The sequence below is a fragment of the Dactylosporangium sp. NPDC049525 genome (assembly GCF_040676755.1).
Taxonomy (GTDB): domain Bacteria; phylum Actinomycetota; class Actinomycetes; order Mycobacteriales; family Micromonosporaceae; genus Dactylosporangium.
This window is the reverse complement of the sequence record NZ_JBFAPO010000055.1, coordinates 1-57671: the sequence shown is the minus strand read 5'-3', so window position 1 is coordinate 57671 and position 57671 is coordinate 1. Positions and strand designations below refer to the sequence as shown.

At 73.9% G+C, this 57671-nt stretch carries 32 protein-coding genes (1 of these 32 running past the window's edge); 14 read left to right on the top strand and 18 right to left on the bottom strand.

The genetic code is table 11. From position 1 onward, the window contains the following. The 8 genes from AB0K00_RS45555 to AB0K00_RS45520 form a co-directional block, all read right to left on the bottom strand. Positions 1-19115, bottom strand: partial view of a non-ribosomal peptide synthase/polyketide synthase gene (locus tag AB0K00_RS45555; RefSeq protein ID WP_363535262.1) — the 5' portion only. It extends 3805 nt beyond the left edge of the window; the window shows 19115 of its 22920 coding nt (coding positions 1-19115); it begins with the start codon at positions 19113-19115; its stop codon lies off the left edge, out of view. A gap of 44 nt (positions 19116-19159) precedes the next feature. Next, positions 19160-20926, bottom strand: a complete 1767-nt coding sequence (locus tag AB0K00_RS45550) for an ABC transporter ATP-binding protein (RefSeq protein ID WP_363535259.1) — start codon at positions 20924-20926, stop codon at positions 19160-19162. Beyond that, a complete protein-coding gene (locus AB0K00_RS45545; protein ID WP_363535256.1) occupies positions 20923-22644 on the bottom strand; it encodes an ABC transporter ATP-binding protein in 1722 nt (573 codons plus the stop codon). The genes AB0K00_RS45550 and AB0K00_RS45545 overlap by 4 nt, the downstream gene beginning before the upstream one ends. Before the next feature lies 1 nt (position 22645). After that, a complete protein-coding gene (locus AB0K00_RS45540) occupies positions 22646-22885 on the bottom strand; it encodes an MbtH family protein (RefSeq protein ID WP_363535253.1) in 240 nt (79 codons plus the stop codon). A gap of 26 nt (positions 22886-22911) precedes the next feature. Further along, a complete protein-coding gene (locus AB0K00_RS45535; RefSeq protein ID WP_363535250.1) occupies positions 22912-23715 on the bottom strand; it encodes an ABC transporter ATP-binding protein in 804 nt (267 codons plus the stop codon). Between the two features lie 88 nt (positions 23716-23803). Then, the gene (locus AB0K00_RS45530) at positions 23804-24910 is read right to left on the bottom strand and encodes an iron chelate uptake ABC transporter family permease subunit (protein ID WP_363535247.1); all 1107 of its coding nucleotides are present in this window, start codon (positions 24908-24910) and stop codon (positions 23804-23806) included. Continuing rightward, positions 24907-26040 (bottom strand): iron chelate uptake ABC transporter family permease subunit, encoded by a 1134-nt coding sequence (locus AB0K00_RS45525; protein WP_363535244.1) that lies wholly within the window; start codon positions 26038-26040, stop codon positions 24907-24909. Before AB0K00_RS45525 ends, AB0K00_RS45530 begins: the two co-directional genes overlap by 4 nt. Further along, positions 26037-27416: a lysine N(6)-hydroxylase/L-ornithine N(5)-oxygenase family protein gene (locus AB0K00_RS45520; protein WP_363535241.1), complete on the bottom strand. Its 1380-nt coding sequence runs from the start codon at positions 27414-27416 to the stop codon at positions 26037-26039. Before AB0K00_RS45520 ends, AB0K00_RS45525 begins: the two co-directional genes overlap by 4 nt. 200 nt (positions 27417-27616) lie before the next feature. Here AB0K00_RS45520 and AB0K00_RS45515 point away from each other — a divergent pair, with 200 nt between their 5' ends. Next, positions 27617-28564, top strand: coding sequence for a methionyl-tRNA formyltransferase (locus AB0K00_RS45515; protein WP_363535238.1), 948 nt, complete (start codon positions 27617-27619; stop codon positions 28562-28564). A gap of 9 nt (positions 28565-28573) precedes the next feature. On the opposite strand, the gene AB0K00_RS45510 is transcribed toward AB0K00_RS45515, so the two are convergent. Together AB0K00_RS45510 and AB0K00_RS45505 are read right to left on the bottom strand one after the other, a co-directional pair. Then, entirely contained in the window at positions 28574-29467 is an 894-nt protein-coding gene (locus tag AB0K00_RS45510; protein WP_363535235.1) for an expansin EXLX1 family cellulose-binding protein, read from the bottom strand. A gap of 52 nt (positions 29468-29519) precedes the next feature. Beyond that, on the bottom strand, positions 29520-30374 hold the full coding sequence (locus AB0K00_RS45505; protein ID WP_363535232.1) for a PIG-L family deacetylase: 855 nt from the start codon (positions 30372-30374) through the stop codon (positions 29520-29522). Between the two features lie 180 nt (positions 30375-30554). Between AB0K00_RS45505 and AB0K00_RS45500 the strand changes: the two genes are divergently transcribed. Both AB0K00_RS45500 and AB0K00_RS45495 read left to right on the top strand, forming a co-directional pair. Next, the gene (locus tag AB0K00_RS45500) at positions 30555-33383 is read left to right on the top strand and encodes an ATP-binding protein (RefSeq protein ID WP_363535229.1); all 2829 of its coding nucleotides are present in this window, start codon (positions 30555-30557) and stop codon (positions 33381-33383) included. Between the two features lie 264 nt (positions 33384-33647). After that, positions 33648-33851, top strand: coding sequence for a hypothetical protein (locus AB0K00_RS45495; RefSeq protein ID WP_363535226.1), 204 nt, complete (start codon positions 33648-33650; stop codon positions 33849-33851). Positions 33852-33857: 6 nt separating this feature from the next. Here the strand turns inward: AB0K00_RS45495 and AB0K00_RS45490 are convergent, their stop codons facing one another. Then, entirely contained in the window at positions 33858-34838 is a 981-nt protein-coding gene (locus AB0K00_RS45490; protein ID WP_363535223.1) for an NAD(P)-dependent alcohol dehydrogenase, read from the bottom strand. A gap of 127 nt (positions 34839-34965) precedes the next feature. Between AB0K00_RS45490 and AB0K00_RS45485 the strand changes: the two genes are divergently transcribed. From AB0K00_RS45485 to AB0K00_RS45470, 4 genes are all read left to right on the top strand, one after another. Continuing rightward, positions 34966-35676: a TetR/AcrR family transcriptional regulator C-terminal domain-containing protein gene (locus AB0K00_RS45485; protein ID WP_363535307.1), complete on the top strand. Its 711-nt coding sequence runs from the start codon at positions 34966-34968 to the stop codon at positions 35674-35676. Positions 35677-35760: 84 nt separating this feature from the next. After that, positions 35761-35991, top strand: coding sequence for a hypothetical protein (locus AB0K00_RS45480; protein WP_363535220.1), 231 nt, complete (start codon positions 35761-35763; stop codon positions 35989-35991). 217 nt (positions 35992-36208) lie between these two features. After that, the gene (locus tag AB0K00_RS45475; RefSeq protein ID WP_363535218.1) at positions 36209-36847 is read left to right on the top strand and encodes a maleylpyruvate isomerase N-terminal domain-containing protein; all 639 of its coding nucleotides are present in this window, start codon (positions 36209-36211) and stop codon (positions 36845-36847) included. Positions 36848-36927: 80 nt separating this feature from the next. Beyond that, a complete protein-coding gene (locus AB0K00_RS45470) occupies positions 36928-38103 on the top strand; it encodes a Clp protease N-terminal domain-containing protein (protein WP_363535215.1) in 1176 nt (391 codons plus the stop codon). On the opposite strand, the gene AB0K00_RS45465 is transcribed toward AB0K00_RS45470, so the two are convergent. From AB0K00_RS45465 to AB0K00_RS45455, 3 genes are read right to left on the bottom strand one after another with little or no spacing between them, the layout of a single operon-like run. After that, on the bottom strand, positions 38093-38923 hold the full coding sequence (locus AB0K00_RS45465; RefSeq protein WP_363535212.1) for a carbohydrate ABC transporter permease: 831 nt from the start codon (positions 38921-38923) through the stop codon (positions 38093-38095). The two genes, AB0K00_RS45470 and AB0K00_RS45465, sit on opposite strands and share 11 nt — an antisense overlap. Before the next feature lie 5 nt (positions 38924-38928). Next, positions 38929-39897: a sugar ABC transporter permease gene (locus AB0K00_RS45460; RefSeq protein WP_363535209.1), complete on the bottom strand. Its 969-nt coding sequence runs from the start codon at positions 39895-39897 to the stop codon at positions 38929-38931. Between the two features lie 10 nt (positions 39898-39907). Then, complete coding sequence (locus AB0K00_RS45455) at positions 39908-41224, bottom strand: extracellular solute-binding protein (protein ID WP_363535206.1); 1317 nt, start codon at positions 41222-41224, stop codon at positions 39908-39910. Positions 41225-41343: 119 nt separating this feature from the next. On the opposite strand from AB0K00_RS45455, the gene AB0K00_RS45450 reads away from it, so the two are divergent. Continuing rightward, entirely contained in the window at positions 41344-42348 is a 1005-nt protein-coding gene (locus AB0K00_RS45450) for a LacI family DNA-binding transcriptional regulator (protein WP_363535204.1), read from the top strand. A gap of 113 nt (positions 42349-42461) precedes the next feature. Continuing rightward, a complete protein-coding gene (locus AB0K00_RS45445; protein ID WP_363535201.1) occupies positions 42462-44804 on the top strand; it encodes a glycoside hydrolase family 3 N-terminal domain-containing protein in 2343 nt (780 codons plus the stop codon). A gap of 53 nt (positions 44805-44857) precedes the next feature. Here AB0K00_RS45445 and AB0K00_RS45440 read toward each other — a convergent pair whose 3' ends face one another. Beyond that, positions 44858-46219 (bottom strand): PHB depolymerase family esterase, encoded by a 1362-nt coding sequence (locus tag AB0K00_RS45440; RefSeq protein ID WP_363535198.1) that lies wholly within the window; start codon positions 46217-46219, stop codon positions 44858-44860. A gap of 12 nt (positions 46220-46231) precedes the next feature. After that, positions 46232-47596 (bottom strand): endo-1,4-beta-xylanase, encoded by a 1365-nt coding sequence (locus AB0K00_RS45435; protein ID WP_363535195.1) that lies wholly within the window; start codon positions 47594-47596, stop codon positions 46232-46234. 237 nt (positions 47597-47833) lie between these two features. Here AB0K00_RS45435 and AB0K00_RS45430 point away from each other — a divergent pair, with 237 nt between their 5' ends. After that, on the top strand, positions 47834-49513 hold the full coding sequence (locus tag AB0K00_RS45430) for a condensation domain-containing protein (protein ID WP_363535192.1): 1680 nt from the start codon (positions 47834-47836) through the stop codon (positions 49511-49513). Between the two features lie 158 nt (positions 49514-49671). On the opposite strand, the gene AB0K00_RS45425 is transcribed toward AB0K00_RS45430, so the two are convergent. Then, positions 49672-50541, bottom strand: a complete 870-nt coding sequence (locus AB0K00_RS45425) for a metallophosphoesterase (RefSeq protein WP_363535189.1) — start codon at positions 50539-50541, stop codon at positions 49672-49674. Positions 50542-50694: 153 nt separating this feature from the next. Here AB0K00_RS45425 and AB0K00_RS45420 point away from each other — a divergent pair, with 153 nt between their 5' ends. Next, positions 50695-51711, top strand: coding sequence for an aldo/keto reductase (locus AB0K00_RS45420; RefSeq protein WP_363535186.1), 1017 nt, complete (start codon positions 50695-50697; stop codon positions 51709-51711). Here AB0K00_RS45420 and AB0K00_RS45415 read toward each other — a convergent pair. After that, positions 51641-52231 carry a helix-turn-helix domain-containing protein gene (locus tag AB0K00_RS45415; protein ID WP_363535183.1) on the bottom strand — a complete coding sequence of 197 codons (591 nt, stop codon included), beginning with the start codon at positions 52229-52231 and terminating at the stop codon, positions 51641-51643. The two genes, AB0K00_RS45420 and AB0K00_RS45415, sit on opposite strands and share 71 nt — an antisense overlap. Positions 52232-52394: 163 nt before the next feature. Between AB0K00_RS45415 and AB0K00_RS45410 the strand changes: the two genes are divergently transcribed. The 3 genes from AB0K00_RS45410 to AB0K00_RS45400 all read left to right on the top strand — a co-directional run bounded on the left by AB0K00_RS45410 (position 52395) and on the right by AB0K00_RS45400 (position 57541). After that, positions 52395-54005: a CocE/NonD family hydrolase gene (locus tag AB0K00_RS45410; protein WP_363535180.1), complete on the top strand. Its 1611-nt coding sequence runs from the start codon at positions 52395-52397 to the stop codon at positions 54003-54005. Positions 54006-54080: 75 nt separating this feature from the next. Further along, complete coding sequence (locus AB0K00_RS45405) at positions 54081-54500, top strand: hypothetical protein (RefSeq protein ID WP_363535177.1); 420 nt, start codon at positions 54081-54083, stop codon at positions 54498-54500. Between the two features lie 53 nt (positions 54501-54553). Then, the gene (locus AB0K00_RS45400; RefSeq protein ID WP_363535173.1) at positions 54554-57541 is read left to right on the top strand and encodes a GH92 family glycosyl hydrolase; all 2988 of its coding nucleotides are present in this window, start codon (positions 54554-54556) and stop codon (positions 57539-57541) included. Positions 57542-57671 lie beyond the last annotated feature (130 nt).

Genomic DNA, 57671 nt, shown 5'->3' with positions numbered 1-57671 from the left:
GGGGTCGGGGCGTCGAACAGCGCCCGCAGCGGCAGGTCGGCGCCGAGGTCGGCGCGCAGCCGGCCGAGGAGCCGCATCGCGATGAGGGAGTGGCCGCCGCGGTCGAAGAAGTCGTCCTCGACGCCGTAGCCGGGCACGCCGAGGACCTCGCCGAAGACCGCGCACAGCTGCCGTTCGGTGTCGGTGGCCGCGGCCCGCCCGGCGGTGGCGACGGACTGCGGTTCGGGCAGCGCCGCCACGTCGAGCTTGCCGTTGACGGTCAGCGGCAGCTCCGGCACGACCGCGTACGCGGTGGGGACCATGTAGGCGGGCAGCGTCGCCTTCAGCGCACCGCGCAGCGCGGCGACGTCCAGCGAAGCGGACGCGACGAGGTACGTGACGAGCCGCTTGCCGCCGGTACCGTCGGCGACGGCGAGGACCGCGCACTGGCGGACCCCGGGTTGCGCCGCGATCGCCGCCTGGACCTCGCCGAGCTCGATCCGGTAGCCGCGGATCTTCACCTGGTCGTCGGTGCGGCCGAGGAAGTCCAGCAGGCCGTCGGGGCGGAGGCGGACCAGGTCGCCGGTGCGGTACATGCGGCCACCGGGGACGGTCGGGTCGGCGACGAACCGGTCGGCGGTGAGCGCAGGGCGGTTGAGGTAGCCGCGGGCGAGGCCGGCGCCGGTGATGTACAGCTCGCCGGGAACGCCCGGCGGGACGGGCCGCAGCCAGTCGTCCAGGACGTAGCCGCGGGTGTTCCAGATCGGGGTGCCCACTGTGGACGTCGCGCTGTCGGTGGTGCCGCCGCCGAGGGTGTTGATGGTGTACTCGGTGGGCCCGTACAGGTTGTAGCCGAGCACCCCGTCGGTGTCCCGCAGCGTGGCCCACAGCCCCTCGGGGACGTGCTCGCCGCCGAGCAGCACCAGCGCCGGCGGGTGGGCACCGGTCAGCAGCCCCGCGTCGAGCAGGTGCTGGGCGTAGGTCGGGGTGACGTTGACGACGTCGATGCGGTGCGTCGCGCAGTAGGCGGCGAGCGCGACCGCGTCGCGGCGCAGGTGCTCGTCGCACACGTGCACGTGGTGGCCCTCGACCAGCCACAGCAGCTCCTCCCACGACATGTCGAAGGAGAACGACACCGTGTGGGCGATGGTGAGGGTGCGGCCGCCGTGCGCGGCGACGGTCGGCGCGAAGATCGCCTCGCGATGGTTCTGCTGCATGTTCGTCAGTCCCAGGTACGGGGTGACGACGCCCTTCGGCCGCCCGGTGGAGCCGGACGTGTAGATGACGTATGCCGGGTGGTTCATGCGGCCCGGGGTACCGGGCGCGAACCCGCCGAGCTCCTCGCCGGTGAGCGGGGCGCCTGACACCGCGGACAGGTCGAGGGTGTCGAGGCGGATCCCATCCAGGCGGCCGGCGGTCAGGACGAGGGCCGGCCGGGCGTCCTCCAGCATGGCGAGGAGCCGGTCGTCGGGGTGGTCGAGTTCGAGCGGCAGGTACGCCGATCCGGTGCGCAGCACGGCGAACAGCGCGACGACCATGTCGATCGACCGGGGCAGGGCGAGGGCGACGATGCGTTCCGGGCCGGCGCCGAGACCCAGCAGGTGCCGGGCGAGCCGGTTGACGCGCGCGTCGAGGTCGGCGTACGTCACCGTGGTCGCGCCGAAGGTGAGCGCGGGCGCGTCCGGGGTGCGGGCGGCCTGCGCCGCCATCAGCTCCGCGATGGTGTCCGGCAGGATCTCCCTTTGCACGCCTTGCAGCACCTCGCCGGCGGCGACGGGCAGCGCGGCGACCGGTGTCGAGACGTCCTCGGCCAGGGCCAGCAGCACCCGCTCCAGGCGGGCGAGCAGCGCCTCGGCGTCCGCCGCGGACACGACGTCGGCGCGGTACTCCAGCCGCAGCCGCAGCCGCCGGCCGGGCGTGGCGACCCACGTCAGCGGGTAGTGGGTGGCGTCGACGGCGGTCACCCCGACGATCCCGTGCTCGGTCTCCAGGTCCGTGAACGTGTCGTCGTCGAGGAAGTTCTGCAGCACATACAGGTTGTCGAACAGGGTGCCGTGGCCGGCGGCCCGTTGGATCTCGCCGAGGCCGAGGTACTCGTGCGGCATCAGGTCGATCCGGTCGGCCTGGATGCGACGCAGCACGGCGGCCGCCGGCTCGTCGGGCGCGAGGGTGACCCGCGCCGGGACGGTGTTGAGGAAGACGCCGACGACCTCGTCGATGCCGTCCAGCTCGGTGGGGCGGCCGGCGACGGTGGTGCCGAACACGGCCTCCTTGCGCCCCGCGGCGTGCGCGAGCACGACGCCGAGCGCGGCGCTGAGCACCGCGTTGAGGGTGACGCCCTGGGCGCGCGCCTGCGCGGTGAGCCGGGCCGTCTGCTCCTCGGTGAGCTGCCGGGCGATGCTGGTCGCGAGGACCGGCCGGGTGCCCGCGGCCGCCGGGTACAGCACGGTCGGCTGGTCGAGGCCCCGCAGCGCGTCCGCCCACGCCCGCGCGGACGCTTCGGCGTCCTGAGCGGCGAGCCAGCCGAGGTAGTCGGTGAACCTGCCTGCGGGCGGCGCCGGGGTCTGCCCGGCGTAGTGCGCGAACAGGTCCCGCAGGACCAGCTCGCGGGACCAGCCGTCCCACAGCAGCAGGTGGTAGGTGAACAGCAGCCGGTCGGTGCCGTCGGGGCGGCGCACGACGGTGAGCCGGGCCAGCGGCGGCGCCGCCAGGTCGAAGGGCCTGGTCCGGTCCCGGACCATGATGTCCTCGAGGTCGCCCTCGACGACGGCGACGTGCCCCTCGACGGCGGTCGCGAGCACCGCGACCGGCTCGGTCCGGCCGTCGACGGTGAAGCCGAGGCGGATCGCCGGGTGCCGCTGCAGGACCTTCGTCCAGGCGGCGGCGAGGCGGTCCGCGTCGAGGCGGCCGGCGAAGTCGAACGCGTTCTGGGCGATGTAGACGTCGGCGTCCCCGGCGAGGCGGGCCTGGACGAACAGGCCTTCCTGCAGCGGCGACAGCGGCCACACCTCCTCGGCGGGCGCGCACAGGTCGCGCATCGCGTCCGCCCAGTGCGCGGCGAGGCCGGGGATGTCGAGGCCCTCGTCGGCGTAGGTGAGCACGGCCCGCAGCTGCGGCCCGTCCGGGGTGGTGTGGCAGGCGGCGTTGATCTCCAGGAGGTACGGGGTGCCGAGGTCCGGGTCGGGTGCGGTGCGCAGCGCGTCCGCCTCCGGCGCGGTGTCCCAGTCCATTTCGGACACGGCGGGGAACCGGCCGAGGTAGTTGAACAGCACCTGCGGCGTGCCGAGCCGGGCGAGGGCGGGCGCGGTGCGGGCGTTGGCGTAGCGCAGCAGCCCGAAGCCGAGCCCGTTGTCCGGTGCGGCGGTGACGAGCCGGTGCACGTCGGCGAGGGCCTGCGGCCCGTCCGGCACGGCCGGCAGCCGCACCGGGGCGACGGCGGTGAACCAGCCGACGGTCCGGGACAGGTCGGTGCCGTCGAACTCCTCCCGGCCGTGCCGCTCCAGGTCGACGGTCAACGCCGCGGTCGGGTCGCCGCCACGGCCGGCCCGCCAGCGGCTGACCGCGATCCGCAGCGCGGCGACGAGTGTCGCGGTGACGTCGGTACCGGCGGCGGCCGGGACGGTGGTCAGCAGCGGCCCGGTCACCTCCGGCGGGAGCCGCAGCTCGTGCTCGCGGGTCTGGCCGACGGTCAGCCCGATCGTGTGCTTCGCGGCGTCGAGCTCACCGCCGGGGGCGAGGGCCGCGGCCCAGTGCTCGAACTCGCCGAGCCGCGCCGCCTGGCCGGCCTGCTCGTGCAGGAGCCTCGCGTAGGCGCGCAGCGACGTGCCACCTTGGACGTCGGTGGATCCGTCACGCAGGTCGTCGGTGAGGATGCGCCAGGACACGCCGTCCACGACGAGGTGGTGCGCGACCAGCAGCAGCCGGCCCCGCTCCCCCGGCCCACGGTCGAACCAGACCGCCTGCAGCATCGTGCCGGCGTCGGGGTCGAGCCGGTCGGTAGCGGCGTCGGACTCGACGCCGACCAGCTCGCGCAGCGCGCCGCCGTCGAGGCCGGCCGCGTCCACCCGCCGCACGTCCACGGTGGACTCACCGGCGGGCCGGGTTTCGAGGGACCAGAGCATCGGCGACGGGCGGTGCAGCCGGAGGCGGAGGGCGTCGTGGCGGCGCACCAGGCCGTCGACCAGTCCGGTGATCCCCTCGTGGGTGCTGCCGGCCGGGGTGAGCAGCAGCTCCGCCTGGTTGTGGCGGTGGATCCGCCCGCCCAGCTCGGCGAGGCGCTGCACGATCGGCAGCAGCGGCACCTCACCCACCCCGTCGGACGGGACCGGTGCCACGGCCGGCCGTGTGGTGGCCGCCGCCGGCTCCTGCTTCGGGGTGACAGCGGCGGCGAGGGCGGCCGCGGTGCGGTGCACGAACACGTCCCGCGGGGTCAGCGACAGGCCGGCCCGGCGGGCGCGGTTCGCCAGCTGGATGGCGATGATGCTGTCCCCGCCGACGGTGAAGAAGTCCTCGTCGGCGCCGACCTCGGACAGGCCGACGACCTCCGCGACGAGCTCACGCAGGACCCGCTGCGCCTCGGGTTCGGCGGCGTCGACCGTGACCGGCGCGGCCCGCTCCCCCGTCGGTGCCGGGAGCGCCGCCCGGTCGAGCTTGCCGTTGACGGTCAGCGGCAGGGCGGGCAGCGTCACGTATGCCGCCGGGACCATGTAGGACGGCAGCCGCTGCGCGAGGCTTGCCCGCGCCGCCTCGACGTCCACTGTGGATCCGCTGACGAGGTAGGCGACGAGCCGCCCGTCGTGCAGGTGCACGGCGGCGTTGCCGATGCCGTCGACGTCCAGCAGCGCCGACTCGATCTCGCCGAGCTCGACGCGGTAGCCGCGGACCTTGACCTGCTGGTCGGAGCGGCCGGCGTAGACCAGGTCACCGTCCGCGGTCCGGGTGGCGAGGTCACCGCTGCGGTAGAGCCGTCCGGGGCCGAACGGGTTGGCGACGAACCGGGCGGCGGTCAGCCCGGGCCGGTCGAGGTAGCCGCGGGCGAGCTGGTCGCCGGCGACGTACAGCTCGCCGGTGACACCCGCCGGGACCGGCCGCAGCCGCTGGTCGAGCACGTGGGCGCGCAGGCTCGGCAGTGCCGCGCCGATGACGCTGCCGGCGGCCGCGTCGGCCCGGCGCAACGCCCGGAACGTCACGTGCACGGTCGTCTCGGTGATGCCGTACATGTTGACCAGCAGCGGCGCGTCGTCGGCGTGCGTGGCGTACCAGGGCCGCAGCCGGCCCGGGTCGAGGGCCTCGCCGCCGAAGACGACGTAGCGCAGGGCGAGCCCCGAGGTGTCCTCGGCGGTGAGGGGGTAGAACGCCGACGGGGTCTGGTTGAGGACGGTGACGCGTTCGGCGCGCAGCAGCTCGACGAAGCGGTGCGGGTCGCGGGCGACGTCGTTGGCGACGACGACCAGGCGGCCGCCGTACAGCAGGGCGCCCCACAGCTCCCAGACGGAGAAGTCGAACGCGTAGGAGTGGAACATCGTCCACACGTCGTCGGCGCCGAACGTGAACAGCCGGTCGGCGGCGGCGAACAGGGTCAGCACGTTGCGGTGGGTGACCGCGACACCCTTCGGCTGCCCGGTCGAGCCGGAGGTGTAGATGATGTACGCGGTGTTGTCCGGTCGCAGCCCGGTGCCTGGCACCGGTCCGTGGTCGTGCTCGGGCAGCGGCCCGTCGAGCAGGATCACGGGGACGACCGGGTCCAGGCCGGCCGCGGTGGCGCCGGCGGTGAGCAGGCACACGGGTGCGGCGTCGGCGAGGATGTAGGCGCTGCGGCTGACCGGCGCGCCGGTGTCGACGGGCACGTAGCAGCCACCGGACCGGATGACGGCGAGCAGCGCCACGACCAGGTCGAGGCCGCGGGGCAGCGCGACCGCGACCCGCGACTCGGGCCGCACGCCGCGGGCGATCAGCTCGCGGGCGAGCCGGTTCGCGCGGGCGTCGAGCTCGGCGTAGGTGAGCCGGTCCGCGCCGTGGCTGACGGCCACCGCCGACGGGTCGACCTCGCCACGGCGGTCGGCGAGGGTGCCGTCCACTGTGGACCACGCGGGCTCGGCGGGGCCGCCGACGGGGGCGTCGAGGCCGGTCGCGAAGCCGCGCAGGATCGCCTCGACCGCGGTCAGGAGCTCCTGGGCCTTGGCGGCGCCGACGAGCGCCACGTCGTACTTGACCTCCAGGGTCAGCTCGTCGCCGGGGAACGCGACCAGCGCGACCGGGTAGTGCGGCGAGTCGGTGCCGGTGAACCCCTCGACGGTGAGCGGCGAGTCCACGCCTGCGCGCACGGCGGGGAAGTTCTCCACCACGACCATCGAGTCGAACAGTTCGCGGACGCCGGCGAGGCGGGCGAGTTCGGCGAGGCCGATGTGCTGCGCGTCCAGGACCTCGCTCTGCTGGTCCTGCAGGCGGGTCAGCACCGCGCCGAGCGGCTCGTCGGGGCGCCACGCCATCGGCAGCGGCAGCGTGTTGATGAGCAGCCCCACGACCGTCTCGACGCCGGGCAGGTCGCCGCCGCGGCCGGAGACGGTCGAGCCGAACACGACCCGGTCGCGGCGCAGCAGCCGGCCGAGCAGCAGGCCCCACGCGGCGTGCACGGCGGTGCTGAGGGTGACGCCGTGCGCGCGGACCGCGGCCGCCAGCGCGGCGGTGTCCTGGGTGGACAGTGCCCGGTGGACGCTGTCGTGCGCGGCGACGGGGCTGCCGCTCGGGAACAGCAGCGCCGGCGCCACCCCGTCGAGGACCCGGGTCCAGACGGCTCGGGCCGCGTCCCGGTCGCGGGACACGACGGCCTCCACGTGGTCGCGGAACGTGGTCGCGGGCGCGGGCAGGTCCGTGCCGGCCTCGTAGGCGGCGACGATGTCGCTGAACACCAGCGGGTAGGACCAGCCGTCGGCGAGGACGTGGTGCATGGTCTCGACGAGGCGGTGGTCGGTGGCGCTCAGCGACACCAGCGCGTAGCGCAGCGCCGGCGGCCGGGCGAGGTCGAACGGCCGGGCCAGCTCCTCCGCGCAGGCCAGCGCGAGGTCGCCGCCGGGCACGACCCGCCACGGCACCTCGACCGCCGGCGCGATCGCCTGGACGATCCGGCCGTCGTGCAGCTCCCGGAAGCCGGCGCGCAGGGCGGCGTGCCGGCGGACGGCGGCATTGACCGCGGCGCGCAGCCGCACCGGGTCGACCGGCCCCGACAGCCGCGCGACCTGCTGCACGAGGTACGTGTCGGCGCCGGGTTCGGCGAGGGCCTGGTGCACGTACATGCCCTCCTGCAAGGGCAGCAGCGGCAGGATGTCCTCGGCGCCGGCGAGGTCGTCGACGTCGCGCTGGGCGAGCCGGACGAGCGGGAAGTCCGACGGGGTGTGCCCGGCGAGGTCGGCGCAGCGGCCGAGGGCGGCGAGCGCGGTGAGCCAGCGCCGCCCGAGCCCGGCCACGTCGTCCTCGGTGAACAGCCCGGTCGGGAACGACAGCGCCGCGGTGAACGTGACGCCGTCGGGGCCGTCGGCGGCGAACGCGTTGACCTCCAGGGTCATCGCCGGGTTCGCGGGGTCGACGCCCTCCTCCAGGGGGCCGGTCGGCGCCCAGTCGTCGGCGGAGCCGGTCGGGAACCGGCCGAGGTAGTTGAACAGGATCTGCGGCACCTGGCCGGTGACCTCCTGCCGGAGGTGGCGCAGGACGCCGTAGCCGAGGCCCTTGCCGGGCACGGCCCGCAGCTGCTCCTTGACCGCGCGGGCCGCGGTGGCGAGGGCCGGGCCGGCGGCGAGGACGTCGTCCCAGGCGACGGCGCCGGGGTCGAGCCGCACCGGGTAGATGGCGGTGAACCAGCCGACGGTGCGGGACAGGTCGGCGTCGGCGTCGTACACGTCGGCCTCCCGGCCGTGGCCCTCCAGGCTGACCACGACGGCGGACCCGGCCGCGGGGCGCCAGGCGCGCACGGCGAGCGCGAACGCCGCGAGGAGGACGTCGTTGACGGTGCCGTACATGGCGGCCGGCACCCGGGACAGCACGGCGCCGCTGTCGGCCGGTGGCAGCGTCACGGTGACGGTCCGCACGGTGGCGGCGGTGTCCACGGCCGGGTCCGGCGCGCGGGAGCCGAGCAGCGGGTCGGGGGTGGCGAGGACGTCGCGCCAGTGGCCGAGCTCCGCGGTGAAGCGCGCCCCTCCCCCGGCGGTGAGCCGGGCCCAGCCGCGGAACGAGGCCGGCGCCGCGTCGAGGGCGACGGGGCGGCCGGCGGCGGCGTCCTGCCAGGCGCGGGCGAGGTCGGCGCCGATGATCCGCCAGGAGACGCCGTCGATGACGAGATGGTGCACGACGAGCAGCAGTTCCCGGGTGGGCTGCGACCAGACGGCCTGCACCATGACGCCCCGGTGCGGGTCGAGGCGCGCCGCCGCGGCGGCGACGTCCGGCGGGCCCTCCGTGACCGGCACCGGCGCACCGGCCGGCGGGACGGTGATCGTCCAGTCGCGGTCGACGACGGCGCGCAGCAGGTGGTGGGTGTCGACCAGGGCCTGCAGGACCGCGTCGAGGGCGGGGCGGGTCAGCCCGGCCGGGGTGCGGAACGTCATCGCCTGGTAGAACCTGGACAGCGGGGTCGCCGCGGCGCGGGTCTCGGCGAGCATCGGGGTCAGCGCGACCGTGCCGACGCCGTCGTCGGCGGCGACCGCCACCTCGACGGCCGCCGACGCGGGCAGGCCGGCCACGACCGCCTGGACGCTGCGGCGGCGGAAGATGTCGCGGGGCGTGACCGGTAGTCCCTCGCGGCGGGCCCGGCCGGCGACCGCGATCGAGGCGATGCTGTCGCCGCCGGCGACGAAGAAGTCCTCGTCGATGCCGACGGCGGGCAGGCCGAGCACGTCGGCGTAGATCGCGCACAGCACCCGTTCGCGCTCGTTGCGCGGGGCGCGACCGACAGCGCCGCCAGGGGCGGACGGCTCGGGCAGGGCGGCGACGTCGAGCTTGCCGTTGACGGTCAGCGGCAGCGACGCCACGATGCCGTACAGGGACGGCACCATGTAGGACGGCAGCCGCTCGGCGAGTGCCGCCCGGACCACACCGGCCAGGTCGGTCTCGTCGCCGGCCGGTACCAGGTAGGCCACCAGCTTCTTCAACCCGGGCACGACCGCGTCGGCGCGGGCCACGACGGCGGCCTGCCGAACCTGCGGCAGCGCGGCGACGGCGGCCTCGACCTCGCCGAGCTCGACCCGGTAGCCGCGGATCTTCACCTGGTCGTCGCTGCGGCCGAGGAAGTCGAGGTTGCCGTCGGCGCGTTCGCGCACCAGGTCGCCGGTGCGGTACATGCGCCCACCGGAGGTGAACGGGTCGGCGACGAAACGGGCCGCGCTGAGCCCGGACGCGTGCAGGTAGCCGCGGGCCAGGCCGGCGCCGGCGATGTACAGCTCGCCGGCGGTGCCGGGCAGCACGGGCCGCAGGAACGTGTCCAGCACGTAGCCGCGGGTGTTCCAGATCGGCCGCCCGACGGTCGGGGTCGCGCTGTCGTCGGTGCCCGCGCCGAGGGTGTTGATGGTGTACTCGGTGGGCCCGTACAGGTTGTAGCCGGTGGTGCCGTCCGACGTGCGCAGCCGGGACCACACGGCGTCGGAGACCGCCTCGCCGCCCAGCAGCACCAGGCACGGCGGGTATCCGGCCGGGTCGAGCAGCCCCTCGTCGAAGAGGTGGTGGGCGTACGTGGGCGTCACGTTGATCACGTCGACGCGTTGCGCCTGGCAGTAGGCGACGAGCGCAACCGCGTCGCGGCGCAGCTCCTCGTCGCACACGTGCACCTCGTGGCCCTCCACCAGCCACAGCAGCTCCTCCCACGACATGTCGAAGGAGAACGAGACGGTGTGCGCGATCCGCAGCCGGTCGCGGCCGGCGGCGCGGGCCCGGGCGACGGCCGGGGCGAAGATCTCGGCCCGGTGGTTGAGCTGCATGTTGGTGAGGCCGCGGTACGGGGTGACGACACCCTTCGGCTTCCCGGTGGACCCGGACGTGTAGATGACGTAGGCGGGGCGGTCCATGCGGTGCGGGTCGTCGGTGGCGGGCGGCGGATCCGACGGGAACGCCGCGGCGTCGGCGGGGGCGACGACGGTGCCGTCGTGCCGGGCGGCGACGGGGGTGCCGGGCAGCGCGACCAGCAGCACCGGCCGGGCGTCCTCGAGCATGCCGGCGAGCCGGTCGACGGGGTGGTCCAGTTCCAGCGGCAGGTACGCCGCGCCGGCCCGCAGCACCGCGAACAGCGCGACGACCATGTCGACGCCGCGGGGCAGGGCGAGCGCCACGATCCGCTCCGGGCCCGCGCCGTGGGCGAGCAGCAGCCGGGCGGTGCGGTTCACCCGGGCGTCGAGCTCGGCGTAGGTCAGCGACTCCCCGCCGGCGACGAGGGCTGTGTCGGCGGGGCAGGCTGCGGCCCGCTCGGCGAGCAGGTCGGCGACGGTCGCGCCGCCGATCGGGTGCTCCGTGGCCCGCCACGCTGCGCGCAGGGCGCCGGCCTCGGCCGCCGACAGCAGGTCCAGGGCGCCGGCCGGGACGTCGAGGCCGCCGGCCAGGGTCGTGAGGAGCCGCACGAGGCGGTCGGTCATCGCCGTGGCCTGCGCCTCGGTGAACACGTCGGGGCGGTATTCGAGCTTCAGCCGCAGGTTCGCACCAGGGGTGAGCACCCACGTCAGCGGGTAGTGGGTGGTGTCGGTGTAGTCGACGCCGGTGATGCCCTGCTCGCGTTCCAGGTCGGCGAACGTGTCGTCGGCGAGGAAGTTCTGCAGCACGTACAGGGCGTCGAAGAGCTGCTCGTGACCGGCGGCCCGCTGGATCTCGCCGAGGCCGAGGTACTCGTGCGGGCCGAGGTCCAGGCGGTCGGCCTGGGCGCGGCGGGCGAGGTCGAGCACGGTGGTCCCGGCGGTCGCGGTGACCCTGGCCGGCACGGTGTTGAGGAACAGGCCGACGACCTGGTCGATGCCGGGCAGCTCGGTGGGGCGGCCGGCGACGGTGGTGCCGAACACGACGTCGGTGCGGCCGGTCTCGTAGCCGATGACCAGGCCGAGCGCGGCGGTGAGCAGCGAGTTGAGGGTGACGCCGGCGTGCCGGACCTGCTCGGTGAGGCGGGCGGTGACCCCGGCGGGCAGGACGGCGAGGACCCGCTCGGACAGCATCGGCGCGCGGCCGGCCGCCTCCGGCGCGACGAGGGTCGCCTCGGTGACGTCGCCGAGCGCGCGGCGCCAGGCGGCGGCGGACGCGGCGGTGTCGCGGGTCGCGAGCCAGCCGAGGTAGTCGGTGAACGACGCGGACGGTGCCGCGGTGCTCCGCCCCGCGTAGAGGGCGAACAGGTCGCGCAGGACGAGCTCCCGGGACCAGCCGTCCCAGAGCAGGAAGTGGCTGGTCAGCAGCAGCGTGTCCCGGCCGTCGGGGTGCCTGGCGACGGTGAGGCGGACCAGCGGCGGCGCCGCCAGGTCGAACGGCTCGGTCCGGTCCCGGGCGGCCAGCGCGGCGAAGGCGTCGCCGCCTTCCACGTCGACCACGGCGACGGTCGCGGGGACCTCGGGCGCGATCACCTGCACCGGCGCGGGGACACCGTCGCCGACGAACGCGGCCCGCAGCGTCGGGTGCCGGCGCAGCAGCTCGCCGAAGGCGCGGGTCATCGCCTTGACGTCGACACGCCGGTCGAGTTCGAAGACGTTCTGCGCGATGTACGTGCTCGCGACCTGGTCGAACGTTGCCTGGTAGTAGACGCCGCGCTGCAGCGGCGACAGGTCCCAGACCTCGGCGGCGGCGGGTGGCGCCTGCCGCGACAGGGTCTCCAGGGCCTGCCACCACCGCTCGGCGAGCGCGGCACCGTCCACGTCGGACACGTGCCGCAGGGTCGCCTCGACCCGGCCGTCGCCGGTGAGGGCGAGCTCGCACTGCACGGCGTACCGGGTGCCGAGCAGCGGGTCGGCGGGCTGCTCGACCGGCAGCCGGGGCCACCCCGCCGGGGCGCCGAACCCGGTGGTGCGGCTGAGGATCCGGGGTTCGGCGGCGCGTTCGAGGGCCTCCAGGGCCCGGCCGACCCGCGGGTTGCCGTGCCGCAGCACGCCGTGCCCGACGCCGTTGCCGGGTGCGGCGCCGAGGGCGACGGCGGCGTGCGCGAGCGCCGCGTCTCCGTCCGCGGCGGCGGCGACCCGCACGGGCACGACGGTGGCGCACAGCCCGGCGGTGCGGGTGAGGTCCTGCTCCGACGCGACCCGCACCAGGTGCCGGGCCGTGCGTTCGACCTCGACGACCAGGTCGGCGGGGTCCTGCACGGCGACGCGGAGCGCGGCGACGGCGGCCAGCTCCGGCGCCGCGGCGAGCTTCGCGGCGACCGGCCCGGCGAAGGCGCGGGCGTGCCGGCCGGTCACGGCGCCGCCGCGGAAGCCGGGGGCCGGGTCGGCGCCGGGGCGCAGCACGTCCTGCCAGTGCGGGAACTCCGCGACGCGGCCGGCCCGGGCGGCGTCCTCCTGCGCGGCGCGGGCGTGGGCGCGCAGCGGCGTGCCGACCGGCGGCAGCTGCGGGGTCCTGCCGTCGGTGACGGCGGCGCAGGCGGCGGCCAGGTCGTCGGCGACGAGGGTGAGCGTGACGTCGTCGGCGACCAGGGGGTGGGCGGCGAGCAGCACCTGCCCGGCGGCGCCCGAGCCGTCGGCGAACCACACGACGCTCAGCGGTGCGGCCGGGTCCAGGGCCGCGATCTCCCGCTCGACGGCGCCGTCCGCCAGCGGGACCCGGCGCAGCACGCTCGCCGCGTCGACGGTGCCCGGGGCGGTGAGCTCGAGGGTGAGGAACAGCCCGGATTCGCGGGTGATCCGCAGCCGCAGCCCGTCGTGGTGGTCGAGGACGGCCTGCAGGGCCCGCTGCAGGACGGGCACGGTGAGCCCGGCCGGAGCCTGGAACAGCGCGAGGCGGGCGGGTGCGCCGTCGGGCACGTCGGTGAGCCGCTCCACCGCCGGCAGCAGCGGCAGCGGCCCGACCGCCTCGGGGTCACCCGCGGCGAGGGCGGTGGGGGCGCCGGTGGACAGGTGCACGTCGAGGGCGCCCGGGGTCCGGTGGTCGAAGATGTCGCGGGTGGTGAGCACGATGCCGTCCTGGGCCAGCCGGTTGATGACGCGGATGGCGGCGATGCTGTCGCCGCCGAGGGCGAAGAAGTCGTCGTCGGGTCCGGCGTCGGTGCCGAGCACGGCGGCGTAGTGGGCGCTGATCCGCGCCTGGCGGGGCGTGCCCGAGCCGGCCGCGCCGCCGTTGCGGGGCCGCGGCACGGTGGGCTGGGGCAGCGCGGCCCGGTCGCGTTTGCCGTTGGGCAGCAACGGGATGGCGTCCAGGACGGTGACGCTCGCCGGGACGAGGTGCGCGGGCAGCTCGGCGCGCAGCGCGTCGCGGACCGCCACGGGGTCGACCGCGACGCCGGGGGTGCCGACGACGTAGGCGGCGAGGGCGTTGCCGCGCTGGACGGCGGCCGCGTCGGTGACGCCGGGCCGGCGGGTCAGGGCCGCCTCGACCTCGGCGAGCTCCACCCGGAACCCGTTGATCTTGACCTGGTCGTCGGCGCGGCCGAGGAACTCGATCTGCCCGGCGGGGTTGCGGCGGCCGAGGTCGCCGGTGCGGTAGAGCCGGTCCCCCGGCGCGCCGAACGGGTCGGCGACGAACCGGCCGGCGGTGATCCCGGGCCGGCCGAGGTAGCCGCGGGCGTTCTGCACACCACCGACGTAGAGCTCGCCGACGGCGCCGTCGGGTACCAGGGTCAGGGCCGCGTCGAGCAGGTACACCTGGACGCCGGGGACGGCCGTGCCCAGCGGCACCGGAGCGCCGGACGGGGTGACGACCGCGGTGAGGACGTCGCCGGCGACCTCGGAGGAGCCGTAGGAGTTGACCAGCTCGGCGCCCGGTGACGCGGCGGCGAGGGCGCGCACGACGGCCGGGGTCAACGCCTCGCCGCTGGTGATCCAGCGCCGCAGCCCGCGCAAGCCAATCCCGGCCCGGTCGGCGAGCGCGGCGGCGAGGCTCGGCACCGCAAGGAGCTGCCCGGCGCCGCTGCGCTCGACGAGCCGGCCGAGGGCGGCGCCGTCGGCGGCGGTGGCGTCGTCGGCGAGGACGACCGTGGCGCCCGCGACGAGCCCGCCGAGCAGCTCGGTGGTGCCGTCGACGAAGCTCAGCGAGCTCTTCGCGATGCGCACCTGCCCGGATCGCAGGCCCCAGGCGTCGCGGGCCCAGGCGAGCCGGTTGGCGAGGGCGGCGTGGGTGCCGACGACCGCCTTCGGCACCCCGGTGGACCCCGACGTGTACAGGACGGTGGCGGCGTCGGCGCCGGTGAGCCCCCGGACCTGCAGGTGCCCGGTGGCGCCGTCGATCGCGGCGCCGATCCGCAGCACCGGCAGCCCGTGCGCGGGCAGCGCCGCGCCGCCGTCGGTGAGGACGCAGACGGGTGCCGCGTCGCGGAGCATGAGCTCGATGCGGGCGGCCGGGTACGCGGGGTCGACGGGCAGGACCGCGGCGCCGGCCCGCAGCACGCCGAGGACCGCGACGGGCAGGTCGACGGACCGGCCGGCGGCGACCGCGACGAGGTCGCCGCGGCGGACCCCGGCGGCGAGGGCGTGCGCGAGCCGGCCGGAGCGCCGGTCGAGCTCGGCGTAGCTCAGCTCCCGCTCGCCGCAGACGACCGCGGTACGGTCCGGGAACGCCAGCAGGTCCAGCACCGTCCCGTCGTGCGCCGCCGGGAGGGCGGGCGCGGCCTCGGTGCCGGCCAGGGGCGCGGCGCAGGTGGTGTCCAGCGCCGACAGGAGCGCCTCGTACTGGCCGAGCAGGCGCGCCGCGGTGGCGGCGTCGACGTGCCGCCGGTCGTGGGTGACCGTGACGGTGAACGGGTCCCCGGGCCGGACCATCAGCGTCACCGGGTAGTGCGGCGCCTCGACGACGTCGATGCCGGTGACCCGCAGGTCGCCGCCGGCGACGGAGACGTCGGGGTAGTTCTCCACGACGACGAGGGTGTCGAACAGCTCGGCGGTCCCGAGCCGCCGCTGCAGTTCGGTGAGCGGCGCGTGCTCGTGATCCATCGTCTCGCGCTGGTCCCTGGCGAAGCCGGCGATGACGTCGGCGAGGCGCTGACCCGGCGTCCAGCGCACCCGGGCCGGGACGGTGTTGATGAGCAGCCCGGCGATCCGTTCGATGCCGGGCACGGCGAGGCTCCGCCCGGCGACGGTGGAGCCGAACGTGACGTCGCCGCGGCCGGTGAGCCGGCCGAGCAGCACGCCCCAGGCGCCGCCGACGACGTTGCCGACGGTGAAACCGTGCGCGGCGGCGAACGCCCGCACCGACGCGGTGAGCGCGGCGGGCAGCTCGCGGGTGACCCGCCCGTACCCGTCGCCGCCGGCCGGGGCGGGTGGCAGCGCGCCGAGCAGCCGGGTCGGTTCGCGCACGCCGTCCAGGAGCCGGTCCCACACGGCGTGGTCCGGCGGCTGGGTGCCGAGGGCGGCGAGGAAATCGCGGAACGGCACCGCAGGCGGCAGCGGGGCGCCGGCGTACAGCGCCAGGAGGTCGTTGAACATGACGGGCACCGACCAGCCGTCGGCGACGATGTGGTGGATCGTGTGGATGAGGACGTGCCGGTCGGCGGCGAGGCGTACCAGGGTGAACCGCATCGCCGGCGGCTCGGCGAGATCGAACGGGCGGGAGCGGTCCACGGCCGCGACGCCGTCCAGGTCGCGCGGGTCGGTGACGTCCACGGACCGCCACGGCGCGGCGGTACCGGCGGCGAGCACGGCCACGACGTCGCCGGCGAGGGTCGGGCGGAACGCGGCGGCGAGGTTCGGGTGCCGGTCCAGGAGCCGGTCCGCGGCGGCGCGCAGCCGCTCCGGGTCGAGCGGCCCGGTCAGCTCGACCCGCTGCTGCACCACGTACGGGTCAGCGCCGCCGGTGTAGGTGGCGTGGAAGTACAGGCCGGCCTGCAGCGGCGACAGCGGCTGGACGTCGCGCAGGGCACCGTCGTCGAAGCGGTCGACGTCTGCCTGGCTGAGGGGGGTCAGCGGGAAGTCGGACGGGGTGTGCCCGGCGACCCGGGGGTCGGCCGCGATCGCGTCCAGGACTCCGGCCCAGTGCCCGGCGAGCGCCTCCACCTCGGCCCGGTCGAGGACCCCGGCGGGCCAGCTGAAGGTCGCCGACAGGACCGGCCCGTCGGCGGTGTCGAAGGTGACCGCGTTGAGCTCCAGGACGCGTGGCAGCGGCATCCGCGGGTCGCGGTCCTCGGCGACGGTGGATGCCTCCGTCCAGGGGCGGCCGTCGCCGGCGCCGAACCGGCCCAGGTAGTGCACGAGGACCTGCGGGGCGGCGGTGAGGTCGCTCCGGCCGGCGAGGTGGCGCAGCACGCCGTAGCTGAGGCCCTGCGACGGCACCGCGCGCAGCTGGTCCTTGACGGCCTTGACCGACGCGCCGAGGTCGGTGCCGTCGCCGGCGTCGACCGCGACCGGGTACAGGGTGGTGAACCAGCCGAAGGTGCGGGACAGGTCGAGGTCGCCGACCAGGTCCTCCTGCCGGCCGTGGCCTTCCAGCTCCAGCAGCACGGGGCCGGGTGCGCCGCCACGCCACCTGTGCACGGCCAGGGCGGCGGCGGTGACGAGGGCGTCGTCGACGCCGCCGTGGATGGCGGCGGGGACGGTGCCGAGCAGCCTCGCGGTGGTGGCCGTGCTCAGGCTGACGGTCAGGCGTTCCTCGGTGGCCACGACGTCACGGGCCGGGTCCAGGGGGCGGCGGCCGAGTGGCGGGTCGGCGACGGCGGCGACGGCCTGCCAGTGGACGGCGTCGGCGGCGAACCGCCCGTCGCGGGCGGCCTCGGCCAACGCGGTCGCCCACTGGCGCAGCGACGTGGCGGCCGGCTCCAGTGTGGAGGGCCGGCCGGCGGCGACGGCGTCCCACAGGGCGGCGAGGTCCTCGGCGAGGACGCGCAGGGACACGCCGTCCACGACGATGTGGTGCACGGCGACGAGCAGGCGGCCCGGTGCGTCGGGGCCGGCGTCGAGCCACGTGAAGGCGGCCATCGCGCCGCGCGCCGGGTCCACGCGGGCGACGGTGTCCTGCAGCGCGCCGGCCCCGGACGTCACCCGCACCACGGCGGGCACCAGCGCCGGGTCGAACGGCGGGATGGTGAGGCTCCCGCGGGCGTCGACTCGGGCCCGCAGTGCGTCGTGGGTCGCCAGCAGCGCCGCGACCATCCGCTGCAGGGCGTCGAGCGTCAGGCCGGCCGGGGTGTGCAGGGTCACCGCCTGGTAGAACCCGTCGAGGGCGGGGCCGTGCTCGCGCAGCCACGCCACGATCGGCATGTCCGGGATGTCGCCGGCCCGGTCCACATCGGACACCGGTGCGGCGGCGGCCGTGGCGACGGCGGCGACACCGGCCGGGGTGCGGTGGGTGAGCAGGTCCCGGGGGCGCATCGCGATCCCGGCGCGGCGGGCCTCGCGGACCACGCCGATGGCGACGATGCTGTCCCCGCCGAGGGCGAAGAAGTCGTCGTCGGCGGCGACGGGCACGCCGAGCACGGCGGCGAAGACGTCGCACAGGGCCCGTTCCATCGGGGTCTGCGGGGCCCGGCCGGCGCTGCCGGGCAGGACGGGCGCGGGCAGCGCGGCCCGGTCGACCTTGCCGTTGGCGTTGACCGGCAACGCGTCCAGGCGCACGACGACACTGGGCACGGCGTACTCGGGCAGCCGCCCGGCGCACCAGCCGAGGAAGTCGGCGTCCCCGGGGGTGGTGACTGGGGCGATGACGTAGCCGACGAGGTGGCTGGCGCCGGCCGCGTTGCGCCGCACGGCGACGGCCGCGTGCCGCACCGCGGGGTGCGCGGCGAGGACCGCCTCGACCTCCTCCAGCTCCAGGCGCATCCCGCGGATCTTCACCTGGTTGTCGGCGCGGCCGACGAACTCCAGGGCGCCGTCCGGCGTCCACCGGGCCAGGTCGCCGGTGCGGTACAGACGGCGGCCGGCGTCGAACGGGTTGGCGACGAACCGCGCCGCGGTCAGGCCGGGCGCGTTGACGTAGCCGCGGCCGAGCAGGAACCCGGCGGCGTACAACTCCCCGGTCTCGCCCGGCGGCAGCGGGGTGAGCGCGTCGTCCAGGACGTACAGCTGGGTGTGCGGGTTGGGGCGGCCGATCGACGTGGCGATGCGCTCGGCGGCGTCGCGGTAGATGACGTGGGACACGCCGATGGTCGCCTCGGCCGGGCCGTAGCCGTGGTACAGGGTCGTGCCGAGCTGGGTGCGGAACCGGTCGAACAGCTCCGGGGTGAGCACCTCGCCGCCGCACCACACGTGCTTGAGCCCGCCGAGCCGGCCGACGCCGCGGTCCATCTCCAGCAGCACGTGCAGCATCGAGGAGACCAGGTACACGAACGTGACCCGCTCCCCGGCGATGAGGTCGAGCAGGTATTGCGGGTCGCGCTCGCCGCCGGGTTCGGCGACGACGACGGTGCCGCCGGACACCAGCGGCAGCAGGATCTCGTTGACGGAGATGTCGAAGGCGAGCGGCGCCTTGAACAGGCTGGCGTCGCCGGGCCCGAACCCGAGGACCTCCTCGACCTGCCAGCGCAGCCGCTCGCAGATCGCCTCGTGCCGGATCATGGCGCCCTTCGGCCGGCCGGTCGAGCCGGAGGTAAAGATGACGTACGCGAGCCGGCCCGGCGCCAGGTCCAGGTCGAGGGGCTCCGGCGACTCGCCCGCGTGCGCGCCGCCGGCGAACTCGGCCTCGTCCAGCACGAAGCGGACGGCGGCGTCGGCGAGCACCTGCCGGCGCCGCTGCGCCGGCCAGGCCGGGTCGACGGGGACGAACGCGCCGCCGGCGACCATCGCGGCGAGGACCCCGACGACCATGTCCGCGGACCGCGGCACGGCGATGCCGACGATCTCCTCGTCGGCGAGCCCACGGGCGCGCAGCGACCGGGCCAGCCGGAACACGCGGGCGCCGAGCTCGGCGTAGCTGAGCCGGGTGCCGCCCGCGACGAGGGCGAGCGCCTCCTGCGAGCGCCGGACCTGGGCGGTGAACAACGCCGCGACGGTGCTGCGGTGGCCGGGCTCCGTCGGGTTGTTCCAGTCGTCCAGCTGCCGCAGCACGTCCACTGTGGACACGGTTCTTCCTGCCTTTTATGGGTGCGTTCGATGGAAAAGGTGGGTCACTCGGCCGGGAGCGGAGTGCGCGACTCCCACGCCGCCCACAGTTCGGCGTACCGGCCGCCGGCCAGGAGCAGCTCGTCGTGGCTGCCCTCCTGGGCGACCCGGCCGTCCTCGAGGACGACGACCCGGTCCGCGGACCTGGCCTGGGTGAGCCGGTGCGCCACCACGAGGGTGGTGCGGCCGGCAGTCGCGGCGAGCGCGGAGTCCTCCAGGTCGCGGGCGCCGAAGCTGCCAGCCTCCGCGGTCGCCTCGTCGAGGATCGCGACCGCCGGGTCGGCCAGGATGAGCCGGGCCAGGGCGACCTGCTGCGCCCGGGCGGCGGTCAGCTCGTGCCCGCCCTCCCCGACGACGGTCTGCACCCCGTCGGGCAGCGCGCGGACCCAGTCCGTGGCGCCGACGGCCGCCAGGGCCGCCTCGACGGCCTCGACGGTCGCGTCGGGCCGGGCCAGGCGCAGGTCCTCGATGAGCGGCCCGGCGAAGACGTGCGTCTCCTGGCTGATGATGGCGACCTGCGAGCGCAGCAGCGCCGGGTCCATCAGCGCGACGGGCATCCCGCCGATGGACGCGGACCCGGCGGCCGGTTGGAGGATCCCGGCGGCGACGGCGGCGAGCGTCGACTTGCCGGCGCCGGTCGAGCCGACGAGCGCGACCCGCTGCCCCGCCGCGATGCGGAGGCTGACGCCGTGCAGGACCTCGGCGCCGCCGGGGTAGCCGAACCGCACGCCGGTCAGCTCCAGCGTGCTGTCCGAAGGGGACTGCCCGGTGGACGCCGGGCTGGGCTCGTCGGGGATGGTGACGACGCCGACGAGCCGGGCCAGGCCGGCGCCGCCCGCCTGGAGCTCGTCGAACGTGTACAGCAGCATCGACACCGGGTTGAACAGCCGGTGGAACAGCACGGCCGCCGCGGCCGTCCCGCCGACGGTGACCGAGCCGTCCTTCACCAGCCAGAAGCCGGTCGCCACGATGGCGGCGAGCCCGACGAACTCGGCCCGGTTGACCCGGCCGACGAAGCGGATGAAGAACCCGAACACGTGCACGGACACGTCCCGGGCGCGGGCCGACGCGACGTCGATCCCTTGCAGGTGCGCCGTTTCCATGCGGTACGCGTGCACCGTGCGGAGCCCCTGCACGCTCTCCAGCAGCAGCTGGGACCGTTCGCCGACGGCGGCGCGTTCGACCGCGTAGCCGGGCCCGGAGCGCGGCAGGTACCAGCGCAGCGCGACGACGTACAGGGGGACGGTGACGAGCCCGGCGAGGCCGAGCCGCCAGTCGATGCCGACCATCGCGGCGATGCTCAGCGCGGCGAGCAGCGCCGAGGACGTCATCGTCGGCAGCACGTCGGTGACGGCCTTGTTGACGGCGGCGACGTCCGCACCGACCCGCGACATGAGCTCGCCCTTGCCGACGCGTTCGAGGCGCGTCGCGGGCAGCGTGATGGCGCGGGCGACGGTGTCCTCCCGCAGCGTGGCCAGGATCCGGCCGCCGAGGCGGGCGATCAGGTACGTCGAGACCGCGGTGGTGACCCCGGCGACGAGCGCCGCGACGACGATGACGACGGTGATCCCGACGATGTCGGAGGAGGGCGCGCCGGCGCGGACCCGGTCGACGAGGACACCGAGGGCGTAGACGGGCGTGACGCCCGCGGCGGCGGCGATCAGGCCGACGGCGAACGCACCGGCCGCCTCGCCCCACCGGGCCCGCAGCTCGCCGCGCAGCCAGCGCAGCGTCTCGCGCCGGTCCGCGATCGGGAGTTGTTCGGTGCTCACCGCAGCACCACCTTCCGGTAGTCGTCGTGGGTCGCGCCGAGTTCGGCGTGCTCGCCCTCGACCGCGACCCGGCCGTCGTCGACGACGACGACCCGGTCGGTGACGGCGAGGACGGCGGGGCTGCTGGTGACGACGACGGTGGTGAACCGCCCACCGCCGGTGTCGCCGTGCCGCAGCGCGCGGACGGCCCGCGCGATCGACTGCTCCGTGACGGTGTCGACGGCGGTCGTCGGGTCGTGCAGCACCAGGATCGGCGGCTGGGCGAGCAGCGCCCGGGCGAGCGCGAGCCGTTGCCGCTGCCCGCCGGACAGGGTGGCGCCGCGCTCCGCGACGTGCCGGTCGATGCCGTCGGGATGGCCGGCGGCGACCTCGTCCGCGGCCGACGCCGCGAGCGCCGCGAGCAGCGCCGCCTGGTTCGCGACCGCCGCGTCCGGGGACGACCCGGTGATGTTGGCGGCGACGGTGCCGGTGAACAGGTCGGTGTGGTGCGGTTCGACGAGCAGGACGGCGCGGGCGTGCGCCGGCTCCAGGTCGTGCAGGGCGACCCCGCCGAGCAGGATCGAGCCTTCGAAGTCGCCGGGTGGGACGCCACCGGCGAGCAGCCGCACGATGGCCTCGCCGTCGGCGGAGCGGGGCGTGACGACGCCGACGAACTCGCCGGGGCGCACCGTCAGGTCGAGGCCGTCGAGCGTGCCGTGGCGCAGCGCCCGCAGTACCAGATCCGGCTCTGGAACGGTTTTTTGCGGTGTCCCCGGCGGCAGGAGCAGGTCGGCGCCCAGGACGAGGGCGGCCCGGTCGGCGGACGCGCGGGCCTCGGCGACCCAGCTCGGCACGATCGCGAGGAGCCCGATCGGTTCGAGCAGGAACTGGGCCAGGCCGATGACCATGATGAACTCGCCGACGCTGATGCGGCCGTCGAGGGCGAACCAGCCGGCGAGCACGGCGACGCCGCAGGCGAGCAGCGCGCTGGCGGCGGTGGAGAACGCGAGGTACCGGCTGGTGGTGCCGGCGGCCCGCAACGCGGCGCGCAGCGAGGCCTGGCTGACGTCGCGGTACCGGCGGGCGGCGGCCCGCTCGGCGCCGAGCCCGCGCAGTGGGCGGACCCCGCTGACGAGGTCGGTCGCCAGGGCCGTGGCCTTCCCGGCCAGTTCCTGCTGCTCGGTGACCCGCCGGGTGATGAGCGGCCCGGCGAACTGCATGCCGACCAGCACGATCGGGGTGCCGATCAGCACGACCAGGCCGAGCTGCACGTCGACGACGAGCAGCACGGTGGCGCTGACGGCGGTGGCGGTGAGTGCGCCGGCGATCCGCGGGACGTAGTCCAGCAGGTAGGAGACGTTGTCGGCGTCGGTGCTGGACACCGTCAGCAGTTCCCCGGCGCGCAGCGAGGTGCGGATCCGCCGCGGGTGCACGATCTTCGCGGCCAGTTCGCCGCGCAGCAGGTACGCCTCGTTGGCGATGGCGAGCATCAGCTGGCGGGCGCCGAAGCGGTAGCACAGGTGCAGCCCGACGAAGAGCGCGCCGAGCGCGGCGACCCACAGCAGCAGGGCCGTGCCGTCGCCGGGCGCGACGGCACGGTCGATGCCCACGCCGATCAGCACCGGCACGGTCGCCTCGGCGAGCTGGTGCAGGCTGATCAGGCCGGTGCCGGCGGTGAGCCGGGCCCGGTTGCGGGTGATGGAGCGCAGCAGGATGCGTGAGCCTGTGACCGTGGCCATCTCAGGCGGCCGCGGCGGCGTCCTGCGCCATGCTGTCCCGGAGGCTTTTGGGCCGCAGGTCGGTCCAGTGCCGCTCGACGTAGTCCATGCACTCCTGGCGCTGCGTCTGGCCGTTCTCGCCGAAGACGATCCGCCAGCCCGCGGGCACCGCGGCGAACGTCGGCCACAGCGAGTGCTGTTCCTCGTCGTTGACGAGCACGAAGAACGTGCCGTTCTCGTCGTCGAACGGGTTGCTGGACATGCTGGTCGTTCCCCTTTCAGCAAGGATCAGAGCGATACGGCGGCGTGCAGGGCACCCGCGCGCGGGATGACCAGCGGCGTGCCGGTCTCCGGGTCGGGGATGATGCGGCACGGCAGGCCGAAGACGTCCTCGACGAGCTCGCCGGTCACGACGTGCCGCGGGTCGCCCTCGGCGACGATGACGCCCGCCTTCATCACCACGATGTGATCGGCGTAGCGGCAGGCGTGGTTGAGGTCGTGCAGGACGGCGACCATCGTGGTGCCCTGACCACGGTTGAGCCGCAGGCACAGTTCGAGCAGCTCGACCTGGTGCGCGATGTCCAGGAAGGTGGTCGGCTCGTCGAGCAGCACGATCGGGGTCTGCTGGGCGAGGACCATCGCGACCCACACCCGTTGCCGCTGCCCGCCGGACAGCGTGTCGACGAGCTCCGCGGACAGTTCGGCGACGCCGGTTGCGGCCATCGCGGCGGCCACCGCGGTCTCGTCGTCGACCGACCACTGCCGCAGCAGCCGCTGGTGCGGGAAGCGGCCCCGGGCGACGAGTTCGGCGACGGTGATGCCGTCGGGCGCGACGGAGGACTGCGGCAGCAGGCCGAGCCGGCGGGCGACCTCCTTCGCCGGGTAGGCGTGGATCGCCTTGCCGTCCAGCAGGACCTGGCCCTTGGACGGGGTGAGCAGCCGCGACAGCGCGCGCAGCAGCGTGGACTTGCCGCAGGCGTTGGGGCCGACGATGACGGTGAACCGGCCGTCGGGGACCGTGAGGTCCAGGTCGGTGCTGATCGTCCTGCGTTCGTAGCCGACGGTGATGCGGTCCGCGCGCAACCGGGTCATGCCGCCACCTCCGCTGCGCTCCGGCGCCGGCCTGACCCAGACCTGCCACATGATTCGCGGCCCGAGCCGCTTCGCTGTCCGCTCATGCTCATCTCCTCGCCTGGCGGGCCAGTAGCCACACGAAATACAGGCCGCCGATGGACACGGTGACCACCCCTACCGGCAGCTGGGTCGGCGCGAACGCCCGCTGCGCGACGAAGTCGCTGCCCATGAGCAGCAGCGCGCCCATGGCGGCGGACGGTGCCAGGGCGATCCCGGCGGTGCGGGCCAGCCGGTGTGCGAGCTGCGGCGCGGCGAGGGCGACGAACGAGATCGGTCCGGCGACGGCGGTCGCGGCGGCGATCAGCGCCACGCCGAGGGCGAGGTAGGCCAGGCGGGTGCGTTCGACGCCGACGCCGACCGCGGCCGCCGCGTCGTCGCCGAGCTCCATCACCTGCAGCCGCCGGCCGAGCGCGAGCACCCCGAGGCTCAGGGCGCCGATGGCGACGGCGGCGGGCGTGACCTGGGCCCAGCCGAGCCCGTTCAGCGTGCCCTTGCCCCAGATCGTGGCGGAGATGGCGGTCTGCAGGTCGACCTTGATGATGAACCACTCGTTGACGGAGCTGAGCACGGCGCTGATCGCGATGCCGACGATGATGAGCCGGAAACCCTGGACGCCGCGCCGCAGCGACAGCACGTAGACCAGCGCGGCGGTGGCGATGCCGCCGATGAGCGCGGCGGTGGCGGTCTGCGGGTAGCCGCGGCCGACGAACACGACGCAGACCAGGACGCCGGTGTACGCGCCGGTGCTGAACCCGAGCACGTCGGGGCTGCCGAGCGGGTTGCGGGTCAGCGCCTGGAAGATCGCGCCGGACAGGCCCATGGCGGCGCCGACCAGCAGCGCGAGCAGGACCCGCGGCAGGCGCCACTCGACGACGACGAGCCGGACGGCGCGGGAGCCCTCACCGGTGAGCGCCTGCAGGACCTCGGCCGGGGTCGCGGTGAACTCGCCGGTGCCCAGCGCGAGGACGCCGACGGCGGCGGCGAGCAGCAGGAGCACGACGCAGGTGACGGCGGTGCGGACGGCGAGGCGCACGGACGCGGCCGGGCCGAGCCGCAGCACCAGCGCCGACCGTCCGAAGTCGACGGTCCGCCCGCCGCCCCCGAGCTTGCCGACGGTGCCGGTGCCGCGCGGCGCGGCGGTGCCGGGCTTCACAGTGCGCTCGCGGTGCGGCGGCGGACCAGCCAGATGAGCACGGGCGCGCCGACGAACGCGGTGACGACGCCCGCCTGCAGCTCGCCGGGGCGCAGCACGACCCGGCCGACGATGTCGGCGGCGAGCAGCAGGATCGGCCCGCCGACGAGGGTGTACGCGAAGATCCACCGCTGGTCGGGCCCGGTGATCCAGCGGGCGACGTGCGGCACCATGAGCCCGACGAAGCCGATCGGCCCGACCGCCGCGGTTGCCGCCCCGGCCAGCAGCGTCACCGACAGCACCGCGCCGGCCCGGGTGCGGCCGAGGTTCGCGCCGAGGGACCGGGCGAGGTCGTCGCCGAGCGCGACCGTGTTGAGGGACCGGGCGACCAGCAGGGCGAGGACGAGCCCGGCGACCACGAACGGGGCGACCGCGCCGATGACGTCCCAGCCGCGGCCGGTGAGCGCGCCGACGTCCCAGAACCGCAGGTAGTAGAAGGCCCGCGGGCGGATGAGGCGGATGCCGGCGCCGATGCCCTCGAGCACGGCGCCGAGCGCGACACCGGCCAGCAGCAGCCGCACCGGCGTGGCGGGTCCGCGGCCGACGGCGGCGAGGGCGTACACGAGCAGCATCGCCACGACCACGCCGGCGAAGGCGAACCACACGTAGGCGGTGATGCTGGACAGGCCGAGCAGCCCGATCGCGACGACCACGAACAGCGAGGCGCCGGCGTTGATCCCGAGGACCTGCGTGTCGGCGAGCGGGTTGCGGGTCACCGCCTGGATGACGGCGCCGCAGATGCCGAGCGAGGCGCCGACGAGGACCGCCAGGACGGTCCGGGGCACCCGCAGGTCCCGCACGATCGACTGGTCGCTGGTGCCGGTGTAGTGCGCGAACGCGCCCCAGATCGTGGCCGGGGACAGGTTCTTGGTGCCGATGACGATGCTCAGCAGGCAGACCACGGCGAGCACGCCGACGGACACGGCGAGCCACAGCCCGCGGCGGGCGTTGGTGGCGGCCAGCCCGGCCGGCTTCGTGACGCGGGCCGCCGGCACGGCCGCGGGCACCACGGCGGGCCCGGGTGCCGGGACTGGGCGTGCCGTGGTGAGCATCGCCGCGGCGGGCGGCTCCGGTGGGGTCGAGCGGCTCACGCGTACGCGTTGGCTCGGCCAGAGCCGGACAGCGCGGGCAGGACGGCCTCGGCGGGCCCGGCGGCCTCGGCGTGGCGGCGGCCGCAGACCGACTCGAGGATCTCCGCGGACCGGACCGCGGTGTTGGACAGCAGTGATGAGCTGATGCCGTGGGTGTGCTCGGTGCCGCCCTGCAGGTAGATCCCGGCTCGCACGCTCGCGTCGGTGCGGACGCGGTAGTCGCGCTCGACGACGGCGCGGCCCTGCTCGTCGTAGTGGCAGCGGCCGGCGAGCTCGCCGAGCAGCGGGAACGGGTCCGCCGGCGCGTAGCCGGTGGCGCAGACGAGCACGTCGGCGGAGAGGACGGTCCGCGCGCCGGTGAGCATCGACTCGACGGTCACGGCGACCCGGCCGGCGCTCTCCTCGGCGGCGGTCAGCCGGGACACGTTGAGCAGGCGGAGCCGTTGCGAGCCGAGCACCTTCTCCCGGTACACCCGGCGGTAGAGCGTCTCGATGAGGTCGGTGTCGACCACGGAGTAGTTGGTGTTGGCGTGGTAGCCCAGCAGCATCGACTTGACCTGGGTGGAGGCGTCGAAGTAGTCGTCGACGGCCATGGGGTCGAAGATGCGGTTGGCGAAGGGGCTGTCGTCGGCGGGGCTGTAGCCGTAGCGGGACAGCACCCCGCATACCTCGGCCGCCGGGAAGCGCTCGTGCAGGAACGCGGTGACCTCGGCGGCGCTCTGCCCGGCGCCGACGACCACGAACCGGGACGGGTCGGTGCCGGCCAGACCGTCCACATTGGTCAGCAGGTCCCGGCTGTGCCAGACCCGCTGGGACGCCACGATGCCGGGCGGCAGCGCGGGCCGCAGCCCGCTGGCGAGCACGACGTTGCGGGTGCGCACCGTCGTGCGGGCGCCGGTGGCGTCGCGGACCTCGACGTCGTAGGCCTCCACGGTGCCGGCGGCGGCGTCGGTCACGACCGGGCGGACCGCGGTGACGTCCTGGCCGTAGCGGACCATTTCGTCGACGCGGACGGCGGCCCACTCCAGGTAGTCGTGGAACTCGATCCGCAGCGGGAACAGGCTCTTGTGGTTGACGAAGTCGATGAGCCGGCCGCGCTCCTGCAGGTAGCACAGGAAGCTGAAGGAGCTGGTCGGGTTCCGCATCGTGACGAGGTCCTTGAGGAAGGACACCTGCATCGTCGCGTCCTCGATCAGCATGCCCCGGTGCCAGCCGAAGGCGGCCTGCCGCTCCAGGAACAGCGCGCTCACCGGCGGCGATCCGGCGGCGGCGTTGCGTTCGTGCACCGCGATCGCCAGCGCCAGGTTCGAAGGTCCGAATCCGACCCCGACCAGGTCGTAGACCGGCACGGCGTCCTCCTGGCGCGGCTGTGGCATCGCAGTCCCATCGTTCACGTCGAGACCGGCTCGATCGTTCCGGCTCCGTCACCCATTGGCGTGGAGTTAGGCAAGCCTAACCTTAGTTAGTGGCGTTGTCACGGCCACCCCGGGACCTTCCACGTGAATGAAGGGTAGACTAACCTAACCTCCGATTGAAGGCTATGGCATCGAACGTTGTCACTCATCTGGGAGGCCCCATGCGCGTCGTCATGTTCGGATATCAGACCTGGGGGCACCGCACGCTCCAGGCGCTGCTGGCCTCCGAGCACGAGGTCGCGCTGGTCGTGACCCACCCGGCGAGCGACCACCCGTATGAGCGGATCTGGAGCGACTCCGTCGCCGACCTCGCCACCGAGCACGGGGTCGAGGTCCTCATCCGCGACCGGCCCGACGACCCCGAGCTGCTCGACCGGCTCAAGCAGGCCGAGCCCGACGTGATCGTCGCGACGAACTGGCGCACCTGGATCCCGCCGGAGATCTTCGAACTCCCCCGGCTCGGCACCCTCAACGTGCACGACTCGCTGCTGCCGTCCTATGGCGGCTTCGCACCGCTGATCTGGGCCCTCATCAACGGTGAGAAGGAGGTCGGGGTCACCGCGCACATGATGGACGCCGGCCTGGACGCCGGTGACATCGTGCTGCAGCGGGCGGTCCCCGTCGGCGACCGCGACACCACGACCGACCTGTTCCACAAGACCCTGGAGCTGTTCGGCCCGATCACCGTGGACGGCCTGGACCTGATCGCGTCCGGCCGCACCGACTGGACCCCGCAGGACCGGTCCAAGGCCAGCTTCTTCCACAAGCGGGCCGAGGAGGACAGCCGCATCGACTGGACCTGGCCGGCCGAGGACCTCGACCGGCTCGTGCGGGCACAGTCCGACCCGTACCCGAACGCGTTCACCTACCACCGCGGCCACCGCATCCGCATCGTCGCCGCGACGGTGTCCAAGGGGCTCTACGGCGGCACCCCCGGCCGGATCTTCATCCGCGAGGGCGACGCCGTGGTCATCGTGGCCGGCGCCGAGGCCCGCCGCGGGCGCAGCCACGGCCTGGCCGTCGAGCGGGTCCGCACCGAGGACGGCACCGAGCTGGCCGCCACCGACTACTTCACGACGATGGGCGGATACCTCACCGCCCAGCGCTGACCCGCGCGATCAGCCGCACCGCTTCGGCGGCGCGGCGACCGCCTGCGACGTGGGCCCGCCGGTGGGTTCGTCCGCTGCCTCGTCCGTGGAAGGTGGCGGCGACGCCGGTGCGGACTCCGCGGCGGCCGTCGAGGCGGCCGGGCCGGACCTGCTGGCCGCCGGGGTCTTCGGCGCCGTGGTGCCGGCCGCCGCGGCGCCGGGGCGCTGCACGGTGCCGACGGTCAGGGTGACCCCGCTGAGCGTCGTGCGGCGCCCGGCGGTGTCGGTCGTGCGGATCGTGAACGGGCCGGTGCCGGCGCCGTTCTGGGCGATCCAGTAGTTGTAGTCGGTGTGGCTCAACGCCTTCCAGCCGCCGCCGGACTGCAGCTCCACGCCGGACAGCGGGTTGCCGGTGTTGTCCAGGCGCAGCGCCAGCCAGTAGCGCGACGAGCCCTCCTTGACCCGGACCGTCATCGGGCCGGGCACCGGCGGGCTGGTGACCTTGCTGTAGGTCACCTTGATGACCCCGGCTACGGGGTCGCCGATCTTCGCGAACGCCTGCTTGCTGAGGTCCAGGTGCCCGGGGGCGCACTCCGGGCACCGGTCGGTGACCTTGACCCGGACCGTGCCCTTGGGGCCCTTGACGTCCAGGTAGCCGCCGCACGCGGCGCCGGCCGCGTACTCGGCGTTGCCGAGGGCCACGACCAGCGGATTCGACACCTTGTCGAACGAGCAGTTGCCGCCGCCGTCGGCCGCGTAGTAGGTGGCCTGGCCGGACGAGGCGGCGGCCGCGGCGCACGCGGCACCGGACGCCTGGGCGACGAGCGCGACGGTCGCGGTGCCCGCGACGACGGCGCCGGCGGCCGCGGCCACCCAGGTCCGGCGGCGCATCCACCACGGCGAAGGTTCGGGGTTGTCCAGCACGAACGGCATCGTAGCCGGGCCCGGACCGCCTGCACCGCGGCCAAAGGAACGCTTAAGACACTGCAAAACCGCGGTCACGCAGGCCGGCGAACAGGTCGTCCTCCGGCAGCGGCGCGCCGGTGGTGTCACGCACCCGCACGAACGTCTCCAGGCCCATCAGCTCGGTGAACTTCTCCTTGCCCATGCGCAGGAAGAAGATGTTCTCGCCCTGGCTGGCGTGCGCGGCGAGCGCGTCGAACTTCTGCGCCCCGTAGGCCTTGGTGTCGACCCACGTCGAGATCTCCTCGTCGGGCAGCCCCATCGGCGGTCCGGCCGGCGGCGCGTCCGGGTCGGGCTCGGGGAACTCGACGCCGAGCTCGCGCAGCGTCTCGCCGAACTTCTCCATCCCGGAGCGCGGCACCGTCGTCCAGTACACCTTGGCCGGGCTGCCGGTGAGCTCGACCGCCGCCATCGTGATCCGGTGGGCCTGGATGTGGTCGGGGTGGCCGTAGAAGCCGTTCTCGTCGTAGGTGACGATCACGTCCGGCTGATACCTGTCGATGAGCTCGGCGAGCCGCTGCGCGGCCTCGGGCACCGGCGTGGTCCAGAACGAGCCGGCCACGTCGTTCGTCGACCAGCCCATCATCCCGGAGTCCGGGTAACCGAGCACCTCCAGATGGGTGACCTTCAGCTCGGCGCAGCTGGCCTCGAGCTCCTGGAGTCGCATCGCGGCCACGGCGTCGGGGTCGTGCCCGGGCTCCCCCGGCTTGACCCCGCCGGGTCCGTCCCCGCAGCGCCCGTCGGTGCAGGTCACGAGCACCGTCGTGACCCCCTCGGCGGCGTATTTCGCCAGCACGCCACCGGTGCCGGTCGCCTCGTCGTCGGGGTGCGCGTGCACTGCCATCAGCGTCAGGGGTCGTTGAGCCATGCTCCCACCCTATCCACCGGTGTGCGTGACGCCGCGGGCTCAGGTCGGCCCCGGCGGCGCCGATAAGGAGGTGTGCTGGGTCGTGGGTCACGATCAGCGGGTCCGGCGGCCGCTGGGCGCGTCGGTGATCCTGCGCGTCTGGAGTCGCTACACGCCACCGGGTTGCTGCAGGCCTCCGGCGTGCCCTCGTTGGACCGGCTGACCCGGCTGGCCCGGCGGGCGGTCGGCGTCCCGGCCGCCATGGTGTCCCTGGTCGACGCCGACCGGCAGGTCTTCGTCAGTGTCTCAGGTCACGTCGGCGCGCGGGACTCGCCGCTGTCGCAGTCGTTCTGCCGGACCGTGGTCGACGACGACGGGCCCCTGGTGGTGACGGACAGCCGAGAGGATCCGCGGGTGCCGGCCCTGCCGGACGGGCCGGACCGCGTGCTCGCCTACGTGGGGCATCCGCTGCGGACCCCGGACGGGCAGGTGCTGGGCTCGTTCTGCGTCGTGGACCACTCGCCGCGGCAGTGGAGCGCCGAGGACGTCGCCACGGTCGCCGACCTGGCCGGCGCCGCCGAGGTCGAGCTGGCGCTGCGGCTGGCCAACAGCGAGCTGATGCTCGCCTCGACGCGGACCCAGGCGGTGCTGGACACCGCCGCGGACGCGTTCGTGTCGCTCGACGCGGACGGCACCGTGCTCGCGTGGAACCTGGCCGCGGAGCGGATGTTCGGGCGGTCGGCGGTGGAGACCCTCGGCCGTCCCGCGGCCACGGTCGTCGCCGAGGGGTCCGTGGGCCGGTTCGAGGCGTGGCTGGCCCGGGCCGCCGGAAGCCGGACCGCCCCGACGCTCGAGGTGACGGCGGTGGACCGGGGCGGCCGCAGGTTCCCGATCGAGGTCATCGCCCAGGTGTACGTGGAGCGCGACTGCCCCGTCGTCCACGCGTTCGTGCACGACCTCAGCAGCCGGCACGCGGCACAGCGGCAACTGGAGGCCGAGCGCACGTTCCAGCGGGCGCTGCTGGACAGCCTCGACACCGCCGTGGTCGCCTGTGACAGCAAGGGCCGGCTGGCCACGGTCAACCGGGCGCTGCGCGACGCGCACGCGGGCGCGCCGGTGGCGCCGACGACGGGGCAGAGCTGGGCGCAGACGTACCAACTGTTCGCCGCGGACGGCAAGCGGCTGCTGCGCCCGGACCAGGTGCCGCTCGCCCGCGCGTTCGCCGGCGAGCACGTGCACGGCGAGGAGCTGGTCGTCGGCGGCCCCGGCGGCGAGCAGCGGCGGTTCCTGTGCAACGGCCAGCCGATCGACGCGCCGGACGGGTCCCGGCTCGGCGCGGTCGTGGCGATGCACGACATCACCGACGCCTATCATGCCGAGCGGTTGCGTGACGCGCAGCTCGCGGTCGCGGAGGCGCTGACCGGCACCGGCGGGGCGGCGCAGGCGGCTATCGCCGTCATCGAGGCGGTCACCGTCGCGCTCGACTGGGCGTTCGGCGAGTACTGGCACGTCGACCCGGACGCCGATGTGGTGGACCGGCTCGGTTTCTGGGTCGCCCCGGGCCGGGCCCGGCCCGCCTTCATCGACGACCCGCCGCCCGCCACCCGAGCGGACGGGATGATCGGGCGCGTCTGGAGCACCGGCCGGCCGCAGTGGGTGGAGGACGTGGCGAGGCTGCCGTACGCGTCGAAGCGCACGGCGGAGGCTCTCGCCGCGGGGCTGCACGCCGTGATCGGGTTGCCGGTGCTCAGCGGCGGGACCGTGCTCGGCGTGCTCGTCTTCGCCACCGAGCGGCTCGTCCAGGTGGACCCCGACGTCGTGGCCATGCTCGACGGCGTCTGCGCCCACATCGCCCGGCACATCGAGCGGCTGCGCGCCGACGATCTGAGCACCGCGCTCACCGCCGCGCGCCGCGACTTCGACCGCGTCATCGCCGGGGTCAACGACTACGTCTGGACCGTCGAGGTGCTCCCCGACGAGTCCGTGCGTTCGGTGTACGCCAGCCCCGACGGCGGCGGGGTGTTCGGCTCGCCGATGCCGGCCGGCACCGACCTCGCGATGGTCCTCGCCGAGCGGGTCCATCCCGACGACCGGGCCGAGTTCGGCGGCTTCCACGCCGCGATCGCGGCGGACCTCCCGGCGGAGATGGAGGTCCGGGTCCTCGGCTTCGACGGCGCCACCCGCTGGGTGTGGACCCGCGCGGTCCCCCGGCGCGAGCACGGCCGGCTGTTCCTGGACGGGATGAGCACCAACGTCACCGAACGGCGCCTGCTCGCCGAGCACCGTGAGGAGCTCCTCGCCGAGCAGCGGCAGCAGGTGGAGCGGCTGCGCGAGCTCGACCGGATGAAGGACGACCTCGTCGCCCTCGTCTCGCACGAGCTGCGCAACCCGATCGGCACGATCCTCGGGTACGCCGAGATCATCGGCGACGAACCCGGCATCACCGACGAGGTGCGGCGCTACGGCGAGGTCATCCGCCGCCACAGCAGCCACATGCAGCAGCTCGTCGACGACCTGCTGGACCTGGCCCGGCTCGGCAGCGCCGGCCTCGCGGTCAACCCGCGCCCGCTGTCGCTGACCAGGGCGCTGCGCGAGGCGGTCGAGGACCACCGCCCGGCCGCGGACGCCAAGCGCCTCACGGTCCGCCTGGAGCCGGGCCCGAACCTGACGGTGCGGGCGGACCCGGCGCGGCTGCGGCAGGTCCTGGACAACCTGCTCTCCAACGCCGTCAAGTACACCCCCGCCGACGGGACCGTCACCGTGACCGCGTCGGACGTCGCCGGGTCGGGCACGGCGTCGATCAGCGTCAGCGACACCGGCATCGGGATCCCGGCCGAGCAGTTCCAGCAGCTGTTCACCCGGTTCTTCCGCGCCTCGACGGCGCTCGCGCACGGCATCAAGGGCACCGGCCTCGGCCTGGCGGTGACGAAGGCGATCGTCGACGCCCACCACGGCACGATCACCGCCACGGCGGCCGAGCCGACCGGCACGACGTTCACCTTCACCCTGCCCACTGCGACACACCCCTGAGCGATGCCGGTGCGTGAACGCACAGTGTACGCACAGTGAACGATCTTCCCGCGCCGTTGCCCGCCCGTCACTAGGCTAAACCTCGAGGCCGCAGGAAGATTCCAGCGGGAATCGGGGGTGATTGACATGGCGAAGAACAAGAAGAAGTCGAAGAAGGACAAGAAGAACAAGAAGAAGAAGTAGTAGCCGGCTGCGCCGCCGCTGCCGTCACGGCGCGGCGGCCACCACTCCCCGACGTTGAGGGTCAGGACAATGCACCACGACATGCTCACGCTCCTTGACGCCCACCTGGCGCAGCTGTGCGCGGCGCGCAACCAGCTCGCCGCCACCCGGCGGGTCGCCCCTGGCGAACGCCGTGCCGCCGTCCTCTACACCATCGACGTCAGTGAGCGGTACGCGTCGCAGGCCCGCACGCTGCTGGCCGAGCTCAACGCGGCGCCGAGGGTCGCGGTGGGTGTCGCCGAGTAGGCCCCGTCACACGGTGATGACGACCTTCGCGCGGGCGTGGTCCATCTCGAGGTAGCGGACCGCCTCGGCGGCGTCGCTGAGCGGGAACGTGCGGTCGATGACCGGGACGACCGCGCCGGACTCCGCCAGCTCGCGCAGCGTCGCCAGGTTCTCCCGGCTCGGCACGGCGGTGAGCGTGAGCACGCGGTGGCGGACGAAGCGGGACGCCAGCCGCCCCCGCGCGATGAGCCGGATAGGTCCGAGCAGGCTGCCGCCCTCGGACACGCCGCCGCCGGACAGCACGAGGGTCCCCGTGGGCGTCAGCACCCGCCGGCAGTCGGCCAGCGAACGGTTGCCGACGAGGTCGAACACCACGTCGTACCGGGTGGCGCCGTCGCGGGTGAAGTCCTCGCGGGTGTAGTCGACGACGCGGTCGGCGCCGAGGGACCGGATCAGCTCCAGGTTCCTGGTGCTGCACACGCCGGTCACGTGCGCCCCGAACGCCTTGGCGAGCTGCACGGCGAACGTGCCGACCCCGCCGGACGCGCCGTTGATCAGCACCCGCTGCCCGGAGCCGACCCGCGCGGCGTCGCGCAGCCCCATCAGCGCGGTGTTGGCCGCGAGCGGCATGGCGGCCGCCTGCTCGAACGTCAGGTTCGCCGGCTTGCGCTCCACCACACCATCGGCCGGGACGCGGACGTACTCGGCGAACGCGGCGTCGATCTCGCCGAACACCTCGTCGCCGGCGCGGAAGCGAGTTACCCCCGCGCCGACCGCCTCGACCCGGCCGGCGAAGTCCGTGCCCCGGACCCGGACCCTCGGCGCACGCAGCCCGAAGGCCATCCGGGCCAGGTACGGGTCGCCGCGCATCACGTGCCAGTCGCGGGCGTTGACGGAGGCCGCGTGGACGCGGACGAGCAGCTCGCCGTCGGCGGCCACCGGTGGGTCGAGCTCATCGAACCGCAGCACGTCTGACGGGCCGTAGCGGTCCTGGACGATCGCCTTCATCGTTGCTCCTCACGACACATCCCGCTGGTGTACGGCGTACACCTGATGGCTTCGACGGTAGGGTGTACGGCGTACACCCGTCAAGAGGAGATATTGTCAGCGGCTGCGGAAAGGGCGGGTGATCGAGTTGGCGCAACAGGCGGAAGCCGCCCGGCGGGCACCGCTGACCAGGGAACGCGTCCTGCGCGCCGCCGTCGACCTCGCCGACGGCACCGGGATCGACGCGCTCAGCATGCGCAAGCTCGCCCAGTCGCTGGGCGTCGTGCCGATGGCGCTCTACAAGCACGTGGCGAACAAGGAGGAGCTCCTCGACGGCATGCTCGACGTCGTCGTCGGCGAGATCGACCCGCCTGTCGCCGACGCCGACTGGCAGCGCGCCGTCCGGCAGCGGATCCTCTCCGCGCGCCGGTCGCTGCTGCGCCACCCGTGGGCGTCGCGGGTGATCGAGTCCCGCACCGCCCCCACCCCGATGGTCCTGCAGTACATGGACTCGATGATCAGCATGTTCCGGGCCGGCGGGCTCTCCGTCGACCTGACCCACCACGTGATGCACGCGATGGGCAGCCGCATCCTGGGCTTCTCCCAGGAGCTGTTCGGCACGCCCCCGCCGGGCGTCGACCCGGCCACCCTGCCGGCCGTCGACCCGGAAACGGCGCGGCAGATGGCGGCGCGGTACCCGTACATCGCCGAAATCACGACCCGCGTGGCCCATGACGACGCGTCGGTGGTGGGCAGCGGCTGCGACGACCAGTTCGAGTTCGAGTTCTCGCTGGACCTGCTCCTGGACGGGGTCGAACAGCTCCGCCGCCGCGCCTGGACCTCCCGGGGCGGTCACTGAAAGATCTTCGCAACCTTGTCACCCAGTCACGCGTGTCTGACGTACTCGCTCGAACACGGGTGGTGACAGGGGAGGAAGGACAGTGTGACCGCAGCGATGAGCCACCGGAAGGTGATGCCCGCCGTCGACGTCCAGCGTGACGCCGAGGGTGGCGTCACCGCCGACGTCGTGGACCACTTCCTGTGCTGCGGCGGCCTGCCGGAACAGCAGCAGCGGCAGCAGCGCGACTACGCCTGGGACGGCGGGCGTTTCCGCCAGGTCGACGGTCCGACCGTCTGGGCGACCCGGGCCACGTCACCGACCTGCAGGTCCTAGTCGCCGACGTGACCCTCGATCCGGCGACCGGCGGCACGCGGTCAGGAAAGATCACCATCACCGTCAGGAACAACGGGCCGAACCCGTCCGGACGACAGCGTGACGTTCCACATCCGGCCCAGTTGAGCCGGCCCGGCCGGATCGCGGCGGTGAGCTGACGGGGGCGCCGCGATCCGACCGGTGGAATGTCTTGTGGGGAGCGCCGGTTGATGTCGGCATGGCGCAGATCAGGGAGCTCTACCTCACCGCCGCGGCGACGGCGGCCCGGCTGCTCGCCGCGCCGGAGGTGGCCGCCGCTTGGCACGAGCCGAGCGCGCTGCCGAAGCTGAGCGTGCAGGGCCTCGCCGGGCACCTGGCGGGGCAGATCTTCTTCATCCCCAAGGTGCTCGCCGAGCCGGTGCCGGACGAGGAGGTCATCGGCCTGCATGAGTACTACGCCCGGGTGCACTGGATCGGCTCGGACCTGGACGACCCGTTCAACGTCCTCATCCGCAGCAGCGGCGAGGACGACGCCGCGGACGGGCCGGCGGCCCTCGCCGCCCGGGTCGAGGCCACCGTCGCCGCGCTGCGCACGGTGCTGCCGGCCGCGCCGTCCCGGCCGGTGCGCCGCCCCACCTGGGGTGCGTGGTCGATCGACCTCGACGACTTCGTGGCGAGCCGGCTGCTGGAGGTCGTCGTGCACAGCGACGACCTCGCGTACAGCGTGGGCGTCACGACGCCCGAGTTCCCCGCCGCGGCGGTGCAGACCGTCGTGGACATCCTGTCCCGGATCGCGGTACGCCGGCACGGCGCGACGAACGTGCTGCGCGCCCTGAGCCGGGCCGAACGGGCCCCCGCCACGATCTCGGCGCTGTAGCCGCCTTGCGGCCGTGCGCGACAATGATCGCCGGGGGTGCGGCCGTGACGATGGATTGGCCCGAGTTCGGATCCGACATCGTGAGCACTGTGGGTGCCGCGGAATTCTTCGCGGCCCGCAAGAAGAAGCAGGTCGTGGACGCCTCCCTGCTGCTGTGGACGGCGGCGTCGAACCGGTCGGCGGTCATGCGGCAGGTGCACCGCCGGATCCAGGCTGACGCCGGATGGGCCGACCCGTTCACGGACTGGAAGCAGGACCTGGCGACCGCCGCGGGCACCGACGCCGTGTCGCAGTTGCGCAGGGAGACCCGGCTGCAGCACAGGTTCGTGGGCTACCGGGCGACGGCCGAGCCGGCGCAGTGGCACACCTCGGTGGTGTCCGGGCTGTGGGCGGCGCTGGACGAGGCCCGGCAGGCCGGGGTCGGCCACGCCGGTCGGCCGCACCTGATCGCCGGGCTGCTCCGCGACCCGGCCGGGGCATTGCGTGGGCTGGGCGACGACCGGGACGAGCTCATCGCCATGGTGCGCGCCATCCCGTCGTGGCGGGAGCCCGCGCCGCCGTACACGCCGTTCGTGTCCCGGCTCGACGCGGCCCGGGAGACGAGCGACCGCACCGGGCTGCGCGGGCGGTGGGACCGCAAGCAGCGGCGGGACTGGATCGGCGGCAACCGGTATCGCAGCGCGGTCCTGCCGAACCTGCTCTGGGAGGCGGCGCGACAGGCGGTGCGGCTCGACGACGGGCCGGTCACCGCCGCACACCTGCTGGTCGGGGTCGTGGTGATGCACGCACAGCTGCGGGTCGCCGACCGGCAGCTGCGGCCGGTCCTGCGGCCGTTCAACGGCGCTCCGGCCGTCCTCGAAGCGCACGGCGTGACCCTGCCGCGGGCGGTCGCGGGGCTGCCGTCGGTGCGCCCGGCCGACCCGGTCGTCGTCCCCGAGGGCAGGGCCCAACTGGTCATCGGGTTCACCGGGACGGCATGGACCGCCGAGGCGGTCGACACCGTCGACCGGGCGGTCGCGCTCGCCCGGGACGCGGGGCATCCCGCGACGGAGTCCTCGCACCTGGCGCTCGCCGCACTTGACGACGGGCACGGCACCGCCGCGCGGCTGCTGGCGGCCCTCGATGCCGACCCGGCCGCCATCCGGGCCGACATCGCCCACCACCTGGCGCAGGCGCCGGCGGCGGAGGAAGCCGCGCCCTCGCCGGGGAGACGCGCCGATCGGTCCCCGGCAAGGGCACGGCGGCTCAGCCCTTGACCGACCCGGTGAGCCCGCCGACGATGTGCCGTTCGGCGAACACGAAGAAGCCGATCGCGGGGATCATCGACGCCGCCGTGTAAGCGAGGATGCGGGCGGTGTCCTGGGAGAACTGGGACTGGAACGCGGCGACGCCGAGCGGCAGGGTGAAGTTGTTCGGGTCGCTGAGCACCAGCAGCGGCAGCAGGTAGGCGTTCCAGCTGGTGACGAACGCCAGGATCGCCACGGTCGTCAGCGCGGGCCGGCTCAGCGGGATCAGGATCCGCCAGAAGAACCCGAGCCGGCCGGCGCCGTCCATCGAGGCGGCGTCCTCCAGCTCGCTGGGGATCGCGGCCATGAACGGGCGCAGGATGACGATCGTGATCGGCAGGGCGAACGCGGCCTGCGGCAGCGCCACCCCGAGCGGGTTCTCCAGCAGGTCGAGCTCGCGCAGCAGCAGATACAGCGGAAGGGCCGCCGCGGTGAGCGGGAACAGCAGGCCCAGCGTGAACAGCGTGTACAGCGACTCCCGCCCGCTGAACGTGTAGCGGGACAGCGCGAACGCGGCCATCGCGCCCACGCTGACGGCGAGGCCGGTGGTGATGACCGAGATGAGCGTGCTGTTGCCCATCGCCTTCCAGAACACGTCGGAGCTGAGCACGTCGGTGTAGTTGCCCAGGTTCCACGGGCTCGGCCAGCCGACCGGCTCGTTGTTGATCTGGGCGTTGGTGCGGAACCCGCCGAGGATGGTGAACACCAGCGGGACGACGGTCACGCCGACGACGAGCAGCACGACGAGATACGTGAACGGCGTCCCCAAGGACAGGCGTCTGTTGTTCATGCCGGTCACCCCTTGGTCCCGGTCAGTGCGCCCCGCAGGTCACGGCGCAACGCGAAGCGCTGGTACAGCAGGGCGAAGATGAAGCACACGACGAAGAGCACGACGGCGACGGCGCTGCCGAACCCGAACTCGTAGCGGCTGAAACCGTGGTCGAGCAGGTAGGTCGCCATGGTGGCCGAGGCACTCGCCGGACCGCCGAGCGTCATGATCCACACGAGGTCGAACAGTTGCAGCGACCCGATGACGGACAGGAAGATCCAGATCCGGATGGTGGGGCCGAGCAGCGGCAGCACGATGTGGCGGGTGGTGTCCCACGAGGACGCACCGTCGGTGGAGGCGGCCTCCCGCAGCTCGGACGGGATGCTCTGCAACCCGGCGAGGAGCAGGATGACGCCGAAGCCGATGTACTTCCAGGTGATGACCACGAAGAGCGTGTAGAGCACCAGGTCACCGTCGGCGAGCCAGTCCTGGATCAACCCACCGAGGCCGACCGCGTTGAACAACTGGTCGACCATGCCGCCGGGCTGCAGCATCAGCAGCCACACGACCGCGGTGATGGCCTCCGACAGCACGTACGGCGCGAAGACCACCAGCCGCAGCACCGTCCGCCCACGGATCTTCCGGTTGAGCAGCAGCGCCAGGGCGATCGACAGCGGCAGCTGGATGAGCACGGACAGCGCGGCGATGATCAGGTTGTGCAGCAGCGCGGAGCGGAAGACCTCGTCTTCGAGGACCCGCTGGTAGTTGCCCAGCCCGTACGGGGTGCGGGGGCTGAACCCGGTCCATTTGTAGAAGCTGTAGTAGACGGCGACCGCGATCGGCAGCAGCACGAACCCGACGAACAGCACGAGTGCCGGGGTGAGCAGCAGCGCGAGCTCCAGCCGGGTGCCGCGGCGCCCCGGCCGGCGGGCCGGCCGCGATGACTCGCGGCCGGCCTGCTTCGCGGGCGCCGTTGCGGCGGCAACGGTTCCCATCAGTGACCCATCACTTGTTCGCGACCGCCTTGGTGAAGGCGTCGACGATGCCCTGCGGGCTGCCCTTGCCGGCGAAGAAGTCGGCAACGGCGTCGTTGAGTGCCTGCCCGACGCTCGTGGGCAGCGCCTGGTCGAAGTACACCTGGATGTACGGCGCCTTGTTCAGGTAGTCCTGCACGGTCTTGAGCGTGGGGTCCTGGATTGCGGAGATCGCCGCCGGGTTCGCCGGCAGGCTGATGGTGTTGGTCTGCACCAGCTTCTGCTGCACCGGGGCGCTGGCGATGTACTTGAGGAAGTCGGCGCACGCCGCGCCGGCCTTGACGGCGCAGGAGTAGCCGTCGCCGCCGCCGAGCGCGGTCCCGGGGGTGCCCTTGCCACCGGCAACGGTCGGGAACGCGAACCAGCCGAGCTTCTTGGCGTACTCCTTGTCCTCGGTCAGCGGGATCATCGTGGGCAGCTCCCAGTCACCCTGCAGCTCCATCGCGGCCTTGCCGTTGGCGACCAGACCGGCTGAGCTGCCGGCGCCCTGCTGGGCGGGGGTGCCGAGGAAGGCGTCCTGGAACGGCTTGGTGTCGAGGAACGCCTTGAGGTCCTCACCGGCCTTGACCCAGCACGGGTCGTCCATCTTGAGGTTCTTCACGGTGTTCTTCACGGTGTCCAGGGAACACTCCCGGATCGCGAAGTAGGACCACCAGAAGGCGTCGGGCCACTTGTCCTTGCCGCCGACGGCGATCGGCGCGATGTTCTTGGCCTTCAGCTTGGTGACGGCGGCGTTGAGCTCCTCCATCGTGGTCGGCGGAGCGGTGATGCCCGCCTGCGCAAAAAGGTCCGTGCGATACCAGAAGCCGACGACGTGCAGGCCGAAGGGCACGCCGTACTGCTTGCCCTCGACCTGCCAGCCCTTGGCGCCGGCGCCGAGCTCCTGGATCCAGCTCGACGTCGCCTCGGTCATGTCCATGAGCTTGCCGGACTCCACCTGGGTGGCCAGGGCGCCGCCACCCCACTGCTGGAAGATGCTCGGCGGTGTCGGTGACTGCAGCGCCACCGAGATCTTGGTCTTGAGCGCTTCGTTCTGTGCCGGTTCGACCTTGAACGACACATTCGGATGGTCGGCGTGGTACTGGTCTGCGAGCGACTGCCAGACGCCCTTGGCGGGATCCTGGGCACCGTTGTGCCACCAGGTCAAGGTCGTGGCGGCATTCGGGTCGCCGCCCGCTCCGGGTTCGTCGTCGCCGCATGCGGTCAGGGAGGGCACGGTCATCGCCAACGCGACGGCGATCGTGGCCAGCCTCCGTGGGGTGCTCAGGCGGACGTTCAAAGTGATCATCTCCTGACGGGGGCGAGCCGAGCCGAAGGGCTCGGCCCTCGATGACCGCAGAGTCTCCGCCTCAGGAACTCCGCTTGTCAATCGTTGTTGATATCGTTATCGGAAGTTACTCTGCCCTCGTGAAGCCCAGTTCTCGAATCACGATCCGGGACGTCGCCGCGACCGCGGGCGTCTCGGTTGCGACGGTGTCCAAGGTGCTCAACGCCCGTTACGGGGTGTCGGCCGCCACCAGCGCACACGTCCAGTCCGTCATCCGCGAGCTGGGCTACGAGGCGAGCCTCGTGGCGCAGAGCCTGCGCAACCACAAGACCAACGTCATCGGCATCCTCGTCGCCGACCTGGAGCCGTTCAGCACCGAGCTGCTCAAGGGCGCCGCGAAGGCGATCAAGGGCACCGGCTATGAGCTGGTCGTCTACTCCGCCGGCGGGCGCACCAGCGACCAGGCCGGCTGGGAGCAGCGCTACCTGTCGCGGCTGTCCGGCACGCTCATCGACGGCGCGGTCCTGGTCACGCCGACGGTGGTGGACGTCGACTACGGCACCGCCGTGGTGGCCGTCGACCCGCACGCCGGCCCCTCCGGCCTGCCGACCGTCGACTCGGACAACCTCAACGGCGCCAGGCTGGGCACCCAGCACCTGCTCGACCTGGGGCACCGCCGCATCGCGATGATCTCCGGCCGGCCGGACCTGGAGTCGTCCCGGCTGCGCGAGCGGGGCTTCTGCGAGGCCATGCGGGACGCCGGCGTGCCCGTGGACCCGGGCCTGATCCACGTCGGCGACTACGATCCGGACTCCTCCGCCGCCGCGGCCCGGTTCCTGCTCAACGACCCCGACCGACCCACCGCCATCTTCGGCGCCAACGACGTCTCGGCGATCGCCGCGGTCGAGGTCGCCGCGTCGATGGGCCTGCGGGTCCCCGACGACCTGTCGGTGGTCGGCTTCGACAACGTCCCGGAGGCCGCCCTGGCCAGCCCGGCCCTCACCACCGTCGAACAGCCGATCCACGCGATGGGCCACCGCGCGATCGAGCTGCTGATCAAGCTCATCCACGGCGAGCCGGTCGACACCACGCACGTGCGGCTGCCGACCCGGCTCGTCGTGCGCCAGTCGACCCGCGCCGTCTGAACGTTTCACCGCCGCCCATCCGCGCCGTGCGCAACGCCGCACACGGCGCCCATCTGGCGCACCCCCCTGCACCAGCACAGAACGAGCATTGGACGAACATTGGAGCCCCGAGCGTGACACTCGACAGCGGCGTCTCCGCCGGAACCTGGCGGGACACCACGGCGCCCGCGTCCGCACGCGTGGCCGACCTGATGACCCGGATGACCCTGCGCGAGAAGGTGGCGCAGATGTACAGCGCCTGGCTCGACGTCGACGACACCGCCGGGGAGGTCGCGCCGCACCAGCACGATCAGACGCCCGACCCGTTCGACTGGAGCGCCCAGATCCCCCACGGCCTCGGCCAGGTGACCCGCGCCTACGGCACGACGCCGATCGCGCCCGCCGACGGCGCCCGGCGGGTCGCGCACCTGCAGCGGGAGATCGTCGCCGCCGGCCGGTTCGGCATCCCGGCGGTCGTGCACGAGGAGGTCCTCACCGGCCTGGCCGCCTGGCAGGCGACCATCTACCCGGCGCCGCTGTCGTGGGGTGCGAGCTTCGACCCGGACCTGATCGAGCGGATGGGCGCGCAGATCGGCCGCACCATGCGCCGGCTCGGCATCCAGCAGGGCCTCGCCCCGGTCCTGGACGTGGTCCGGGACCTGCGCTGGGGTCGCGTCGAGGAGACCATCGGCGAGGACCCGCATCTCGTCGGTACCATCGGCGCCGCCTACGTGCGCGGCGTGGAGTCCGCCGGGGTGATCGCCACCCTCAAGCACTTCGTCGGCTACTCCGCCTCCCGCGCCGGGCGCAACCTCGCGCCGGTGTCGATCGGGCCGCGGGAGATCGCCGACGTGCTGCTGCCGCCGTTCGAGATGGCGCTGCGCGCCGGTGCCCGCTCGGTCATGAACAGCTACACCGACGTCGACGGCGTCCCGGTGGCCGCCGACCCGGCGCTGCTCACCGACCTGCTCCGGGACCGGCTGCGCTTCGACGGCACCGTGGTCTCCGACTACTTCGCCATCGCCTTCCTGCAGACGCTGCACGGCGTGGCCGGGTCCCGCGCCGACGCGGGCGCGCTCGCCCTGCGCGCCGGCATCGACGTCGAACTGCCCGGCGCCAACTGCTACGGCGCGCCGCTGCTGGACGCCGTCGAGGCCGGCGACGTCGACGAGGCCCTCATCGACCGGGCCGTCACCCGCATCCTGCTGCAGAAGTGCGCGCTGGGCCTGCTCGACGAGGACTGGCGACCCGAACCGCCGGCGCTGCGCGAGGACGGCACGGTCGTCGACATCGACGAGCCTGACGCGCGGGACCTCGCCCGCCGGCTCGCGGAGCGTTCCGTGGTCCTGCTGCGCAACGCGCCCGTGGACGGCGCGCCCGCCCTGCCGCTGCGGCCCGGCGCCCGGCTCGCGGTCGTCGGACCGGGTGCCGCGGAGTCCGGCGCGATGCTCGGCTGCTACTCCTTCCCCCGCCACGTCCTCGTGCACCACCCCGACGTGCCCGCCGGGGTGTCGGTGCCGTCGGTGCTGGACGCGCTCAAGGCCGCCCACGACGTCACCTACGCCCAGGGCTGCCCCGTCGTCGGCGGCGACGACGAGCAGATCGCCGCGGCGGCTGCGGCCGCGGCCGGGGCCGACGTGTGTGTCGCGGTCCTCGGCGACCTGTCGGGCCTGTTCGGCGGCGGTACCTCCGGCGAAGGCTGCGACGCCAGTGACCTGCGGCTGCCCGGCCGGCAGGAGGAGCTCCTGGAGGCGTTGCTGGCCACCGGGACCCCGGTCGTGCTGGTGCTGCTCGTCGGCCGCCCGTATGAGCTGTCCCGGCAGGTCGACCGGCTCGCGGCCGTGCTGTGCGGCTTCTTCCCCGGCGAGGAGGGCGCCGCCGCGATCGAGGGTGTCCTCAGTGGACGGGTCGACCCGTCGGGGCGGCTACCGGTGAGCTTCCCGGGCGTCGGCGCGAGCCAGCCGTCGACGTATCTCGCCGCGCCCCTGGCCGGCCGCAGCGGCGTCAGCAGCGTGGACCCGACACCGTTGTTCGCGTTCGGCCACGGGCTGTCGTACACCGGCACGACGTGGGGCGAGGTCAGCCTCGATCCCGCCGGCGGCTGGCCGACCGACGGCGCCGTGGAGGTGGCGGTGCCGGTCAGCAACGACGGCGACCGCGCGACGAGCACCGTCGTCCAGGTGTACCTGCACGACCCGGTCGCCGAGGTGGCCCGTCCCGAGCGGCAGCTGATCGCCGCGGCCCGGGTGGACCTGGAGCCGGGGCAGCGGCGCACGGTCGTGTTCGGGCTGCACGCCGACCTGCTGTCCTACTCGGGTCGCGACGGGCGCCGCCTGGTCGAGCCCGGCGACGTGGAGCTGCGGGTCGCACGCTCCAGCGTGGACGTTCACGCGGCGGTGCGGATCCCGGTCGTCGGCCCGCGCCGGTTCGTCGGCCACGACCGGCAGCTGCACCCGCGGGTGACGGTCTCCGGCTGAGCTGACGCGCAAAGGGCGGGACCCCGGCCGGGGTCCCGCCCTTCGTCATGCGGTCAGACGCTGGTGCAGGCGGCGCCGTTCAGGGTGAACGCCGCGGGCTTGCCGGTGTTGCCGGTGTGGTTCGCCTGGAACCCGAACGACGTGGAGCCGCCCGGCGGGATGCTCGCGTTGTAGCTGACGTTGCGGGCGGTGACCGCGCCGGAGGTGGGGGCGACGGTCGCGTTCCACGCCGACGTGATGCTCTGGCCCGACGGCAGCGTGAAGCCGAGGGTCCAGCCGTTGACGGCGGTGGTGCCGGCGTTGGTGATCGTGACGGCCGTGGTGAGCCCGGTGTTCCAGGCGTTCACGGTGTACGCCACCCGGCAGCCCCCGACCGGCACGGACGCCGAGCCCGACGGCGAGTTGGACGGTGAGCTGGACGGTGACCTCGACGGCGACGGCGACGCCGACGGCGAGGACGGCGGCGAACTGGAGGGCGTCGGGCTCGTGCCGCCGGACAGCCCGAAGAACGCGATGACCATCGCGGCCTGTCCGGCCAGGGGCAGCGAGTGGCCGACGCCGGCGATGCTGATCCCCTCGACCGGTGCCATTGTGCCCGCGTTGCCGTAGCGGGTGCGGGTCCAGTTCTGCTGCGGCTGGTCGGTGAACACCGGGGTCTGGCTGACGCCGAGCACGTTGGTCCACTGCTCGATCTCCTCGCCGAAGTTCGGGTAGGCGAGGGTCGTGTCGGTGGTGCCGTGGAAGACCTGCATCCGCGGGCGGGCGCCGGTGTAGCCCGGGTAGGCCGCCCGGACCTGGTCACCCCACTGCTGCGGCGTCTTGTTGAGCTGCCCGCTGGAGCAGGTGCTGTTCCAGGACGAGCCGTCGGTGGTGGCGAAGCAGCCGAACGGGACGCCCATGAACGCCGCGCCGGCCTTGAAGACGTCCGGGTAGTCACCGAGCAGCACGTTGGTCATCATGCCGCCGGACGAGGCGCCGGTGACGAAGATCCGGCCCGGGTCGGCGTTGTTGTGCTGCTGGACGTAGGTGACCATCGACATGATGCCGACCGGGTCGCTGCCGCCGCCGCGCCGCAACGCCTCCGGCGAGGAGACGTCGAAACAGTTGCCGCTGCGGGTCGCGGACGGGTAGACCACGATGAACCCGTACCGGTCGGCGAGCGACGCGAACTCGGTGCCGGAGTAGAACGCCGGCCCCGAGCCGGTGCAGAAGTGCACGGCCACCACGACCGCCGGGCGGGCGGCGACGGTGTTCGGCACGTACAGGTGCATGCGCAGGTTGCTCGGGTTGGTGCCGAAGTTGGTGACCTCGGTCAGGGTGGCGGCGGCCGCCGGCGACGCGAACAGCGTGATGCCGGCGACGGCGAGGACCGCCGCGGCCGAGGCGGCCGCGAGGATCCTGCTTCGGATGCGCATTGCCCGCTCCCCTCAGCTCGCGGCGCAGGTGGGGCTGAGCGTGCCGGCGGTGCCGGTCGCCTGGAGGCCGAACTCCGTGTACTGGCCGGGGTTGATGCGGCCGTTGTACGACACGTTGGTGAACGTGTTGCCGTTGCGGGTCACGTTCCAGGAGTTGGTGACGGTGATCCCGGACGGCAGCGGCATGGTGACCGTCCATGCGTTCGTGCCGCCGGAGCCCGCGGTGACCCTGACCGTGGCGACGAACCCGCCCTGCCACTGGTCGACCGACACGCTGGCGGTGCAGCCGCCGGTCGGGATCGGCGGCGGGGAGCTGCTGGTCGGCGGCCGGGACGAGCTGCTGCTCACCGGCGGATTGGAGGTAGGTCCTCCGCCGCCGAGGGCGGCGAGGGTGCTGGTGTACGCGGCCTTCTTGTTGCCGTTGCCGTCGAACAGCAGCGGGGTACCGGAGGCACGCCACGAGTCGCTGTCGCGGATCCCCCACACGGTCATGCCGGTGCAGCGGGTCACCGCGAGGCACGCCTGGGTGACGCGGCGGTAGTTGTCGGCCTGGGTGCTGCCGGAGCCCTCGATGTCCAGCTCGGTGATCTGCACGTCCACGCCGAGGTTGGCGAAGCGCTGCAGGTTCGCCTGATAGTCCGACGGCACCGGGCTGGCGCTGTTGAAGTGCGACTGGAACCCGACGCAGTCGATCGGCACCCCACGGGCCTTGAAGTCCTGCACCATCGCGTACACGGCGTTGGACTTCGCGTTCTGCCCATCGGTGTTGTAGTCGTTGTAACACAGCTTCGCGGCCGGGTCCGCGGCCCGGGCGGTGCGGAACGCGACCTCGATCCAGTCGTTGCCGGTGCGCTGCAGGTTCGAGTCACGCCGCCCGCCGCCACCACCATCGGCGAACGCCTCGTTCACCACGTCCCACGCATAGATCTTGCCCTTGTAATGCGTCGCCACCTGCGTCACATGGTTGACCATCGCATTGCGCAACGCCGTACCGGACATGTTCTGCGCCCACCCGGGCTGCTGCGAATGCCACGCCAGCGCATGCCCACGCACCCGCTGGTTGTGCGCCTGCGCATGCGCCACGATCTGATCCGCCGAGCCGTAGGAGAACGACCCCTGCGACGGCTCCGTCGCATCCCACTTCATCTCGTTCTCCGGCGTCACCATCCCGAACTCACGATCCAGGATGGTGCTGTACACACTGTCGCTGAGCTTGTACGCCGCAACCGCCGTACCGAAGTAGCGGCCCTGCTCCGCCGCGGCGGCATGCAACGTCGACGCCGCCGCGTCCGCGGTCGAGGCGATACCGAGGGCCACCACCACCGCCAGAGCACCCGCGCCCGCGGCACCCAACGCCCGTTTTCGATTCCTGTCCATCACAACGCCTTTCGTTTCGAAACATGTTCGGCGGGGACCCGATCAGCATCACGGAATCGACAGATGACAACGTCTTCACCAGCCCGAATTTCCCGTCGTGACCCGGGTTGCCCTGCTGACAGCAGCGCGGCGCGCCAGTTTCGAAAAACGAAAACTGAAACTTTCATTGATCAGCGCCATGGTTTCTTGATTCGATGACGGTGCCGTGCGTCCGGCCGGAGCGAAAGGACCCTGAAAATGGTGCGATTACGGTTCGAGGGTCAACGGTCCGCGACCGGTCCGCTCACCGCCGGCCAGCGCAACACGGCGAAGTGGCTGCTCAACGTCCCGCACGCGCCCGCCGCGGTGCTCGACCACGCCTTCGACATGCCGCCCGGCACCACGGTCGAGGACGTCGCCGAGTGCTTCCAGGTGCTGCTGTGCCGGCACGAGGGGCTGCGCAGCACGTACCGGCTCGGCAATCCCGGCGAGCAGCGCGTCCTGGCCGCCGGCTCGCTGCCGATGCTGGTGCACGCCGCCGACGCTGTGGACCCGGCCGGGCGGCTCGTCGAGCTGTGCCGGGCGGAGCCGTTCGACCTCGCCGCCGAACCCCCGGTCCGCTTCGCGGTCGCCGTACGCGACGGCCTGGTCGCCGCCGCCGTCGTCGTCTGCTCGCACATCGCGGTCGACTTCCAGGCCCTGGCGGTGCTGGACGCCGAGTTCGCCGAGCTGGTCCGCGACCCGGCCGCCCGGGTGCCCGGCGAACCCCGGCCGCAGCCCCTGGACCGTGCCGCGCTGGAGGACCGGCCAGCCCGGCGGCGGCGCATGGACGCGGCGCTGCGGCACTGGGAACGGGCGCTGCTGGTCGCGCCCGCACACCCGTACGCCGGGCCGCGGACCGGGCCCGGCAAGGGATCCGGCGCGTGCGGCATGTCCTCGCCCGCCGCGGCGGCGGCGCTGGAGCACGTCGCGGCGCGCACCGGGGCGAGCCGCCCGGCCATCGTGCTGGCCGCGTTCTCCGCGCTGCTGTCCCGCCGTACCGGCGACGCCACCTGCACCTTCGTCACGCTGTCGGCCAACCGTTTCGAGTCCGAACTGCTCCGCTACGTCGGCACCCAGGCCCAGGCGACGTTCCTCACCGTCGAGGTCGGCGGCTCGGGCTTCGACGCCCTGGTGGGCCGCTGTTTCGGCGCGGTCCTGCAGGCCGGCCTGCACGGCACCTACGACGTGTACCGCCAGCACGAGCGGTCCACCCGCATCAAGACCGACCGCGGCATCGCGCCGTCGTTCGAGCCGATGTTCAACAGCATCGTCATGGACACCCTCGCCCGCGGCCCGCTGACCGACGTCGCCGCGGCCGCACCCACCGAGACCCAGTGGGTCGACATGCCGCCCACCGACATCCTGCTGCGCTTCGACCTGGGCCGCGTCGACGGCGCGCTGGTCGCCCGGCTCTGGAGCGGCGACACCGGCCGGGTCGGGCCGGCCGAGGCCCAGGCGCTGCTGCTGGCCCTGGAGCGGCTCATCGTCGCGGCGGCGGCCGGCGACCTCGACCACGCCGGCATCGTCGCGGCGCTCGCCCTGTCCCCGATCGAGCGGCCGGCGGGCTGGCTGCGGGTCGATCACTGCTGGGTCGACCTCGCCGAGGTGCAGCGTCTCCTCGACGACGCGCTCGCCCCGGCGGTCTGCCGGGTCTTCGCCTCCGTCGACGGCTCGCCGCTGGTCGCGTACGTCGCCGGCGGCCCCGACACGCCGCAGGAGGCGCACCGCCGGTGCCTCGCCGCCCTGCCCGGCCGCCACGCCGCGATGACCCCCCGCCACTACGTCCTGTGTGGACAGCCACCGGCCGATCCTTCGCTGCTCGCCGGCTGGCGCGCGGGTCAGGTGCTGTGCGAGGGTTCCGGCCGACCCACCGAGCTGGCGCTGAGCCCGGCCTGAGCCGGGGCCTGGCGCTGAGCCCGGCCTGAAGCCGCGGCCTGGCGCTGAGCCCGGCCCGAGCCCGGGGCGTGTCGCGGCGCCCCGAGCCGGTCGCGGCGCGCAACGCGCGTTGCGGATCGCTGTGGGGGGCGGGCCGCCCCGGGCGTCCGCGGCGCGCGCTACGCGGTGGTGGGGTGGCGGTGCACCGGGCGGGCCGCGGGGTGCACCGGGCGCAGGCCGGTGCGGGCGACCGCCGCCGCGCTCGCGGCCGGGACGGCGAGGTCCCACTCGAGGAGGACCTTGTCGCCGTCATAGCAGCCGTAGCTGGTGGAGACGCACAGCAGCGGCTCGTGCTCGACGAGGTGGCCCTCGCGGATCACGTCGTGGCCGAAGACCGCGACCCGGCAGCCGGGGTGCAGCGCGCGCAGGAACGCGGTCGCCCGCTCCGCGGTCGTGGTCCTGGCCCACAGCAGCGCGCCGGCCACGCCGCTGCCGGCCATGTCGTGCAGCGCCACGTCCTCGTACCCCGTCAAAGGCGCGGCGTCGACGTCGGCGGCGGATGCGATGACCGCGTGCGGGGCGGCGTGGGTGAACGCGATGCCCGCCGCGGGCGCGACGACCGCCAGGGGCCAGCCGGCGAACCAGTCCCGGACCGCGCCGAACCGCGCGGTCCCGTAGGACTCCTCGAGGTGCCGGGCCTCGTCGGGGTGGAACTTCGACAGGAGGGGGCCGCCGAGGTGCGCGTGCTCGTGGTTGCCGAGCAGGTAGTGGACCTGGCCGGGGAACCGCCGCTGCAGCCGCCACGCCTCGTCGAGCAGCTCCACCGATTCGTCGGCGTACCAGTCCCCGAGGTGCTCGGGCCAGTCGTCCCGGGCGAGGGCCGGGCCGTGCACCAGGTCGCCGCACAGCAGCAGGTGCGGCGGGTCCGCCGCCGACGTGCACAGGTCGAGGAAGCGGCGTACCACCGCGTGGAAGTCGGGCAGGTTGCCGTGCAGGTCCGTGGCGGCCAGCACGGTCCCGCGGTCGGGCAGGACGACGACCCGTGACATCCCGCCAGCGTAGGCGATCGCGTCTCACGCGGCGGTCCGCGGCACTGCCGCCGGGGGTTCGGTCGAGGGGGCGCAAGCAGGCGGCCGTCGCACGGATCTGGTTGTGGTGCCCGGGCCGGGGAAGCACGGCCGGTGGTCGGGCATGCTGGTGGGGTGCGCGCAGACGACATGGTGCCGCTGGGGCGGACCGGGCTGACGGTGAGCCGGCTCGGGCTGGGGCTGGCCTCGCTCGGCGGGCTGTTCACCGCCGTGAGCGACGAGGACGCGGCGGCAACCGTCGGGCGGGCCTGGCACCTCGGCGTCCGCCTGTTCGACACGGCCCCGGTGTACGGGTACGGCCGGTCCGAGATCCGGGCGGGCCTGGCGCTGCGGACCCGGCCCCGCGACGGATACGTCCTGTGCACCAAGGTCGGCCGGCTCATCGAACCCGGCGGCACCGACACGCAGGACATCTGGGCGGACCCGCCGCCCGGCGTCGGCCCGCGACTCGACTACAGCTACCAGGCGGTGCGGCGGTGCGTCGAGGACAGCCTGGCGCGCCTCGGGCTGGACCGCGTCGACGTGCTGCACATCCACGACCCGGACCTGAACTACCCGGTGGCGCTGGCAGAGGCGTACCGGGCCCTGGCCGACCTTCGGGCCGCGGGAGTGATCCGGGCCGTGTCGCTCGGGGTCAACCACGCCGACGTCGCGGCCCGGTTCCTGCGGGAGGCGCCCGCGCCGGGCCCCGACTGCGTGCTGCTCGCCGGGCGGTACACGCTGCTGGACCAGACCGGTCTCGACGAGCTCCTGCCGTTGTGCGCGCGGCAGGGGGTGGCGGTGCTCGCGGCGGGGGTGTTCCAGGCGGGGCTGCTCGCCGAGCCGCGATCCGGCGCCGCGTACGGCTACCCGGAGGTGCCGCCGGCACTGCTGGAGCGGGTGCGGGCAATCCGCGCCGTCTGCGCCGAGCACCGCGTGCCGCCCCTGGCCGCGGCGATCCAGTTCCCGTTCGGCCATCCGGCGGTTGCCGCGGTCCTGGTCGGTGCACGCACCCCGGACGAGGTCACGGCCAGCGCCGAGCTGCTCGCGCATCCGGTGCCGGCGCGGTTGTGGCGGTCGCTCAAGGCGTCCGGCCTGCTGCCGGCAGCGGCGCCGGTCCCGGCGGGACAGCGCAGACACCTTCGAGCATGAGGTCGATGGAGCGGGTCGCGGCGTCGGCGTCGGCGGTCTCCACGACGCCCTCGATCATCGTGCACAGCAGGGCCAGGTCGGCCGGGGCGAGGTCGGCGCGGACGTAACCCTCCTGCTGGGCGCGGCGCAGCGGCGCCGTGAGCGTCGTGATCATGCGGTGCTGGTACCGGTCGCGGGTCTGCCGGTCCAGCCGGCGCACGTGCAGGACGAGGGGCCGCATCGCGATCTGGGTGCGCAGCAGCTCGGCGAGCAGGTCGCGGAAGGCGGCGGGCCGGTCGGCGTTGGCCGCGACGTACGCCTCGAGCCGGGCCAGCTCGTGCGCGACGACGGCGGCGGTCAATGCCTGCCGGTCCGGGAAGTGGCGGTAGAGCGTCGCCTGGCCCACGCCGGCCCGCCGGGCGATCTCCGGCATCAGCACCGCGGTGTGCCGGCCCAGCATCAGTTCGGTGGCGGCCTCGACAATGGCCGAGCGGTTGCGCAGCGCGTCCCGGCGACGCGGCGTCTGGGCTCCGTACAGCACGGCCACGCTCCTCACGGCGAGAACAGCAGCGACACATGTTACCGACAAGTAACGATAATGTCATGAACTTCAAATTCTCGGTACCCGCTTCTACGCTCCCGCCACCGAGGCATCCGCCCTGTCCAACCCGCCTTGGCCCACCCCCGCCTCCCAAGGAGTGCGCATGGCGAAGCGCCGAACACCCCTGCCCGTCTGCCTGCTGTCCGTGCTCGCCGCCGCCGTCCTCACCGCGGCGAGCCCGACCCCTGCCGCCGCCGCTCCCCCGGCCGTCGCGCAGGCCGCCGCGGCCGTGCCCACGACCGGCTTCCGGTTCGTGGACATCGCCGGTTCCGGCGGCGTCGTCCTCAAGGCCAACGCGATCGCCCCGTCCGCCGCCGGGCGGTATCCCGCGATCGTCTTCCCGGCCAGCTGGGGGCTCAACGACCTCGAGTACATCGCCCAGGCCAGGACCCTCGCCGGCCGCGGCTACGTGGTCGTGTCCTACACCCCGCGCGGCTGGTGGTCCTCCGGCGGCGAGATCGACACCGCCGGGCCGAAGGACATGGCCGACCTGTCCAAGGTCATCGACTGGACGATCGCGAACACCGCCGCCGACCCGTCCCGCATCGGCGCCGCCGGCATTTCCTACGGCGCGGGCATCAGCCTGCTCGGCTCGGCGTTCGACCCGCGTATCCGGGCCGTCGTCATGATGAGCGGCTGGACCGACCTGGTGTACTCGCTGTACGGCGACCAGACCCGCCACCAGCAGTCGGCCGGGCTGCTGCAGCTCGCCGCCGCCCTGCTCGGCAACGCCGGCCCGGACCTGACCGGCAAGCTCGACGACTTCAACGCCAACCGCAACGTCGCGCAGATCATGGCGTGGGCCGGCGTCCGCTCCGCGGCGACCTACCTCGACGCGATCAACGCGAACCGCCCCGCGGTGCTCATCGCCAACTCGTGGGGCGACTCGATCTTCCCGCCCAACCAGCTGGTCGACTTCTACGGCCGGCTGGCCGGGCCGAAGCGCCTCGAGCTGCGCCCCGGTGACCACGCCATCGCCGAGCTCACCGGCGTCATCGGGCTGCCGAACGACGTGTGGAGCAGCGCCTACCGCTGGTTCGACCAGTACCTGGCCGGGGTCGACACCGGCATCGGCGGTGAGCCACCGGTGCTCGTGAAGCCGCACAACGCCGCCGCCGAGAGCTACCCGGCATGGTCCTCGCTCAACGGGAATGTCCGCCGGTACGGGCTGGGCTCGATCCGTTGGTGGGACGGGACCGGACTGCTCGGCGGGAACCCGAGCACCGGCTGGAGCAAGAGCCTGCCGACCGACCTGAACACGACCGCGGACGGCGGGATCGTGCTGCTCACCAACGGCGCCGCGGCGCTCACCGGGGTGCTGCCGCAGATCTGGTTGCCGACCGTCGACCGGCTCCGGGCCGGCGTCTGGGCCTCGGACCGGCCGTCGACCGTGCAGCGCATCCGCGGCGTGCCGAAGGTGCACCTGAACCTCACGGGCACCGCCGCACAGGGCAGCGTCGTGGCGTACCTCTACGACCTCGACGGCCTCGGCAACGCCAAGCTCATCACGCACGCCCCCGTCACCTGGCTCGGCACCGCGGGCGGGAACCGCAGCGTCGACGTGGCGCTGTCGGCGACGGCCTACGACGTGCCCGCCGGGCACTCGCTGACCCTGGTCGTGGACACCGTCGACCCGCTGTACTACGACGCGAACGCCCCCGGCGGCACGGTCACCGTCGCCGGCGGGTCCTACGTGGACGTGCCCCTGCGGTAACGGGTGACCCACGACGCACGGCAGGTGTCGGCGGCCCGACGATGTTCGTGGCCGCCGGCGCCTACCGTGTCGGACATGATGCGCAAGCTCGCCGGCACCATGCTCCTGACCCTCGCGCTGGCCGCCTGCGGGTTGTCGGAACCGTTCGAGAGCGGGGACGGCAAGCTCATCAAGACCGCCGTCGAGGGGCTCTTCGGCGAGCTGGAGCGCGCCGACTACACCGCCGCCGCGTCGCACTGGTGCTCCTACGAGCCGCCCGCGAAGCCGCCGACGGCCGACGAGCTCAAGGAGATGTTCAGCGGCTATTCGCGGCCGTGGAAGACCAAGCCCGTCTCGTCGCAGCACACCTCCGGCGGCACCGGTGTCGTGAACGTGACCCTCACCGACGGCGGCGGCGCCGAGCACCCCTTCAACGTCGACTTCACCATGGCCGGCGGCACCCCCAAGGTCTGCAGCGTGGACACCGGGACCATCCAGATCGACGTGGACATCTAGTCTCCACCGGCGGTTCACCGCCGCGCCGAGCGCCGACGCATAGACTCCCGCCCATGCGTGTCATCGTTGTCACTGTCCTGCTGCTCGGCACCGTGGTGCTGCCCGCCCGGGTCGCCGCGGCGGCCGAGCCCGTCACCGATCCCGCGTCCTATGTGGACCCGCTGATCGGGTCGGCGCGGGACGGCAACACGTGGCCGGGTGCGGTCCGCCCGTTCGGCATGATCTCGTGGAGCCCCACCAGCACGCGCGGCGACCAGACGTCCACCGGGGCGGCCAACGGGTACCAGTACGACGTCACCCGGCTGCGCGGGCTCAGCCTCACCCACGTCAACGGCGCCGGCTGCAACCCGGGCGCCGCCGGCGACGTGCCCATCCTGCCGTTCGCCGGCGCCGTGGACTCCTCGCCGTCCGCGGACAGCACCGACGCGAAGTTCGCCGCCAACTTCAGCCACGCCGCTGAGGTCGCGCGACCCGGCCGGTACACCGTGACGCTGGACTCCGGGGTGCGCGCGGATCTGGCGGTGACGGCGCGGGCCGGGGTCGGGCAGTTCACGTTCCCCGCCGGGAAGCCGGCGAACCTGCTCTTCCGCACCTCCAACTCGCTCAACGGCAGCGAGGACGCCGAGGTCAGCATCGACGCGGCCGGGCGCACGGTGCGCGGGTCGGTGCTCACCGGCGCGTTCTGCGGCCGGCGCGCCAACGGTGGCACCAACAACCGCCGCACCTACTACCGGCTGTATTTCAGCGCGCAGTTCGACCGGCCGGTCACCGGTACCGGCACCTGGGTCAACGGCACGCTGCAGCCGGGCGGCACCCGTGCCACCGGCGGCGAGGGCTACGCGACCGGCGCGGACCGGGCCGGCCGCGGCTCCGGCGGCTGGGTCTCGTTCGCCGGCGGCAGCGACGTGCGGATGCGGATCGGGATCTCCTACGTGAGCCTCGCCGGCGCGGAACGCAACCGCGACACCGAGCTCGCCGCCGGGGTGTCCGTGCCGGCGGTCGCCGCGGACGGCCTTGCGGACTGGCAGCGGCAGCTGCGCGCGGTGCAGGTCGGCGGCGGCAGCGCCGCGCAGCGGACCACGTTCTACACCGCGCTCTACCACTCGCTGCTGCAACCGAACCTGGTCAGCGACGTCGACGGCGCCTACCTCGGCACCGACCAGGCGGTCCACCAGGTAACCGCGGGGCAGGGCGCGCAGTACGGCACGTTCTCCGGCTGGGACCAGTACCGCGCCCAGATCCAGCTGCTCGCGCTGCTGAAACCGTCGGTGGCGGGCGACTACGCGCAGTCGATGTACCAGTTCGCCCAGCAGAACCGCGGCATCTGGGACCGCTGGCTGCACAACAACGGCGCCACCCACGTGATGACCGGCGACCCCGCGGCGCCCACGCTGGCGACGTTCGTGGCGATGGGCGCGGACCACTTCGACACCGCGGGCGCCTACGCGTCGCTGCTGCGCCAGGCCACCGTGCAGAACCCGGACGCGCTCAACGACGGCGGCTGCCCCGGCCAGTGCACCGGGCAGCGGCCGGCGCTGAACCAGTACCTCGCGTCGCACTACGCACCGCAGGACGCCTGCCACTGCTGGGGCGGCGCCGCGGAGACCCTGGAGAACTCCCTCGCCGACTTCTCCCTCGGCATGTGGGCCTCACGGCTCGGCCGCACCGCGGACCAGGCTGCCATGGCGGACCGGGCGAACTGGTGGCGCAACACGTTCAACGCCTTGGCCACGCCTTCTGAGGGGTACCAGCAGGCCCGCAACGTCTCCGGCGGCTGGGTGGGTGGCTTCAGCCCGTCGACCGACGTGGGGTTCGCGCAGGGGTCCAGCGCCACGTACACGTGGATGGTGCCGCAGAACGTGGCCGGCCTCGCCTCGGCAATGGGCGGCACCGCCGTCGCCGCGTCCCGTCTCGACGCGTTCTTCCACGACGCGGCCGGCAACTGGGCCGTGAAGGGCGGCAGCGCCGTGCGGTACGACCCGGCCAACGAGCCCGGGCTGCACACGCCGTGGCTGTACAACGCGCTCGGCCAGCCGTGGAAGACGCAGGCCACGACCCGCGAGATCGTCGACACGGTCTATGGAACAGGCCCCAGCGGCCTGCCGGGCAACGACGACCTCGGCACCATGTCCGCGTGGTACGTCTTCGCCGCCATGGGCGTCTTCCCGCAGGTGCCCGGCCGGGCCGAGCTGCTCGTCGGCAGCCCGCTGTTCCCGACGGTGCACGTGACCCGCGACAACGGCGCCGTCCTCGTCATCGACGCGCCCGCCACCACGGACGCCGCCCAGTACGTGCAGTCAGCCACCCTCGACGGCGCCGCCTACGGCCGGTCGTGGCTGCCGGAGTCGTTCGTCCGCACCGGCGGCACCCTCACCCTGACGATGGGCACCGCGCCGTCGTCCTGGGGCTCCCCGCCCTCTGACCACCTCGGCATCACCTCCTTCTGCGGCCCCGTCACCCGCCCCTCGGGCACCGCCGTCTCGTCCTGGCCTTTCGACGGCAACGCCAGCGGCACCACGCTCGTCGGCGCTCCACAGTGGACCACCGGCCACACGGGCCAGGCCCTGCTGCTCAACGGCGCCGGCCAGTACGCCGACACCGGCCGCCCGGTGGTGCCGACGACCGGCAACTACACCGTCGCCGCCTGGGTCCGCCTGGACACGGCAGGTTCGTTCCGGACCGTCGTCAGCCAGGACGGCCCTACCACCAGTGCCTTCTTCCTGCAGTACAGCGGCGCCGACAAGGCCTTCGCAATGAGCTTCGCCGACCGCCGCGCCCTCGCCCCCTTCACCCCAGTCATCGGCCGCTGGTATCACCTGACCGGCGTCCGGGACGCCAACGCCGGCCACCTGAGCCTGTACGTCGACGGCACCCTCGCCCGCCAGATCGACGCCTGCACCAGCGACGCCTCCACCGGCCCACTCGTCATCGGCCGCGCCCGCTGGGCCAGCACCCCCGTCGACTACTGGTCAGGCGCAATCGACGACGTCCGCGCTTACGACCGCGCCCTCACCGCAGCACAGGTCCGCACCCTGCCCTGACCCTGAACCCACCCACCGGTCGACGCAGGTCGCTGTGCCACTCGCCCAGGGCGGGTCGCCACGTCGTCAGCGCGGTCGTCAGCGCGGGCCGGGGGCGCGGGCCCGGGGCGCGGGCCGGCGGGGCGGGCCG

Coding starts and splice junctions, on each gene's coding strand:
- AB0K00_RS45460 (WP_363535209.1), bottom strand. CDS start 39,897: ATGGGAACCGTTGCCGCCGCAACGGCGCCCGCGAAGCAGGCCGGCCGC.
- AB0K00_RS45535 (WP_363535250.1), bottom strand. CDS start 23,715: ATGACCCGGTTGCGCGCGGACCGCATCACCGTCGGCTACGAACGCAGG.
- AB0K00_RS45405 (WP_363535177.1), top strand. CDS start 54,081: ATGATGCGCAAGCTCGCCGGCACCATGCTCCTGACCCTCGCGCTGGCC.
- AB0K00_RS45465 (WP_363535212.1), bottom strand. CDS start 38,923: ATGAACAACAGACGCCTGTCCTTGGGGACGCCGTTCACGTATCTCGTC.
- AB0K00_RS45505 (WP_363535232.1), bottom strand. CDS start 30,374: ATGGCTCAACGACCCCTGACGCTGATGGCAGTGCACGCGCACCCCGAC.
- AB0K00_RS45430 (WP_363535192.1), top strand. CDS start 47,834: ATGGTGCGATTACGGTTCGAGGGTCAACGGTCCGCGACCGGTCCGCTC.
- AB0K00_RS45440 (WP_363535198.1), bottom strand. CDS start 46,219: ATGCGCATCCGAAGCAGGATCCTCGCGGCCGCCTCGGCCGCGGCGGTC.
- AB0K00_RS45515 (WP_363535238.1), top strand. CDS start 27,617: ATGCGCGTCGTCATGTTCGGATATCAGACCTGGGGGCACCGCACGCTC.
- AB0K00_RS45455 (WP_363535206.1), bottom strand. CDS start 41,224: ATGATCACTTTGAACGTCCGCCTGAGCACCCCACGGAGGCTGGCCACG.
- AB0K00_RS45425 (WP_363535189.1), bottom strand. CDS start 50,541: ATGTCACGGGTCGTCGTCCTGCCCGACCGCGGGACCGTGCTGGCCGCC.
- AB0K00_RS45475 (WP_363535218.1), top strand. CDS start 36,209: ATGGCGCAGATCAGGGAGCTCTACCTCACCGCCGCGGCGACGGCGGCC.
- AB0K00_RS45520 (WP_363535241.1), bottom strand. CDS start 27,416: ATGCCACAGCCGCGCCAGGAGGACGCCGTGCCGGTCTACGACCTGGTC.
- AB0K00_RS45435 (WP_363535195.1), bottom strand. CDS start 47,596: ATGGACAGGAATCGAAAACGGGCGTTGGGTGCCGCGGGCGCGGGTGCT.
- AB0K00_RS45495 (WP_363535226.1), top strand. CDS start 33,648: ATGCTCACGCTCCTTGACGCCCACCTGGCGCAGCTGTGCGCGGCGCGC.
- AB0K00_RS45410 (WP_363535180.1), top strand. CDS start 52,395: ATGGCGAAGCGCCGAACACCCCTGCCCGTCTGCCTGCTGTCCGTGCTC.
- AB0K00_RS45540 (WP_363535253.1), bottom strand. CDS start 22,885: ATGTCCAGCAACCCGTTCGACGACGAGAACGGCACGTTCTTCGTGCTC.
- AB0K00_RS45545 (WP_363535256.1), bottom strand. CDS start 22,644: ATGGCCACGGTCACAGGCTCACGCATCCTGCTGCGCTCCATCACCCGC.
- AB0K00_RS45490 (WP_363535223.1), bottom strand. CDS start 34,838: ATGAAGGCGATCGTCCAGGACCGCTACGGCCCGTCAGACGTGCTGCGG.
- AB0K00_RS45400 (WP_363535173.1), top strand. CDS start 54,554: ATGCGTGTCATCGTTGTCACTGTCCTGCTGCTCGGCACCGTGGTGCTG.